We start from the raw sequence: 57,671 nt of genomic DNA, 5'->3' as shown, positions 1-57,671 counted from the left end.
GCGGAGGCGATCATCCAGCGAGCAACCCCCATTTGCTGCAGGCGTACCAGCGTTTCAGTGGTGGAATTGGTATGCAGTGTTGATAGCACCAGATGACCGGTTTGTGCGGCTTTAAGGGCTATTTCAGCCGTTTCGCCATCGCGGATTTCACCCACCATGATAATGTCGGGATCCTGGCGCAGCAGAGCGCGCAATACGCCCTGAAAAGTGAGACCGGCGCGGGGATGAATTTGAGTCTGGTTAAGCCCGGCGATCGGGATCTCTACCGGATCTTCCACGCTGCAAAGATTCACCTGCGGGGTGTTTCGGGTTTGCAGCGCACTGTACAGCGTGACCGTTTTACCGCTTCCTGTGGGGCCGGTGACCAGAATCAGCCCTTGAGGCTGCTGCAACGCTTGTGAAAATGCTGCTAACTGCGCGTCCTGCATTCCCAGCGCAGTGAGTTCCAGCGTTTGATTGACCTGATGAAGTAGCCGCAGCACTACTTTTTCGCCGAAGCGACAGGGCAGGGTGGCGATGCGAAAAGAGACCGATTCTCCTGAAATCTCAACGGTAAATTGTCCGTCTTGCGCAAGTCGATGCTCGGCAATATCCAGACTGCCTAAAACTTTTAACCTTGCGGTAATAGCGATACCCATCTCGATTGTGACTTCCGGTAAAACATGCAGTACGCCATCCACACGTAATCTGATCCGATAGTGACTTTCCGCTGGCTCAAAATGAATATCAGAAGCCCGTTGCACCAGAGCGGATTGGAACGTCTGATTCAGCAAGTCTGCGGTGCTGGCACTGCTTTTAGTGACGACCGTCGGGAGCATTTTGCGTGGCGTATGCGTGTGGCCTTCCATTTGCTGACGCGTCCAGCAAACAATGTCGATGCGTCGGGTAGTCGCAAAATGCAGTGCGTCCAGTAGCTCGTGGGATGGGGCCTCCACGACGGCGATGTGCACCACTTCATTATCTGCATCCAGTAATGTGGCCTGATAACGTTGGCACAGCGCTGTAAGTTGGGTGGTATTCATCTCTTTTCCTTAGTTGATATCGAAACGAAAAACGTCTTCGCAGGCCTGTTGCAATGCGCTGTCATTCTGGATGACGCAGTTACGACTCCAGCCAGTAATGCCGTTTGCATCGTCCCAACCCGGCGCCATGGTGATGCTTAGCCCGTTCAGGCTTTCCTGCCCGCTGAGGCTGACAATGCCTTTTTCCACGCTCATGGCGGAGACATATCGGGTGGTGGTTGGAGAAGGGATGCCATTGGTTCCGGCATCGCAGGTTTCTGTCCCGCCATGCTCCAGCGCACAAAGCTCAACTGCCGTGCGATAGGGAACAAAGGTTTGCAGCATGTCGGTCAGCGCGGCTTTGCGCAGATAGTTTTGATAAGCCGGAATGCCGATGGCGCTAAGAATGGCAATAATGCCAATGACCACCATAAGTTCGATAAGCGTGAATCCTCGTTGCTTGTCCATCGTTCGCTCCTTGAGTTAGCTGGCGCTACTTTGGCAAACGCTCTGGGCCACGGCGAGAGGCAAATAACTGAATGGGAAGGCGGGTTCCGAGGATTTTTACGAGATTACAGAATCAAACAACGTATTTGCGAAGAGGCTCGAAGAAACTGCCGGATAACGGCGAAAACGCCTTCTCCGGCATGCAGAATGGCCCGATAAGCAAAGCGCCATCGGGCAATACAAACAGCAATTAGCGAAAACGCATGGAGAGATCGAGCGCGCGAACGTGCTTGGTCAACGCGCCAACAGAGATGAAATCCACGCCGGTTTCGGCAAATTCGCGCAGCGTTTCGTGGGTGACGTTACCCGACACTTCCAGACGCGCCTGGCCGTTGGTGCGTTTTACTGCTTCACGCATTTGGTCAGTTTCGAAGTTATCAAGCATTATGATGTCAGCCCCGGCTTTCAGCGCGTCGTCCAGTTCATCCAGGCTTTCGACTTCGACTTCAACCGGCACATCCGGGTGCAGCCAGAAGGCTTTTTCCACGGCCTGACGTACCGAGCCAGACGCAATAATGTGGTTTTCCTTGATCAGGAAAGCGTCAGAAAGCCCCAGACGATGATTTGCGCCGCCGCCGCACAATACGGCGTATTTCAGCGCGGTACGCAGACCCGGCAGGGTTTTACGCGTATCCAGTAGCTGGGTTTTTGTCCCCGCCAGCAGGTCGACGTATTTACGTACTTCGCTAGCCACACCGGAAAGCGTCTGCACAAAATTAAGCGCGGTACGTTCGCCGGTCAGCAGTACGCGGGAAGGGCCGTCCAGTTCAAACAGTGGCTGATTAGCCTTAATGCTGTCGCCATCTTTGACATGCCAGGTGATGTTGACATCATCGCCCGCCAGTTGAATAAAGACCTCTTCCACCCAACGTTTCCCACAAAAAACGCCATCTTCGCGGGTAATGACGGTAGCGTGGGAGCGCATGTCTTCGGGTAAAAGCTGTGCGGTGATATCGTTATTGGCATCAACTTCTCCGCCTAAATCTTCACGCAGCGCCTGAGCTACAGCGGCAGGGATATCGAGATTTATGCGTTCCAACAGCGCGTCACGTCGGTAGTCAGGGTTATAGCGGCGAGGCGGCATGATAAAACTCCAAATTGCTAACGAATCATAAGGTGGAAACATGCTACCCTGAACCTGATATGAGCACCACCAATAAGGAGATTCTGCATGTTGTTAGACGAGGGCTGGCTGGCAGAGGCGCGACGCGTTCCCTCTCCTCATTATGATTGCCGCCCGGATGACGAAACCCCTTCTCTGCTGGTGGTGCATAATATCAGCCTGCCGCCCGGTGAGTTTGGCGGCCCGTGGATCGACGCGCTGTTTACGGGCACGATTGATCCCAATGCCCATCCTTATTTTGCCGGAATCGCCCATTTGCGCGTTTCTGCCCATTGTTTGATTCGCCGTGACGGTGAAATCGTGCAGTATGTCCCCTTTAATAAACGCGCCTGGCATGCTGGCGTCTCGAGCTATCAGGGTCGTGAACGCTGTAATGATTTCTCAATTGGTATTGAGCTGGAAGGGACGGATACGCTGGCCTATACCGATGCGCAGTACCGGCAACTGGCCGCCGTGACGAACGCCCTGATTACACGTTATCCGGCCATTGCCAACAATATGACAGGACATTGCAATATTGCGCCCGAGCGTAAGACCGATCCCGAGCCCTCATTTGACTGGGCAAGGTTTCGCGCCCTGGTCACCCCCTCGTCGGACAAGGAGATGACATGACGCTGTTTACAACATTACTGGTGTTGATTGTTGAACGCCTTTTTAAGCTGGGTGAGCACTGGCAGCTTGATCACCGGGTTGAAGTTCTTTTCCGCCGGGTTAAGCATTTCTCGATGATGCGTACGGTAGGCATGGCCCTGATTGCGATGGGGGTGACGTTCCTGCTGCTACGTGCACTCCATGGGCTACTGTTTAACGTGCCCTTACTGGTGGCGTGGATCGTAATTGGCTTGCTGTGCATCGGCGCTGGCAAGACGCGTCTTCATTATCATGCATATTTGAACGCGGCTGCCCGCGCTGACGCTCACGCTCGTGAGGCGATGGCCAGCGAGCTGACACTTATTCATGGGGTTCCGCCGGACTGCGATGAGCGTGAGTTTTTGCGTGAACTGCAGAATGCGCTGTTATGGAACAACTTTCGCTTTTACCTGGCGCCGTTATTCTGGCTGATTGTCGGTGGTCCGTGGGGACCAGTGACGCTGGTGGGTTATGCTTTTTTACGTGCCTGGCAGTCCTGGCTGGCGCGCTATCAGACGCCGCACCAGCGTCTGCAATCGGGTATCGATGCGATCCTGCATGTGCTGGACTGGATCCCGGTGCGTCTGGCGGGCGTGGTCTATGCGCTGTTAGGACACGGCGAGAAAGCGCTGCCTGCCTGGTTTGCATCGCTTGCTGATCTCCATACTTCGCAATACCAGGTGCTTACTCGTTTGGCGCAGTTTTCTCTGGCGCGCGAACCCCATACCGATAAAGTCGAAACGCCAAAAGCCGCTGTTTCAATGGCGAAGAAAACCTCGTTTGTGGTGGTGGTGGTCATTGCGCTGCTGACAATTTATGGCACGCTGATCTAGCGATTGTAGCCGGGATTGCGACGTAACCGGGTTATCCGGTCTGGCGCATATGTAGACCGGATAACGGTGCAATGACTCAATACGTATCCGCTGGCGGGATGCCAAAATCAGGCATTCCGTTTTTGTCCCAGCGCACGAGCTTCAGACGCGTATGGCGGTTTGGGTCGTACAGCGGATCGCCCTCGATTTCGGTGTAATTTCTGGCGTGGTACACCAGCACATCTTCACCTTCCGGCGTTTGCGTAAAACTGTTGTGCCCAGGGCCGAACTGGCGATTTTCGTAGCTGGTGGTAAAGACCGGGCGTGGTGATTTGTGCCAATGCTGTGGGTTGAGCGGATCGGCATTGAGGTCAATCCACAATAATCCCATACAGTAATTCTCGTCGGTGGCGCTGGCAGAATAACTGATAAACAGCTTGTCGCCGTGAACCATGACCGCCGGACCTTCGTTGACCCAAAAACCCCGACATTCCCAGTCATATTCTGGATGGCTGAGCATCACCGGCTCACCTTTAATCGTCCATGGGTTTTCCATCTCAGCAAGATAGATATTGGAGTTCCCGGCAATATCGGGCGATTTCTGCGCCCACAGATACCACTGTTTTCCCTGATGGTTAAAGGTGGTGGCATCAAGTGCGAAGGTATCAAACTGCGTTTTAATCTGGCCTTTTTCTGTCCAAATACCTGCCAGCGGATCGCTGTCCGCGCATTCGAGCGCAAACATACGGTGCTGAAACATTCCCTGCTTGTCGAGCGTCTGTGTGTGGCTGGCGGCAAAATAGATGTACCACTTACCAGCCAGATGATGGATTTCAGGCGCCCAGATGAGTTGGCTCATGGGACCACTTTCTGGTTTGCGCCAGACGACAACCGGGAAGGCGGTGCGCAGCCCCTCCAGCGAGTCAGCCCGGCGGATCTCCAGTCGATCGTATTCGGGCACTGAAGCAATGAAATAATAGTGGCTACCGTCACGTAAAATAAACGGATCGGCACGTTGTTCAATAAAGGGATTAGGCCACTGATTCATCAGGCTTTCCTTACGGTTTCTGTTGTTTTTATCTCGTGGTATTCATTCAGTTCACGATAGTTGGCGCGGCGCTTTTCTAAATCTGTCTGGATTTGCTGCATAAACTCGCGGTCAACTTTCAGCAGACGAACCACGCCTGCGGTAATCAGGTAGCCTACGCCAGGTATGATGGTAAACAGCAGCATAATGCCGTTAATAGCGGAGTCGCTTTGCGCTTTCGCCCCTGCGTCGTAGCCGTACCAGGAAAGCAGGAAGCCAACCATCGCTCCGGCAATCGCCAGGCCCAGTTTCAGGAAGAACAGGTTGCCGGAGAAGCTGATTCCAGTGATGCGTTTACCGGTTTTCCACTCGCCGTAGTCATCGACATCCGCCATCAGCGACCAGTGCAGCGGGGATGGGATCTGATGCAGGATGTTGAGCAGGAAGTAGAGCAGCATAATCATCATGGTGGCTTTCGGATCGAAGAAGTAAAACGCTGCGGAGAAAATCGCCAGGATGATGTTGGTCCAGAAGAAGACTTTCAGTTTGCACCAGCGATCGGTTAACACCTTCGCCAACATGCTGCCGATCATCATGCCTATAACGCCAAGGCTGATAAACAATGTCGCAAATTGCGTACTCTGCTGCATAACCCAGGTCACGTAGTACATGGTGGCGGCCATGCGAATAAAGCCCGGACAGACGTTGCACAGGGTTAACAGCAGAATTTTTACCCATTGATCGTTCTTCCATACGTCTTTCAGATCGGCTTTTAAATCGTCGTTAGTCGGGACGGCAGGACGTACACGCTCACGGACGGTTGCAAAGCAAAACAGGAACATACACATGCCGATGAAGGCCAGTACCGCCATCGCCATTTGATACCCTTTGGCTTTGTCTTCTCCACCGAACCAGTCCGCCATTGGCAGCAGAGTGAGGGAGAGCAGCAGAGTTGCAATTCCTACCAATACAAAGCGATATGACTGGCAGGCGACGCGTTCTTGCGGATCGTTGGTGATGACGCTGCCGAGAGAGCAATAGGGGATATTGATCGCTGTGTAGGTAATTGAGAGCAGGAAGTAGGTGACAAAGGCATAGATAACTTTGCTGTTATATGTCCACTCCGGGGTGGTAAACATCAGTACGCTGAATAATGCGTACGGGAAAGCCATCCACAATAACCATGGACGAAATCGACCATATTTGCTGCGCGTACGGTCGGCCATTGCGCCCATAATGGGATCGGTAACGGCATCAATAACGCGTACTGAGAGCAGTAATACGCCGACCAGGGCAGGCGCCAGACCAAAAATATCTGTATAAAAATAGTTAACAAACAACATGATGGCGCCAAAAATGATGTTGCATCCGGCGTCGCCCATTCCATAGCCGATCTTTTCTTTCACCGTGAGCTTACTGGTTTCCATCAACTGCACTCCATGAATGAGATATGGAGAGAATTATTGTCTGGTACCGGTGTTTTTGCGTTGCAGGATAACGCCGCTGATATGGACTAAACAGTCATGAGTGGGAAAGTGTGAGGCAGGTAACAACCCCCACCTGGTGCAGGTGGGGGAGGGAAATTAATGTGCTTTAACTGTGCCGGCGGTTTTCTGCTTGAACAGGTAACCAATGCCAAGAACAGCAATCCATACCGGGATTAAGTACACTGAGATCGCCATGCCCGGCGTCATCAGCATAATCACCAGTACTGCGGCCATGAAAATCAGGCATACCCAGTTACCCAGCGGATAGAGCAGAGCCGGGAAGCGGGTGGTAACCCCCTGCTGCTGTTTGGCTTTGCGGAACTTCATGTGCGCCAGGCTGATCATTGCCCAGTTGATCACCAGCGCGGAAACCACCAGCGCCATCAGCAGACCAAAGGCGGATTCTGGCGCCAGATAGTTGATCAGCACACACAGAGCCGTAACCAGCGCGGAAACCAGAATGGTGTTCACCGGTACGCCGCGTTTGTCGACATTCATCAGCGCTTTTGGCGCGTTGCCCTGCTGTGCAAGACCGAACAGCATGCGGCTGTTGCAGTAAACGCAGCTGTTATAGACAGAAAGAGCGGCGGTCAGCACCACGATGTTCAGCGCATTGGCAACAAACGTATCGCCCAGTTCGTGGAAAATGAGGACAAACGGGCTGGTATCAGCCGTGACGCGCGTCCATGGCATCAGGGAAAGCAGAACAGCCAACGAACCCACATAGAAAATCAGGATACGGTAGATAACCTGGTTGGTGGCTTTGGGTATACTTTGCTCCGGGTTATCGGCTTCTGCTGCGGTGATCCCGACCAGCTCCAGCCCACCGAAAGAGAACATAATAATCGCCATCATCATCACCAGACCGGTGAAGCCGTGCGGCAGGAAGCCACCCTGGTTCCACAGGTTACTGACGCTGGCCTGCGGCCCGCCGTTGCCGCTGAATAACAGCCAGCCGCCGAAGATGATCATCGCGACTACGGCAATGACTTTAATAATGGCAAACCAGAACTCCATCTCACCAAACACTTTTACGTTGGTCAGGTTGATAGCGTTGATAATCACGAAGAAAGCTGCCGCAGAGGCCCAGGTTGGGATCTCCGGGTACCAGAACTGGATATATTTACCGACAGCCGTCAGCTCAGCCATGGCAACCAGAACGTACAGCACCCAGTAGTTCCAGCCAGAGGCGAAACCCGCAAAACTCCCCCAGTATTTATAAGCAAAGTGACTAAAGGAGCCTGCTACCGGCTCTTCAACCACCATTTCACCAAGCTGGCGCATAATCAAAAAGGCGATAAAGCCGGCAATAGCGTAACCCAGAATAATACCCGGTCCTGCAGACTGGATAACGGATGCGCTACCGAGGAATAACCCGGTACCAATCGCGCCACCCAGCGCGATTAGCTGTATATGGCGGTTCTTAAGACCGCGCTTGAGCTGATCGCCATGCTGTTGACTTTCCATCATTAAACCTCGTGTGTGGTTTTACTCTTCATCTTTCGAGTACTTATTTTTTGAACTACGCAGCAATGCGTGTGTAAGTTTGCAATTCCGTTTGTTGTATTAATTTGTTTACAGATGCTTTTGATAAAATGTTGCCTTAATACTTTTGTCTTGATCAGAATAATGATATGCGAGCGCGAATGCACCTGCTTTATGCGGGGAAGCTATCGAGTTGAATAAAAAGAAACCATTTGTAAATGCGAGTTTATCTACCTCAAAATTTCCATTTTGAATTTCTATTCATTATTTGTAATTGAAATATCGATAAATAAGCTGGTGAATCGGTTCAGATAAGATAACTTTTCGTTTCAATTCCGTTAAAACTACCTCGGGGTGGGTAAATTTAACATTTGTGCATAGTTACATGTTTGAAACGTTATATCTGTAATGTTGTTAAAATATGCCCCCTTTACTGATTTCAATCAAAACCTGTATGGACAGAAGGTGAATACTTTGTTACTTTAGCGTCAAGAACATGAAATTGGTAAGACCAATTGACTCCGGGCAAATGGCTTAAGACAGGAAATCATGGCCTACAGCAAAATCCGCCAACCAAAACTCTCCGATGTGATTGAGCAGCAGCTGGAGTTTTTAATTCTTGAGGGGACACTTCGCCCCGGAGAGAAACTCCCACCGGAACGCGAGCTGGCAAAACAGTTCGACGTCTCCCGCCCCTCCTTACGCGAGGCGATCCAACGCCTTGAAGCGAAGGGGTTACTGCTTCGTCGTCAGGGCGGTGGCACTTTTGTTCAGAGCAGCCTGTGGCAAAGCTTTAGCGACCCACTGGTAGAGCTGCTCTCCGACCATCCTGAATCCCAGTTTGACCTGCTTGAGACGCGCCATGCGCTGGAAGGTATTGCAGCCTATTACGCTGCACTGCGCAGCACGGATGAAGACAAAACGCGAATCCGTGAACTCCACCATGCGATCGAGCTGGCTCAACAGTCCGGCGATCTTGACGGCGAATCTGATGCGGTACTGCAGTATCAAATTGCTGTCACCGAAGCGGCGCATAATGTGGTGCTGCTCCATTTGCTAAGGTGTATGGAGCCAATGCTGGCTCAGAACGTTCGGCAAAACTTCGAATTGCTGTATGCGCGTCGCGAGATGTTGCCGCTGGTAAGCAGTCACCGTACCCGTATCTTTGAAGCAATTATCGCTGGGAAGCCTATTGATGCGCGTGAAGCGTCTCACCGTCACCTGGCCTTTATCGAAGAGATTCTGCTGGACAGAAGTCGTGAGGAAAGTCGTCGTGAACGCGCCTTACGCCGCCTGGAGCAACGAAAGAATTAGTGATTTTTCTGGTAGAACGTTAACCAGAAGATGTTGTAAATCAAGCGCCAATTAAAGTGCGCGGCAACTAAACGCAGAACCTGTCTTATTGCGTTCTCTGGCGAGAACGCAATGGGACAGGTTCCAGATAACTCAACGTATTAGATAGATAAGGAATACCCCCATGTCAGAACGTTTCCCAAATGACGTGGATCCGATCGAAACTCGCGACTGGCTACAGGCGATCGAATCGGTCATCCGTGAAGAAGGTGTTGAGCGTGCTCAGTATCTGATCGACCAACTGCTTTCAGAAGCTCGCAAAGGCGGCGTGAAAGTAGCGGCAGGTGCAGGGGCAAGCAATTATGTAAACACTATTGCCGTTGAAGATGAACCGGAATACCCGGGCAATCTGGAGCTGGAACGTCGTATTCGTTCTGCAATTCGCTGGAACGCCATCATGACCGTACTGCGTGCGTCTAAAAAGGACCTCGAGCTGGGTGGTCACATGGCATCCTTCCAGTCCTCCGCTACGGTATATGATGTTTGCTTCAACCACTTCTTCCGTGCACGCAACGAGCAGGATGGCGGCGACCTGATTTACTTCCAGGGCCACATCTCTCCGGGCATCTACGCACGCGCATTCCTGGAAGGTCGTCTGACTGAAGAGCAGATGAACAACTTCCGTCAGGAAGTTCATGGCAAAGGCCTGTCTTCCTACCCGCACCCGAAACTGATGCCTGAATTCTGGCAGTTCCCGACCGTATCTATGGGTCTGGGTCCAATCGGTGCTATCTACCAGGCTAAATTCCTGAAGTATCTGGAACACCGTGGCCTGAAAGATACCTCTAAACAAACCGTTTACGCCTTCCTGGGCGATGGTGAGATGGATGAGCCAGAATCTAAAGGTGCGATCACCATCGCCACCCGTGAAAAACTGGACAACCTGGTCTTTGTTATCAACTGTAACCTGCAGCGTCTTGACGGCCCGGTCACCGGTAACGGCAAGATTGTTAACGAACTGGAAGGCATCTTTGCAGGTGCTGGCTGGAACGTTATCAAAGTCATGTGGGGCGGTCGTTGGGATGAACTGCTGCGTAAAGACACCAGCGGTAAACTGATCCAACTGATGAACGAAACCGTTGATGGCGACTACCAGACCTTCAAATCCAAAGACGGCGCATACGTACGTGAGCACTTCTTCGGTAAATACCCGGAAACCGCAGCGCTGGTTGCTGACTGGACTGACGAGCAGATTTGGGCTCTGAACCGCGGTGGTCACGATCCGAAGAAAGTCTACGCTGCGCTGAAAAAAGCACAGGAAACCAAAGGCAAAGCAACTGTAATCCTCGCCCATACCATCAAAGGTTACGGCATGGGTGACACCGCCGAAGGTAAAAACATCGCTCACCAGGTTAAGAAAATGAACATGGACGGCGTGCGTTACATCCGCGACCGTTTCAACGTTCCTGTGACCGATGAGCAGGTTGAAAACCTGTCTTACATCACCTTCCCGGAAGGTTCTGAAGAGCACACTTATCTGCACGCTCAGCGTCAGAAACTGCACGGCTACCTGCCTGCTCGTCAGCCGAACTTCACCGAGAAGCTGGAACTGCCAGCTCTGGAAGACTTCGGCGCGCTGCTGGAAGAGCAGAACAAAGAAATCTCCACCACTATCGCTTTCGTTCGTGCACTGAACGTGATGCTGAAGAACAAGTCGATCAAAGATCGTCTGGTGCCGATCATCGCTGACGAAGCACGTACTTTCGGTATGGAAGGCCTGTTCCGCCAGATCGGTATTTACAGCCCGAACGGCCAGCAGTACACCCCGCAGGACCGTGAGCAGGTTGCTTACTACAAAGAAGACGAGAAAGGTCAGATCCTGCAGGAAGGTATCAACGAGCTGGGTGCTGGCGCATCCTGGTTGGCTGCTGCGACCTCTTACAGCACCAACGATCTGCCGATGATCCCGTTCTATATCTACTACTCCATGTTCGGGTTCCAGCGTATCGGTGATCTGTGCTGGCAGGCTGGTGACCAACAGGCTCGTGGCTTCCTGATCGGTGGTACTTCCGGTCGTACGACGCTGAACGGCGAAGGTCTGCAGCACGAAGATGGTCACAGCCATATTCAGTCTCTGACTATCCCGAACTGTATCTCTTACGATCCGTCTTACGCGTACGAAGTTGCGGTCATCATGCACGATGGTCTGGAGCGTATGTACGGTGAGAAACAAGAGAACGTTTACTACTACATCACCACGCTGAACGAAAACTACCACATGCCGGCCATGCCAGCAGGTGCCGAGGAAGGTATCCGTAAAGGTATCTACAAACTCGAAACCCTCGAAGGTAAGAAAGGTAAAGTTCAGCTGCTGGGCTCCGGTTCTATCCTGCGTCACGTCCGTGAAGCCGCGCAGATCCTGGCGAACGACTACGGCGTAGGCTCTGACGTATATAGCGTCACTTCCTTCACTGAACTGGCGCGTGATGGCCAGGATTGTGAGCGCTGGAACATGCTGCACCCGATGGAAACGCCTCGCGTTCCGTACATCGCTCAGGTGATGAACGACGCGCCGGCAGTGGCATCTACTGACTATATGAAACTGTTTGCCGAACAGGTTCGTACTTATGTACCGGCTGATGACTATCGCGTACTGGGTACTGACGGTTTCGGTCGCTCTGACAGCCGTGAAAACTTGCGTCACCACTTCGAAGTTGATGCTTCCTATGTGGTTGTAGCGGCCCTGGGCGAATTGGCTAAACGTGGCGAAATCGATAAGAAAGTGGTTGCTGACGCAATCATCAAATTCAACATCGATGCAGATAAAGTTAACCCGCGTCTGGCGTAAGAGGTAAAAGAATAATGGCTATCGAAATCAATGTACCGGACATCGGGGCTGATGAAGTTGAAATCACCGAGATCCTGGTCAAAGTGGGCGACAAAGTTGAAGCTGAACAGTCGCTGATCACCGTAGAAGGCGACAAGGCCTCTATGGAAGTTCCGTCTCCTCAGGCTGGTATCGTTAAAGAGATCAAAGTCTCTGTTGGCGACAAAACTGAGACCGGCAAATTGATCATGATTTTCGATTCCGCCGACGGTGCAGCAGCTGCTGCACCTGCTCCGGCAGAAGAGAAGAAAGAAGCTGCGAGTGCGCCTGCAGCACCTGCTGCGGCAGCGGCGAAAGAAGTCCACGTACCGGACATCGGTGGTGACGAAGTTGAAGTTACCGAAGTCATGGTTAAAGTGGGCGACACCGTTGCGGCTGAACAGTCTCTGATCACCGTTGAAGGTGACAAGGCTTCCATGGAAGTTCCGGCGCCGTTCGCGGGTACCGTTAAAGAGATCAAAATCAACACCGGCGACAAAGTGTCTACCGGTTCCCTGATTATGGTCTTCGAAGTGGCGGGCGCAGCGCCTGCTGCCGCACCGGCTCAGGCTGCCGCTCCGGCAGCTGCAGCGGCTCCAGCGGCTTCTGGTTCGAAAGACGTTAACGTACCGGACATCGGCGGTGACGAAGTTGAAGTCACTGAAGTGATGGTGAAAGTGGGCGATAAAATTGCCGCTGAGCAGTCGCTGATCACCGTAGAAGGCGACAAAGCCTCTATGGAAGTTCCGGCACCATTCGCCGGTACCGTAAAAGAAATCAAAATCAGCACCGGCGACAAAGTGAAAACCGGTTCTCTGATTATGGTCTTCGAAGTAGAAGGCGCAGCACCGGCAGCCGCTCCTGCGCAAGCTGCGGCTCCGGCTCCGGCCGATGCACCTGCACAAGCAGCAGCACCTGCTGCGGCAGCGAAAGCAGAAAGCAAATCTGAATTTGCTGAGAACGACGCTTACGTCCACGCTACGCCGCTGATTCGTCGCCTGGCGCGCGAATTTGGTGTTAACCTGGCGAAAGTAAAAGGGTCTGGCCGCAAAGGTCGTATCCTGCGTGAAGACGTTCAGGCTTACGTGAAAGATGCTATCAAGCGTGCTGAAGCGGCTCCGACTGCAGCAGCAGGCGGTGGTATCCCGGGTATGCTGCCTTGGCCGAAAGTGGACTTCAGCAAGTTCGGCGAAATCGAAGAAGTGGAACTGGGCCGTATCCAGAAAATCTCTGGTGCTAACCTGAGCCGTAACTGGGTGATGATCCCGCACGTTACGCACTTCGATAAGACCGATATCACCGATCTGGAAGCGTTCCGTAAACAACAGAACGCCGAAGCTGAGAAACGTAAACTGGACGTGAAATTCACCCCAGTGGTCTTCATCATGAAAGCCGTTGCCGCTGCTCTGGAACAGATGCCACGCTTCAACAGCTCTCTGTCTGAAGACGGTCAGCGCCTGACTCTGAAAAAATACATCAACATCGGTGTGGCGGTAGATACGCCGAATGGTCTGGTGGTTCCGGTCTTCAAAGACGTGAACAAGAAGAGCATTACCGAGCTGTCTCGTGAACTGACCGTGATCTCCAAGAAAGCGCGTGATGGCAAGCTGACTGCTGGCGAAATGCAGGGCGGTTGCTTCACTATCTCCAGCATCGGCGGCCTGGGTACTACCCACTTCGCGCCGATTGTGAACGCGCCGGAAGTGGCTATCCTCGGTGTCTCCAAGTCCTCTATGGAGCCAGTGTGGAACGGTAAAGAGTTTATGCCGCGTCTGATGATGCCGATTTCGCTCTCCTTCGACCACCGCGTAATCGACGGTGCGGATGGTGCGCGCTTTATTACCATCATCAACAACATGCTGTCTGACATTCGCCGCCTGGTGATGTAAGCGAAAAAGCCGGCCCGACGGCCGGCTTTTTTCTGGTAATCTCATGAAGTCAGTGAGGTTATTGTGCGAAAGACAAATCGGTTGCCGTTTGTTGTTTCAAAATTGTTAACAATTTTGTAAAATACGGGCGGATAGAACGACCCGGTGGACGACGGGTATAAATTAAGAGGTCATGATGAGCACTGAAATCAAAACTCAGGTCGTGGTACTTGGGGCAGGCCCTGCAGGTTACTCTGCTGCCTTCCGTTGCGCAGATTTAGGTCTGGAGACCGTCATCGTAGAACGTTACAGCACCCTCGGTGGTGTTTGTCTGAACGTCGGCTGTATCCCTTCTAAAGCGCTGCTGCACGTAGCAAAAGTTATCGAAGAAGCCAAAGCGCTGGCTGAACACGGTATCGTTTTTGGCGAGCCGAAAACCGATATCGACAAGATTCGTACCTGGAAAGAAAAAGTTATCACTCAGCTGACCGGCGGTCTGGCTGGTATGGCTAAAGGCCGTAAAGTGAAAGTGGTTAACGGTCTGGGTAAATTCACCGGGGCGAACACCCTGGAAGTTGAAGGCGAAAACGGCAAAACCGTGATCAACTTCGACAACGCGATCATCGCGGCGGGTTCCCGTCCGATCGAACTGCCATTCATTCCGCATGAAGATCCGCGCGTGTGGGATTCCACTGATGCGCTGGAACTGAAAACCGTTCCTAAACGCCTGCTGGTTATGGGCGGCGGTATCATTGGTCTGGAAATGGGTACCGTGTACCATGCGCTGGGTTCAGAGATCGACGTGGTTGAAATGTTCGACCAGGTTATCCCGGCTGCCGATAAAGACGTGGTTAAAGTCTTCACTAAACGCATCAGCAAGAAATTCAACCTGATGCTGGAAACTAAAGTGACCGCCGTTGAAGCGAAAGAAGACGGCATCTACGTTTCCATGGAAGGCAAAAAAGCGCCTGCTGAAGCACAGCGTTACGACGCCGTACTGGTGGCAATCGGTCGTGTACCGAACGGCAAAAACCTCGACGCGGGCAAAGCGGGCGTGGAAGTTGATGACCGTGGCTTCATCCGCGTTGACAAACAGCTGCGCACCAATGTGCCGCACATCTTTGCTATCGGCGATATCGTCGGTCAGCCGATGCTGGCGCACAAAGGTGTTCACGAAGGTCACGTTGCCGCTGAAGTTATCGCCGGTAAGAAACACTACTTCGATCCGAAAGTTATCCCATCCATCGCCTACACTGAACCAGAAGTGGCATGGGTTGGCCTGACCGAGAAAGAAGCAAAAGAAAAAGGCATCAGCTACGAAACCGCCACCTTCCCGTGGGCTGCTTCTGGCCGTGCTATCGCCTCCGACTGCGCGGACGGTATGACCAAACTGATTTTCGACAAAGAGTCTCACCGTGTTATCGGTGGTGCGATTGTCGGTACTAACGGCGGCGAGCTGCTGGGCGAAATCGGTCTGGCGATCGAAATGGGTTGTGACGCTGAAGACATCGCGCTGACCATCCACGCGCACCCGACTCTGCATGAGTCTGTGGGTCTGGCGGCAGAAGTGTTCGAAGGTAGCATCACCGACCTGCCAAACCCGAAAGCGAAGAAGAAGTAATCTTCCTGCTTTGTGAAAACGCCTCTTCTGAGGCGTTTTTTTTGACCTAAAGCTACCTGTTCTGGTAGTCATCTTATTGATATTTTCGCTAAAAAAAATTGCGCAACTGCCGATACTTTTTTCGCCATTGTGTGGCTACTGGTCGCACGGAGAAGAGGCTCTGGACTCTTATTACACGAAAAAAGGAAAAAACATGTCTTTAAAAAAAATCGCGGTTGTTGGCATGGTTGTCGCGACAATGACGCTGACCGGGTGTGGTGCCATGACTACTGCCGTTAAAAAACGTAATCTTGAAGTGAAAACGCAGATGAGCGAAACCATCTGGCTGGAGCCTTCCAGCGAGAAGACCGTCTACATTCAGGTAAAAAACACTTCTGATAAAGACATGAGCAACCTGCAAACTCTGCTGGCAAATGATCTCTCCGCAAAGGGCTATAAGGTGACCAGTTCACCGGACAGCGCATACTACTGGGTACAGGCGAACGTTCTGAAAGCGGACAAAATGGATCTGCGTGAAGCTCAGGGATTCCTGAAGACCGGCTATGAAGGGGCGGCGATGGGGGCGGCTCTGGGCGCGGGGATTACTGCTTATAACAGCAACTCCTCCGGCGCGGCGCTGGGTGTTGGCCTGGCGGCGGGACTGATCGGTATGGCCGCGGATGCCATGGTAGAAGATGTGAATTACACCATGGTTACTGACCTGCAGATCTCCGAGCGTAGCAAAGCGAAAGTGACGACGGATAACGTTGCCGCACTGCGTCAGGGCACATCCGGTATCAAGCTGCAAACCAGCAGCGCACAGGGCGATCGCGCAAAATACCAAACCCGCGTCGTGTCTAATGCCAACAAGGTGAACCTGAAATTCGAAGAAGCGAAGCCGGTTCTGGAAGCGCAACTGGCGAAATCCGTCGCTAATATCCTGTAATTTAAATTGAGTAGCCGGGTGGCTACTTCGCCTTACCCGGCTTATAAAATGTGGTCCGTTGACGTTACTCAGGGGGCGACGGGCTGCCAGCTTTTATCTGGGCTATAGGTGGACAGCGCCCGAGCTTTCTGATCAGAATCACTGCCGAGATCGGACTGGTACACCTTGTCGTCCTGGTTTATCACAAAGCTCATGACGCCCGTCTGACCATAGCTAACAGGCCAGGCAACCATAGCAAATCCGCTGCTTTTGTCGGGAAGGATACGAAAACGATAGCCGTGATAGCCCGTACCAGGCTCCTGTGGACTGAAGGCTGGGCCAAGCGGGCTTGGTGCTTCGTCGGGCGAAACTGGCCAGTACAGACCATCCTTTTTCCCATCAGAACTGACAATCTTTTGCGCGTATTTTTGGTTCATCGCAAAATAGCTCTGCTGAGCATCTACATAGGCGTGTAATGCCTCAATGGCGGCGAGTTCGTTGCGGCCAATTTCGCGGGTCTGGATCTCTTCGGCAGCTTCAAGCATGTCAAATCGCCAGCCGGAAGTGGTTTTGACAACCGGGATCGGCAGTTGCCAGTTGCTGTCTCCGACAACCAGATGCGCCGTATCACCGTCAATGACAGTGCTATGATGAACCTTCCAGTCGCGCAGGAAACGATCGACAGCATTCGGATCAACGCCTTCCGGCGGCAGAAAATCGCGCCAGTTATCGCCAAGCAGGCTGCTCATCGCGCTCTCATTTTGCTCACTAATGGCTTTGGCAAGTGCATCGGTTGCCTGGTCAGGTGTGCTAAAGGATTGCTGCGCCATCACTGAGGCCGAAAGCATGAACAACACCATTCCACTAAGTAGTTTATTTTTCATGTCGGCTCCCTTAACGATGACGAAATTCACGGTGTTCAGCGCGTCCACCAGACGCCTGACGTGGCTGCTGGCGGGCAGCGAGTTGTCTGCTTTGTGCGCCGCGCTGCTGCTGTGCCTGCCAGTTCGCGGAGCGGCTATCGTTGCCGCTCAGCGCATTGGCCCGTGGCTGAGTGCTTCTCTGCTGGGGAGGACGTTGCTGTGCGGGCTGTGATGCGCGTTTCTCTTGTCTTTGCGAGGTGGTCTGGCGATTTTCTCGCTGCTGCGTGGTGCTCCGCTTCGTCGTCTGCGGTTGGGTGTCGTAGCCACGGTAGTTATTACGCTGGGAAATTTGCTTCAGCTGTTGGCTGGATGCCTGACGCTGGGCGTCTTTCGTGCCCGTACGCGCCGTCTGCGGGAATGTTTTCCCCGTCGATTTTTCCATCTGGCTCAGGGCTGCCTGACGCTGGCTATCGCGGTTAACCGGTTTTTGCTGTGTTGAACTGAGCCCGGTAGCTGTGTTGGTGGCGTGAAAGCGGTTATTGAGTTGGCTATTAGGGTATGGCACGCCCTCGCGATAGGCCGGGTTGTGCTGCCAGGTTCGGTTGGCGTCCGTCAGCCGTTGTCCACTGATTTTATTGAAATTATCAACGTTGATATTGATGTTGTTATCACCGTTACGGTTATAACCGCCATGGTTATCCCAGTCATCATTATGATGATGATCCCAGTCATCATCGTCATCCCAGTCGATATTGCTGAAGATGGCATAAGTTGTGGCAACGCCGAGGCTGAAGCCTAAACCGTTAACGAAGCTGTTGCCAAACTGCTCACCTGGCGTTGGTGGCAGATAGGTTGGCGGATAAGCTGTATTTGGCCAGGTACCGTAAACCGTATTCGGGTTATAGGTGGGAACGTACACCACCTGCGGATCGGCGGATTCAATCTTGATTACCGTTGGGCTTGCTGTGGCCGTTGTGGCTGATGTGCTCGCTGAACGGGTTGTCGACTCGCTGGCTACGGTTTTAGACGGTGCTGCTTTGGTCACGGTGGTGACTGTCTGCTGCGGTGTCGATTGTAACGCCCCGGTCTGTTGCGCCAGCGCACGCAGGCGTTGCACGGAATCCATAACATCTTTTGGTTGTGCAAGGAAAGCATCTCCCAGGCTCTGTACCCACGGCGGATTTTCACCCATCAGCGACATTAACTGCGGAAAAGCCACCAGCGATTTCACGCTGGGATCCCAGGGTTGACTGGCAACGGCCTGAATAGCGGCGTCACCCTGCATTTTGGGGTTGTCTTTAGACCACTGCGCGGCCTGGATGACGTTGGCCGGGTAGGTTGAAGCCATCAAAATTTGCGACAGTAGTGAGTCCGGATAGAGTGCGATAGGGGCAACCCACTGATCGATTTGTGCCGCCGTGTACGTAGGTATTGCAGCAGGCGCTGGTTGGTCGACCGGGGTAGGGGCCGCTACGGGTGCTGGAGCCGGTACTGACGGTTGCTGTGTCACCGGGGCAGGCTCCGTGGTGCGACTTTTAACGAACATCACGCCAGAGGCGGCAAACAGCCCGGCACTGCACAGAAGGACAAGCAGGTGTGGCTTAAAGGGCAACTTCATAAAATGACTCCAACGAGACAAGCGCTGTGCCGTGAGGCGTTCCTGTTGCCGCGAGTATTATTCACCCGTGTTAGACAGTTTTGACTTTTATTGGGGATTCAGCCGGGAGGTCCGGAAAAAGAGTGTGAAGATTTATTACACAATTATATCTGATGGCTGAGAAATCGCTGGAATATTCAGCAGGTCGCGCTTGAAAATCAATCGTTTCAGGGCGCCTTCAGGCAGCCTTAATTGCCTCTCGCCTTGTCGCTATACCATTCTTAACGATTCAGCCAATTTTTTATGTTGCTTTTTTGTAAACAGATTAACACTTAATGAAAATCCTGTTATTGTGCCTTATGCGGTACCGGGCATTTACCCTACTAACTACTGTCTCACAGGAGCGTGAAGAGAATCGCCCATCTACAAAAGCGCCGCATTATGACAATGAGAGCGAGGAGATATCGTCGTGCTAGAAGAATACCGTAAGCACGTAGCTGAGCGTGCTGCCCAGGGGATTGTGCCAAAACCTTTAGACGCAACCCAAATGGCCGCACTTGTCGAGCTGCTGAAGACCCCGCCTGTGGGCGAAGAAGAATTCCTGTTAGACCTGTTGATCAACCGTGTTCCTCCTGGCGTAGATGAAGCCGCTTATGTTAAAGCCGGTTTTCTCGCTGCCGTCGCGAAAGGCGACACCACCTCCCCGCTGGTAACACCAGAAAAAGCCATTGAACTGCTGGGCACCATGCAGGGTGGTTACAACATTCATCCGCTGATCGACGCGCTGGACGATGCCAAACTGGCGCCGATTGCCGCCAAAGCGCTCTCTTCAACGCTGCTGATGTTCGATAACTTCTACGATGTGGAAGAAAAAGCCAAAGCGGGCAACGAATATGCGAAGCAGGTAATGCAGTCCTGGGCTGATGCCGAATGGTTCCTGAACCGTCCTGCTCTGGCTGAAAAAATCACCGTTACCGTCTTTAAAGTGACCGGTGAAACCAACACCGATGACCTCTCTCCGGCACCGGACGCATGGTCTCGCCCGGATATCCCGCTGCACGCGCTGGCGATGCTGAAAAACGCCCGTGAAGGCATTAACCCGGATCAGCCGGGCGTGGTAGGCCCGATCAAACAGATCGAAGAATTGCAGAAGAAAGGCTACCCGCTGGCTTATGTGGGTGACGTTGTCGGTACCGGCTCTTCGCGTAAATCCGCGACCAACTCCGTGCTGTGGTTCATGGGCGATGATATCCCGCATGTGCCGAACAAGCGCGGTGGCGGTCTGTGCCTCGGCGGCAAAATTGCGCCGATCTTCTTCAACACCATGGAAGATGCGGGTGCGCTGCCAATTGAAGTCGACGTTTCAAACATGAACATGGGGGACGTGATTGACGTTTACCCGTTCAAAGGCGAGGTGCGTAACCACGAAACCGGCGAACTGCTGGCCAGCTTTGAGCTGAAAACCGACGTGCTGATCGACGAAGTGCGTGCCGGTGGCCGTATTCCGCTGATCATCGGTCGTGGCCTGACCACCAAAGCGCGCGAAGCGCTGGGTCTGCCGCACTCAGACGTCTTCCGTCAGGCGAAAGACGTGGCGGAAAGCAGCCGCGGCTTCTCGTTGGCACAGAAAATGGTTGGCCGCGCCTGCGGCGTGAAAGGTATTCGTCCGGGCGCGTACTGCGAACCGAAGATGACCTCCGTAGGTTCTCAGGATACTACCGGCCCGATGACCCGTGATGAACTGAAAGACCTGGCGTGCCTGGGCTTCTCAGCTGATCTGGTGATGCAGTCCTTCTGTCATACCGCCGCGTATCCGAAGCCGGTTGACGTAACCACGCACCACACGCTGCCAGATTTCATCATGAACCGTGGCGGGGTGTCGTTGCGTCCTGGCGATGGCGTCATCCACTCCTGGCTGAACCGCATGCTGCTGCCGGATACTGTCGGCACCGGCGGTGACTCCCATACCCGTTTCCCGATTGGCATCTCCTTCCCGGCAGGTTCGGGTCTGGTCGCGTTTGCCGCGGCGACCGGCGTGATGCCGCTGGATATGCCGGAATCCGTTCTGGTTCGTTTTAAAGGTAAAATGCAGCCGGGCATCACCCTGCGCGATCTGGTACACGCCATTCCGCTGTATGCGATCAAACAGGGGCTGCTGACCGTTGAGAAGAAAGGCAAGAAAAACATCTTCTCTGGCCGCATCCTGGAAATCGAAGGTCTGCCGGATCTGAAAGTGGAGCAGGCGTTCGAACTGACCGATGCCTCCGCTGAACGTTCCGCTGCCGGTTGTACCATCAAGTTGAACAAAGAGCCGATCGTTGAGTATCTGAACTCTAACATCGTACTGCTGAAGTGGATGATCGCAGAAGGTTACGGCGATCGCCGTACGCTGGAACGTCGTGTGCAGGGGATGGAAAAATGGCTGGCGGATCCGCAGTTGCTGGAAGCCGATGCTGACGCAGAATACGCGGCGGTGATCGACATCGATCTGGCGGATATTAAAGAGCCAATCCTGTGTGCGCCGAACGATCCGGACGATGCGCGTCTGCTGTCTGACGTGCAGGGCGAGAAGATTGACGAAGTGTTCATCGGTTCCTGTATGACCAACATCGGCCACTTCCGTGCGGCCGGTAAGCTGCTGGATGCGCACAAAGGCCAGCTGCCGACGCGTCTGTGGGTGGCGCCGCCAACCCGTATGGACGCCGCGCAGCTGACCGAAGAAGGTTACTACAGCGTGTTTGGCAAGAGCGGGGCGCGTATTGAGATCCCGGGTTGTTCACTGTGCATGGGTAACCAGGCGCGCGTGGCGGACAACTCAACCGTGGTGTCGACCTCTACCCGTAACTTCCCGAACCGTTTAGGGACCGGGGCGAACGTCTACCTGGCTTCTGCGGAGCTGGCGGCGGTCGCGGCACTGATCGGCAAACTGCCGACGCCGGACGAGTATCAAACCTATGTGGCGCAGGTGGATAAAACCGCTGTCGACACCTACCGTTATCTGAACTTCGACCAGCTGTCTCAGTACACTGAGAAAGCCGACGGCGTGATTTTCCAGACCGCGGTGTAATGCGCTAACGCGTTTTGTGTAAAAACGCATCGATGCCCGGAGAAGTCGGCTTCTCCGGGCATTTTTATTTCTATTCCTTATACCCGCTACGCTTTTTTTCTGCGGCGCTGCTGCGATAATTACAGCAAGGCGCAATGCGGTATTGGCGCATTGCCGGGAGCTGAGGAAGACATTATGGATTACGAATTTCTGCGCGATATTACCGGAGTGGTAAAAGTGCGTATGTCCATGGGCCACGAAGTGGTGGGGCACTGGTTTAACGAAGAAGTGAAAGAAAACCTGGCCTTACTTGATGAAGTGGAACAGGCGGCGCGTGCGGTGAAGGGCAGTGAGCGCTCCTGGCAGCGGGCAGGACATGAATACACGCTCTGGCTGGATGGCGAAGAGGTGATGGTACGCGCCAATCAACTGGAGTTCTCCGGAGATGAAATAGAAGAGGGGATGAGCTACTACGACGAAGAGAGCTTTTCACTTTGCGGCGTAGAGGATTTTCTTCAGGTAGTGGCGGCATACCGCGAATTTGTGCAACAGCGTTAATTTATGCGGAGCCTGTAGGCTCCGCATAACTATCTATTTAACGTAAGCCAACAGGCTCAGGGAGTCACGCGCGAGCGCTTTGCATTTCTTTGCCGTAGGAATGCCGATACCGCTGAGATCGCGATAGCTGTCTTCACCCAGCGCTTTCATATTGAAGGTGTCGTAATTACTTAGGTCCCACTGGTTTTGCTGGGCAAAAAAGACCAGTGCGCGACGAATCTGCCCATTAGGTAAATTCTGGTATCCACAGTCATTTTTCAGAAAAACAAAAACTGCCGTTAAATCGGCCATATCTTCGGCTTCGGACTCACTCAGCGCATAGCTGTTTGCGCATACGGCCATCAGGCTGCCGAACAAAACTGTTCTGAAAAACGTCTTCATTGCTTCTACCACTGCATCACGGAATTTAAACGTTAGCACACTGCGAGCGAAGCGACGACCTTTATTATTTGCCATTCACTTGACCTTCCCGTAAGGGGAAGGCTTATGCTTAAAAGATAGCCTGCTTAAGCTGCTGAATATAAGGAAGTGAGAATGCAACGTCGTGACTTTTTAAAGTACTCCGTGGCGCTGGGCGTCGCGTCAGCGTTACCTTTATGGAGCCGGAGCGTATTTGCCGCCGACCGTCCCGCCTTACCCATTCCTGATCTGTTAACCGCCGATGCTTCGAATCGCATCCAGCTGATCGTGCAAGCCGGGCAGTCAAACTTTGCCGGTAAAACGGCCACGACCTGGGGATATAACGGCAATCTGCTCGGACCGGCGGTCAAGCTGAATAAAGGGCAATCGGTGACCGTCGACATTCATAACCAGCTTACCGAAGAGACAACGCTACACTGGCACGGACTGGAAATCCCCGGTGAAGTCGATGGCGGGCCGCAAGGCATTATTCCTGCAGGCGGGAAACGCTCCGTGACCTTCATGCCGGATCAACGGGCAGCAACCTGTTGGATCCACCCACATCAGCATGGCAAGACTGGTCGTCAGGTGGCGATGGGGCTGGCCGGGCTGGTGCTGATTGAAGATGAAGAGATTCGCAAGCTGCTGCTGCCTAAGCAGTGGGGCATTGATGATGTGCCGGTAATCATGCAGGACAAGCAGTTTTCCGCGGATGGACAGATTAACTATCAACTGGACATCATGACCGCTGCCGTCGGCTGGTTTGGCGATACGCTGCTGACCAACGGGGCGATTTTTCCTCAGCATGCGGCGCCGCGCGGCTGGCTGCGCCTGCGTCTGCTTAATGGGTGTAATGCCCGCTCACTGAATATCGCGGCCAGCGATAATCGCCCGCTGTATGTCATTGCCAGCGATGGCGGTTTGTTGGCGGAGCCGGTAAAAGTGACCGAGCTTCCTATGCTGATGGGCGAACGCTTCGAAGTGCTGGTGGATGTGAGCGACGGTAAAGCTTTTGATCTGGTCACATTGCCTGTCAGTCAGATGGGCATGGCGGTGGCGCCGTTTGATAAGCCGCACCCGGTCATGCGCGTTCAGCCGCTGCTGATTACCGCCTCCGGCACGTTGCCGGATACGCTGACATCTATGCCAGCGCTGCCGTCGCTTGATGGGCTGACGGTACGCAAACTGCAGTTGTCTATGGATCCGATGCTCGACATGATGGGCATGCAAATGCTGATGAAGAAATACGGCGGGCAGGCCATGGCAGGGATGGATCATGGGAAGATGATGGGCCATATGAATAACGACAATATGGGTCACGGGAACATGGATCATGGCAATATGAACCACGGTGAGATGGGGAATATGCAGCATGGCGGCATGGGCAACATGAAGCAGGAGGGTACATTCGATTTCCATAATGCTAACCGGATTAACGGGTTGGCGTTTGATATGAATAAACCGATGTTCGCCGCGGCGAAAGGTCAGCACGAACGCTGGGTGATTTCTGGCCAGGGCGACATGATGCTGCATCCGTTCCACATTCACGGCACGCAGTTCCGCATTCTGTCTGAAAATGGCAAAGCGCCTGCTGCCCACCGTACAGGATGGAAAGACACGGTGCGGGTAGAGGGCGGCGTCAGCGAGGTGCTGGTGAAGTTTGACCACGACGCGCCAAAAGAGCATGCCTATATGGCGCACTGTCATCTGTTAGAGCATGAAGATACCGGCATGATGCTCGGATTCACGGTATAAAAAAAGCCGGGGGGCGGCTTCGCCTTGCCCGGCCGACATGTCGCATCCGTAGGCCCGGTAAGCATTAGCGCCACCGGGCTTTTCAGTTATTTAGCGTCGTCCGGCAACGCGTACGCCACGATATAATCGCCCATCTTCGTCCCAAATGAGCCGTGGCCTCCGGCGGATATAACCACATACTGCTTACCGTTAACTTCATACGTCATCGGTGTTGCCTGGCCACCGGCCGGTAAGCGCCCCTGCCACAGTTTTTCACCGTTGCTCATGTTGTATGCGCGCAGATAGTTATCGGCAGTTGCGGCAATAAACAGCACGTTGCCCGCAGTGGAGATTGGTCCACCCAGCATCGGCATCCCCATATTGAATGGCACCGGAACCGGCATCGGGAACGGCATGCTGTCCTGCGGTGTACCAATACGTTTTTTCCACACTACCTTATTGGATTTCAGATCGAGCGCGGAGATATATCCCCAGGCCGGTTGCTTGCACGGCAGTCCAAATGGCGAAAGGAACGGGTTCAGCGTGACGCCAAACGGCACACCGTACTGCGGCTGAATACCGGATTCCGTACCGCTGCCTTTGGCATCTTTCGGCGGCTCCATTGGGTTGCCGGGACCGCGTGGGATCAGCTTCGAAACGAACGGCAGCGCCATCGGGTTAGCAATAGCGACCTGACGGTTAGGATCAACGGAGATACCGCCCCATTCGAACATACCGAGGTTACCAGGGAAGACCAACGTGCCTTGTTCAGATGGCGGGGTGAATATCCCCTCATAACGCAGTTGGTGGAACATCACGCGGCACACCAGCTGGTCAAACATGGTTGCGCCCCACATGTCGGCCCCGCTGAGATCTTTTTTCGGACGGAAGCTGAGATCGGAGAACGGCTGGGTTGGGCTGACATAATCCCCTTTAGCTGCGCCTTGCGGCACCGGTTTTTCCGGGGCAGGTACCACCAGCTCGCCATTACGGCGGTCGAGGACGAAGATATTACCGGTTTTCGCCGGAGCATAAATGACCGGAACTTTCTCTCCTTTAACGGTGATATCTGCAAGGGTCGGCTGCGCCGGTAAATCCATATCCCACAGATCGTGGTGAACGGTCTGATAACTCCAGGCAAGCTTACCGGTGCTGGCATTCAATGCCAGAATCGAACTCGCGTAGCGTTCCTGTTCCGGCGTGCGGTTACCGCCCCAGATATCCGGGGTGGTGACGCCCATCGGTAGATACACCAGGTCCAGCTTCGCGTCATAGGCCGCAGGCGCCCAGGAGTTCGGAGAATTAAAGGTGTAGTGCCCGCCCGGCTGCGGGATCGCGTTTGGATCTTTCGCACCTGGGTCAAAGGCCCACAACAGTTTACCGCTGTTAACGTCAAAGCCGCGAATTACGCCTGACGGCTCGCGGGTAGAGAAGTTATCAGTCACCGCTCCGGCAATTACTATCACTTTATCGGTGATAATCGGCGGAGATGTCGGCTCGTACATACCTGGCGTGGTTACCGGCATATCGGTTTGCAGGTTCAGAATACCTTTGTTCGCAAAGGATTCGCACAGCTTACCGGTGTCAGCGTTGAGAGCAAAAATGCGCCCATCGTTGACCGGCAGAATAATGCGACGCGGACAGTCGGCCACCACGTCAGACGAAGCATTCGCCGCCGTTGCTTCATGATAAGACACCCCACGACAGGTGACGTGCTGGAAGCTGGTGTTGGTATTGAGCTGTGGATCGAAATGCCACTTCTCCTTCCCGCTGGCCGCATCGAGGGCAAACAGCCGCTGGTGGGCGGTACACAGATAAAGACTGTCGCCCACTTTTATGGGGGTAACTTCGTTGGTGATTTCACCAGGATCGTTCGGTTGTTTTAAATCACCGGTACGAAATACCCACGCTTCTTTCAACTGATGAACGTTGTCAGCGTTAATTTGTTTTAACGGAGAATAGCGTTGGCCTTCCTGATTACGACCATAAGCAGGCCAGTCCCCATCGGCAACCGGCGAGATTGCGTCGGCCTCTGTGGCATCAGCACTCAGCGTGCCGTGAACCTCTTGCGGATCGTTAAAGCCAGCCCAGGTCAGGATGCCGCCGCTTATCAGCAGGGCCACAACCAGCGCGGCTACCGCACCGCTGGATGGGATTATCAGACGATGCCAGACGAAAGGTAAAATAAGCCAGATACCAAAGAAAACCAGGATGTCGCTTCGCGGCGTCAGTGCCCAGAAATCAAAGCCGACTTCCCAAACACCCCAAATCATGGTGGCGAGAAGTAGGACAGCATACAGCCAGAGAGCAGAACGTTTACTTCGCCACAGCAGGAAAGCCACACCGAGCATGACAAGGCCCGCGATCGGGTAGTACCAGGAGCCTCCGATAGCGACCAGCCAGCCTCCGCCAATCAGGAGATAGAGTCCACAAAGTGCCGCGAACAGGGCGCTCAGGGTCACGATAAGCCGTTGAGAACGTACGTTGTTATTTGCCATAAAAAATACCATCACGGGTGTTATTTATTTATTCGCAGTTAATTATAGGAGCTAAAACGCGTGATACTCGTCACGTTATGAACTTTATCAACAGATGCCGCGTGTGAATGCTTTTACTGGTATACTGCGTGCCTTGCGCTTAGATGCTCGCTTATTACAAGTAAGCATTGAGTGATTTGTTTTTAAATCATATGGTTAGAGATATGAAACATACTGTTGAAGTCATGATCCCGGAAGCGGAGATCAAAGCGCGTATTGCTGAACTGGGACGTCAAATTAACGAACGTTATAAGGACAGCGGCAGCGATATGGTGCTGGTTGGTCTGTTACGCGGCTCATTTATGTTTATGGCCGACCTGTGCCGTGAAGTGCATGTCTCCCACGAAGTCGATTTCATGACTGCATCCAGCTACGGCAGCGGAATGTCTACCACGCGTGATGTTAAAATCCTGAAAGACCTGGATGAAGATATTCGTGGCAAGGACGTGCTGATTGTCGAAGACATTATTGACTCCGGCAATACGTTGTCTAAAGTGCGTGAGATTCTGAGCCTGCGCGAGCCGAAATCCCTGGCCATCTGTACGTTGCTGGACAAACCTTCCCGTCGTGAAGTGGATGTTCCGGTTGAGTTTATCGGATTCTCTATTCCAGATGAGTTTGTTGTTGGCTACGGCATTGACTACGCCCAGCGTTATCGCCATCTGCCGTATGTTGGCAAAGTGGTGCTGTTGGACGAGTAATATTGGGAGCGCCTGCTGGCGCTTCGCTTATTCGGCCTGCACGTTACTTCCGCAGGCCGAAAAGTCGCTTACGCGTCGCTGCCGTTTGTTGGCATCTGCTTGTGATTGGTATGTTTCTGACTGAGGTTAGACAACCCCTGGCGATAGCGCTGCTCCAGCGTTTCGCGACTGGTGGCGGTGACGTCAAGATCGCGCAGCAGGCCATCATGAATACCGTAAGCCCAGCCGTGAATTGTGACTTTCTGACCGCGCTTCCAGGCTGAACGCATAATGGTTGAGTGGCCGAGGTTGTAGACCTGCTCCATGACATTCAGTTCGCAAAGGGTATCAATGCGGCGTTCCTGTGGCATTTCGCCCAGTAGTGAGCTGTGTTTAAACCAGATATCGCGAATATGAAGTAACCAGTTATCAATCAGTCCCTGTTCTTTATTTTCAATAGCCGCCTGGACGCCGCCGCAACCATAGTGACCACAAATAATAATATGTTCCACTTCCAGCACATCCACCGCATACTGCACTACTGAGAGGCAGTTCAGGTCGGTGTGAATAACCAGATTGGCAACATTACGGTGGACAAATAATTCGCCCGGCTCAAGACCGGTTAATCGTTCAGCGGGTACGCGGCTATCGGAACATCCAATCCATAGAAAACGCGGATTCTGCGCATGTGTCAGCGTTTCAAAAAATCCGGGATCCTCTTCTACCAGCATCTTTGACCATAGTGCATTGTTGCTGATGAGTGTATCTATGTCTTTCATGGAGTTGTACGACCCGAAGCCAGATAAATTCGATGGGCTAATATAGGTTAACTCCAACATTATTTAAACTATATATAAAATGTCAGAACGTAAGGTAAGTAAAAAACCATGACCATTGCTCTGGAACTTCAACAACTTAAGAAAACCTATCCCGGTGGTGTTCAGGCGCTACGCGGCATAGATTTGCAAGTCGAAGCGGGCGATTTCTATGCGCTCCTGGGACCTAACGGCGCAGGGAAGTCCACCACCATCGGGATAATCAGCTCGCTGGTGAATAAAACCTCCGGACGGGTTAGCGTTTTCGGCTACGATCTCGATAAAGATACGGTTAACGCCAAACGCCAGCTTGGGCTGGTCCCGCAGGAGTTTAACTTTAACCCGTTTGAAACCGTGCAGCAGATCGTGGTTAACCAGGCCGGTTACTACGGCGTTGAGCATAAAGAGGCGGTCAAACGCAGCGAATTATATTTAAAGCAGCTCGATTTATGGGAAAAACGCAACGAGCGCGCGCGCATGCTTTCCGGTGGGATGAAGCGCCGTCTGATGATTGCCCGGGCACTCATGCACGAGCCCAAATTACTCATCCTTGATGAACCGACGGCGGGCGTGGATATTGAGCTGCGCCGTTCAATGTGGGGCTTTTTAAAAGATTTAAACGACAAAGGCACCACGATTATTCTGACCACCCACTATCTCGAAGAAGCTGAAATGCTGTGTCGCAATATCGGCATTATTCAGCATGGTGAGCTGGTGGAAAACACCTCAATGAAGAGCCTGCTCTCTAAACTGAAATCCGAGACCTTTATTCTCGATCTGGCGCCGAAAAGCCCGTTGCCAAAACTGGAAGGCTATCAGTATCGTCTGGTGGATACTTCCACGCTGGAAGTGGAAGTTCTGCGCGAGCAGGGCATTAACAGCGTCTTCTCCCAACTGAGCGCTCAGGGGATTCAGGTATTGAGTATGCGGAACAAAGCAAACCGACTGGAAGAACTGTTTGTTTCTCTGGTGCATGAAAAACAAGGAGATGGCGCATGATGCAGCTTTATTGGGTTGCGCTGAAAAGCATTTGGGCGAAAGAAATTCACCGCTTTATGCGTATCTGGGTCCAGACTCTGGTTCCCCCCGTCATCACCATGACGCTCTATTTTATTATCTTTGGTAACCTGATCGGCTCGCGTATTGGCGAAATGCACGGTTTTAGCTATATGCAGTTTATCGTGCCGGGTCTGATTATGATGGCAGTGATCACCAACTCATACGCTAACGTGGCATCGTCATTCTTCAGCGCCAAGTTTCAACGCAATATTGAAGAGTTGCTGGTCGCCCCGGTGCCAACACACGTGATCATCGCCGGTTTTGTCGGCGGCGGCGTGGCGCGTGGCCTGTGCGTCGGGATCCTGGTCACGGCGATTTCACTGTTCTTCGTGCCGTTCCAGGTACATTCCTGGGTCTTTGTGGCGCTCACGCTGGTGTTAACGGCAGTGCTGTTTTCGCTGGCCGGTTTGTTGAACGCGGTTTTCGCCAAAACCTTTGACGATATCAGCCTGATCCCAACTTTCGTGCTGACCCCTCTGACCTATCTGGGTGGCGTGTTCTATTCGTTAACACTGCTGCCGCCGTTCTGGCAGGGGCTTTCGCATCTGAATCCGATCGTCTACATGATTAGCGGCTTCCGCTACGGCTTCCTGGGGATTCATGATGTTCCCCTGGTCACCACATTTGGCGTGCTGGTGGTGTTTATCGCTGTGTTTTATTTGCTGTGCTGGTACCTGATTCAGCGCGGTCGAGGATTGCGCAGCTAATTCTTTCTTCCTCTTCTGACCAGGGAGAGGAAGACTTTTGATGCTTATCACCATTACGGATTTATCACCCTGATAAACTACTTGCCTGCTAAGGAGGTAGGCAATGTTAGGTTGGGTAATTACCTGTCATGACGATAAGGCACAGGATATGCTGCATCGTCTGGAAACAAAACACGGTCCTTTGGTCCAGTGTCAGGCGGTAAGTTTTTGGCGAGGGCTCAGCTCGAACATGCTAAGTCGTATGATGTGCCATGCCTTGCATGCTACAGACTCGGGAGAGGGCGTGATATTCCTGACCGATATGGCCGGGGCTGCGCCTTACCGTGTGGCTTCGTTAATGAGCCATAAACACCCCCAGTGTGAAGTGATTTCAGGTATCACTTATCCATTACTTGAGCGAATGCTGTCGTCGCGGGAATCGATGAGCAGCGCTGCGTTTCGCGACAGCATCGTCGCGCTTGGCGGGCCTGAAGTCTCCAGTCTCTGGCATCAGCAACAAAAAAATCCCCCCTTCGTGTTGAAGCATGATTTGTATGAGTATTAATCATTGGTATTGATGGCGTTTTTGCTACAATAGCCGGGGTTTCTCGCCTCGGTTATCTCATATGGTTATGCGCGTTCTGCTTATTTTATTGCTCCTGTTTTCTGGCAGCGTCACTGCGGCTTTGCCTGCTCGCTATATGCAAACCACCGAAGCCGCCGCCGTATGGGCGCAAATTGGCAATAAAATGGTGACGGTCGGGAATATTCGCGCCGGGCAGATCCTCGCCGTTGAGCCCATCGCGGCAGACTATTACGAATTTGCCTTTGGTTTTGGCACCGGGTTTATTGATAAGGGGCACCTGGAGCCCGTTCAGGGGCGGCAGAAAGTCGATGATGGCCTGGGCGATCTCAATAAACCGCTGAGTAATCAAAGTCTGATAACCTGGAAAGATACATCGGTTTATAACGCTCCGGATGTCGGTAGCGCCCCATTTGGTGTGCTGGCTGATAATCTGCGTTATCCGATTATCAGCAAGCTTAAAGACCGACTCAACCAGACCTGGTACCAGATCCGCATTGGTGGTCGACTGGCCTATGTTAGCTCGCTGGATGCGCAGGAAGACAACGGTATTCCGGTGCTAACTTACCATCATATTCTGCGCGATGAAGAGAATACCCGCTTTCGCCATACCTCCACCACAACCTCCGTACGTGCGTTCAGCAACCAGATGGCCTGGCTCCAGGATCGTGGCTACACCACGTTGACGATGTATCAACTGGAAGGCTACGTGCAGAATAAAATGAATCTCCCGGCGCGGGCGGTGGTGCTGACCTTTGATGATGGTCTCAAGTCGGTGAGCCGTTATGCTTACCCCATTTTGAAGCAGTACGGTATGAAGGCCACGGCGTTTATCATCTCCTCACGCATCAAGCGCCACCCGCAGAAGTGGGATCCGAAATCGCTGCAGTTTATGAGCCTCTCTGAACTGCAAGAGATCCGGGATGTGTTCGACTTCCAGTCGCATACCCATTTTTTACATCGGGTTGATGCGAATCACCGACCGATCCTGCTGAGTCGCAGCTATCACAATATTCTGTTCGATTTCGCCCGTTCGCGCCGGGCGTTGTCCCAGTTTAATCCTCACGTCCTGTATCTTTCGTATCCGTTTGGCGGTTATAACGCCACGGCGGTAAAAGCCGCAGGCGACGCAGGATTCCATATGGCGGTCACCACGGTGAGAGGGAAGGTTAAGCCGGGAGATAATCCGTTCTTATTGAAAAGACTTTATATTTTAAGAACGGATTCGCTGGAGACAATGTCGCGGCTGATAAGCAACCAGCCGCAGGGGTAATGGCTGTCAGGCAACCTGTACCGGAATGGCTTTCGCGGTGCGCTTCATTTCGTTGTCGCCTTCAAAGTAGGCTACTTTTGGACGCCAGGTACGGGCTTCTTCATCAGACATCGTGACGAAGCTGGCAATAATCACAATGTCGCCAACCTCGGCGCAATGCGCTGCCGCACCGTTCACTGAGATAATTCTGGAGCCGCGTTCAGCCGCAATCGCGTAGGTGGAGAAACGTTTCCCGTTGGTCACGTTCCAGATATCAATCGCTTCGTTTTCCAGAATACCAGAGGCGTCAAGAAAATCCTGGTCAATGGCGCAGGAGCCTTCATAGTGCAGGTCTGCCTGTGTGACTTTTACACGGTGGAGCTTGCCTTGCAGCATGGTGCGAATCATAACTTCTATACCCTGTCGTTTATCTTGGCTAAGCAGGCGCAATTGACCTGCTTTGAGAATTTCAGGCAGTATTGCCTGATTTTTAACCCCTGTCTACTGGGCTAATGTAACGCTTTGATTATCGATCAGACGCGCCTGGCCCAGCCAGGCGGCGACCAGAATCACTGCGCGTTTGCTGGTTTCAGTCAACTCCAACAGTGTGTCGGCATCACGGATCTGAATGTCGTCGGCGCGGAAGCCTTTTTCATTCAGTTCGTGCTCAGCAATGGCGACAATCTCTTCCAGATCGCGCTCACCAGCCTGTAATTTTTCACCGATATGGCTCATTACTTTGTATAAACCAGGGGCGATTTTACGCTGCTCTGCCGTGAGATAGCCGTTACGTGAGCTGAGGGCTAAGCCGTCTTTGGCACGAATAATGGGTACGCCGACGATCTCAATGTCATAACCCATATCCGCTACCATTTTGCGGATCAACGCCAGTTGCTGGAAATCTTTCTCGCCAAAGCAGGCGATATCTGGCTGGATCAGGTTAAACAGCTTGCTGACGATAGTGGAAACACCGCGGAAGTGACCCGGACGGCTGGCGCCTTCCAGCATAGTAGACAGTCCAGGAACATCTACATAGGTATGGCCTTCTGTGCCCTGCGGGTAGATTTCTTTCTCTGACGGTGCAAAGACGACATCGACTTTACGCTTGTTCAGTTTTTCGCAATCTTCCTGCAGCGTGCGTGGATAGCGCGCCAGGTCTTCCACACGATCAAATTGCATTGGGTTAACGAAAATACTGACGATCACGACATCAGCCTGAGCCTTTGCTTCATCAACCAACTTCATATGACCGTCGTGTAGGTTCCCCATGGTAGGGACCAGCGCGACGCGTTTGCCTTCCTGACGCAGACGACGAATATGCTGGCGCAGCAACGGCAGAGTTTCAATAATTAACACGTTGACTCCTTAATGGAAACTGTGTTCTTCACCCGGATAGACGCCGGATTCAACCTCAGCAATATACTGCCGTACTGCGGCGCGCATGTCGCCCGCTTCAGTGAGGAAATTTTTGGCAAATTTAGGGATATGGCCGCCGGTAATGCCGAAGGCATCGTGCATGACGAGGATTTGTCCATCAGTGACGTTACCTGCGCCAATACCGATAACCGGAATAGACAGCGCATTTGTGACTCGCCTCGCCAGCTCAACCGGTACGCATTCCAGCACCAGCAACTGAGCGCCAGCGGCTTCCAGCGCCAGCGCATCTTCCAGCAGAACGTCTCCGGCATTGCCGCGGCCCTGAATTTTATAGCCGCCAAATACGTTCACCGACTGCGGGGTTAACCCCAGATGACCGCAAACCGGCACGGCACGTTCGGTGAGCATTTTCACCGTATCAACCAGCCAAGCTCCGCCTTCAATTTTTACCATATTGGCGCCCGCACGCATAACCACCGCGGCGTTTTCAAACGCCTGTTGCGGCGTGGCATAAGCCATAAATGGCAGGTCTGAAAGCAGCAGGCAGTTGGGCGCACCACGACGCACGGCGCGGGTGTGGTAGGCAATATCTTCAACGGTCACAGGCAGGGTAGAATCATGACCCTGAACGGTCATTCCCAGGGAGTCACCGACCAGCATCACGTTAACGCCTTCGTCAGCAAACAGTTTGGCAAAACTGTAGTCATAGGCGGTGATGGTGGCGAAGCGTTTCTTTTCCTGTTTGCATTTCTGCAGCAAGGCGATGGTGGTTGGTTTCATCATAACCCCTATTGGTCATCAATAATCTGAATATAATGGCCGCATTGTAGGGGAAGCGACGATGGAAAGTTAGCCCTTTATGGAGATCTCCCGGCCATAGACGGCCGGGAGAGGGCGTTACTTGTAGTCCATCGTAAAGACACCGGTGGCTCTGAAATTACCCGCAGTGATTGGTAGGTTGCTGTCCTGCTTAAGCATAGCCAGAAAATTGAGCGTATTAGATTGACTTACACCCGGTTCATTGGTGCCGTAGATGTTGTTATCGTTAAGGGTATCGTTCTGATTGTGATATACCGACATGGCGTTATTGGGCATCATAATGGTTTGCGGGCTGTGGTTATTGGCCGCGCCGCTAATCTGCAAACCGACTCCATCGGCCCGGTTGTCGGCTAACGCATTGCCGAGTAGGGTTGGGTCGGTAGCGACATTGTTTGAGGTGAGCGTCACGTCAATAGTGTTGAGCCCCTGACAGCCAGTGAGCTGAAGAGAGAAAGGTACCTGTTTTGCGCCATTGATAATTTCGTTTGGGTTGTAGGAACCTAATTCGACGATGCCCTTATTGACGGCCGCACCGGTGACGGTTACCTGCCCCAGGCAAGTGGGTTCGCTGATCTTCAGTGCGCTAAGATCAAAATTAACATTGATGTAATAGCTGGCAATTCCAGGTCCGGGATTTCTGTTCCATAAGCGAAAGTGATAAGTGTCCTGCGACAGTAGTTGCAGAGCAGTACCTGATGGGGGAGGAGTATAGTTCTGGTCGGTATAAAAGGTAATTGAACTGTAAAATCCCAGGCCTCCATAGGTTGTGTATTCAACTTTGTCTGTGGTGCTTGTAGCGTCACACCACGTTGAAGCGGTAGGAATTGGGATCAGAGCTTCATATTGAATGCCGTTGCGAATATTCAGTTCCGTGACATTAAAAGTAAACTGCCCCGCCGAACTCAAATCACGCAGGTTAACTGAGAAATAGAGCCCCGGAATATTTGTTTTAAAGAGATCGACTCCATTATAGGTGGTGAAATAGACAAAGCCTGACTGCACCGAAAAACCGTTCCCTGTGCCGTTAGATGAGCGGGTACAGTATGCACCCTGCCCACTTTTTCCTGCACCGTGGCTGTCGTCCCAGTTTAACACCACGTGGGCCGGGGCCAGCGTAGCGCTACGGTTAAATATCACGGTAGGGCCGCTTGGATAATTGATATTAATATAACCATTGCCCGTTGGCCCTGAGCTGTATTGAGTGGAGCCCCCCGAATTGCCCAATACATAGGTTTTGGTCGCTGCCAGGCTACTCGCGCAGATGACAGACAACAGGAGCGCGATGGCCCCTTTTTTTCTACAGTTGGTACGTAGCCTGAATAATGTCCACATTGTTTTCAAATCCTTAGTGAGGGTCAATGATAAAAGCAATGGCCCATCCAATCTAAAAACGCCCTTGTATGCTATGTGCTGGCAATGGGCGAGGAATTAAGGGTAGTCGAGCGTGAAGATACCGGTGGCTCTGAAATTACCCGCGGAGATGGGTTGATTACTGTCTTGCTTCAGCGTTGCCAGGAAATTGAGGGTTTGAGATTGCGCAACGCCCGGCTCATTACCTACAACAGTGCCATCATAGATGTTGTTTTCACCGGTGGAATCGTGCCGGTCGCGATACACCGAGTTCTCGTCATTTGGCACCAGAATGGTCTGCGGGCCTAAATTATTCGCCGCGCCGCTGATCTGCACACCCACGCCGTCGGCCCGATCGTTGGCTAACGCATTGGCGAGCAGAGTACGATCTCTGGCCACAGAACCTGAGGCGAGCGTGACGTTAATATTGTTCAACCCTCTGCAGCCTGCTAACTGAATGGCGAAAGGCACTGGCGCTGCGCCTGAGAGAATATCGCGCGGGCTGTAGCGCCCCATGTCGACAACACCGCCGCTGACGCTGCGACCGCTGACAGCTGGTTGAGCCGTGCAGGTGGGTTCGCTGATTTTGATTTTGCTGATATCGTAAGTGACAAGGATGTCGTGGCTGGCAATACCTGGGCCGGGACTCTCATTCCAAATGCGAAGGCCGTAACCGTTCGTTAGCAGTTGAATAGAATTTCCACCAGGGACATAGGTCTGGTCGGTATAAAAGGTGATCGTATTGTAAAAAGCAAAGCCGCCATCGGTGGCGTAGTTCACACCACCGCTGGTGTTGGTTTTATCGCACCAGTTTCCACTGGGGATGGGTGTCAGCACATTGGACTGAATGCCATTACGAATATTCAATTCAGTGACGTTCAAGGTAAACTGATTTGCGGCGCTAAAGTTATGTAGCTTAAGCGAAAAGTAGAGTCCCTGAATATTGGTTTTAAAGATATCCACTCCGTTATAGCTGCCGGCGGAGATAAAACCCGACTGTACTGAAAATCCACGTTCCGTACCGCTGGATGACTGGGTGCAGAATGCGCCCGTTGAGTTTTTTCCCGAACCATGGTTGTTATCCCATTTCAACACCACGTTGGCTGGCGCCAGGGTGGCGTTACGGCTAAATACCACCGTGGGGGCTGCGTTGTAGGTGATATTAATTGTGCCATCTTTTGAGGGACCGCGGCCGTCCTGGTAAGAGGTCTGGTATTCGCCTAACACATAGGTTTTTTTTGCGAGGCTATCGGTGCTGACGCCAGACAGCAGGCTGACGAGCAGGAGGGCGGTAACGCCTCTCCCGCCTCGTCGTTCGAATAATGTCCTTATCATGCTCACTTCCTTATTCATAATAAACGGAAATCAGCACGCTGCTTTTGACCGGGCCGCCGGTAATCGACTGCGCAGAGACCACTTTCTGCATCCTGGCATAGAAGGTGTACATGCTGTCCTGATAGGTGGCGGCGGTCACGTCATATTGACTGCGCGGCGTGCCGTCGGGGTTCATCACGTTGACGATATGGCTGGGATCCTGAGTGGAGAAGATCACCACGCCCACGTTTTGTGCACCCGGCGTGGCGTCGTTTGGGAAAATTTGCGCTGACCCGGTGGCAAAACGCCCGGAAAGCGGCGAAAAGTTGAGGGTGATTTTTGACGGTTCTTTCCCACTGACCGGCATACAGTTTTTCACGCGGACGTAGAACGTAGAGCCCCCCTGGTAGGGATCTTCTGGTGTAATGCCGCGCGCGAAATAGTCGATATCTTTGGTGCCTAATTCCACCAGCCCATTGTTATCCAGGGAGATTTCGCAGCTGGTGTTCAGAATATTGGCTCTGATTTCCACCTCGTTATCGGCGTGGGCGAGAGAGGTTAATAACAACAGGCCAATCGCCAGCGTGCGGCGCAATAGTGTGCTCATGGCGTTTTACTCATAGGTGACGGTGAACAGGCCCTGGGTAGAGAACCCCCCGGTGTGTATATCGGCGATGGTGTTGCCATTGGCTATCACGATGCGGGCGCTGAGCGGCCACTTGACGATATTGTCGTCGTGCGCGTCGGTGACATTAACCGCTTGTTTAACCGGGTTGTTGCACTGCAGTTGTACGCTGCCGCTGCTGCCCGGCGAGGCGGTGGTCCACACTTCCGCCGAGACACCAGCGGCATCGTCGCTACCGTTTAGCGCGTTACGAAACCCGTTGCCGCTGCCGGAAAGACCATCGCAACCGGTTCTGGGCGTCAGGGTGACTGAGGCCTGATTCTTCACCAGCCCGGAGCAGTTTTTGAAGGCCAAATAAAAGGCTCTGTAATTGGTTTTATTCACCACCTGCGGAAGATAAATATCGCCGATATTGACCACTGAGTTCACCGTGCCGCTGCTGTCGGTGATCGTTGTTTCACAGGTTGGCTGGAGGAAGGAGGTGGACACCGTCATTTCCAGCGAGTTGATGCCCGCAAACCCAGGAAAGGCGATCAGCAGGGCCGGAAGCGCACCGCAGAGTGAGAAGAGAGATCGCATCAACGTAGCCTCATTGCTATTCATAGGTAAACGTAAACGTTGCCTTGGCCTGAAAATCCCCGCTGGTGGGGGTAATTGATGAACTGCTGCGACGGAAAAAGGCGCTGATATCAAAGCCGTTCTCTATCTGGTCGGCGCGCCATAGCACCTCTTGCGAACCATCCAGACGGAAAAGGGCGCCGTCATCGCTGCCTTTGGGCTTAAAACCAAGCGAAATGTTTTCTGCACCGCCACTCAGGCTGTTTTGCAGCTTGTAGTCGGTGCTGGGCATCCGGTCGGCTGACCATATGGTCATTTTCAGCGTGGTAATATTGTTATTGCACTCTTGCGGCAGAAGTTTGAAACTGCCTTCGGCCTCTGCTGTGGCATTAACCACTGCCGTCAGCGCCATGGTAGGTATCTTAAGCGAATATTGCGGGTCATTGCCGCTGACCGTGGCGTTCGTCACGCTGCTGACTTTCATGCTGCAGGTGGTTTCCGCTATTACGGCGGTAAAGTCGACGCTTAACCCTTGTTGGCCTGCAAAACAGGCCGGGGAAAACAGCAGTCCGGTTAGGCTCAACGTGGAGATTACGCGGCATATTTTCATCATCTTTCCTCGTAACCTATTGCATTATGCAGGGAACGGCATTGAACACGAGCGTTTTGCTGCCATTCTGCTCATCTTGCTGTGCCACCTGGTAGTGCAGGCGGCAGCTTTGGGATTGGTTTTTGAGCGTCCAGCGAACCACCAGATCGCCGCTATCGGCAATGCCGCGTACAAAGGCCTGGCTGCCCTGGCCTACGGTGCCTAATAGTGTCTTTTTCTCGTCGTAAACTTCGGCAGTGAAAGGAACCGGTTTATGGTCGCTGCGTACGAGGTTAATAATGGCTGCGCGGCCCTGGTCGGTCTCAAATCGGCTCAGCACCACCGCGCCACGGCGTGGGATCACCGTCGAGCTGGTACTTTTCAGTTCGACATCGTTTTCCAGCTGGTCAATATCCAGCGAGACCATATTTTCCCGGTACGGGGTCAGCGAACTGCCCACACCATAGCCAAAGCGGTCAACCGTACTATTGCCATAGTCAATTCGTGCTCCTTTGGCGCCGGGCGCTTCTATCAGCACCATCGTATCGCTATCGCCAAAGCTCTGGTTGCTGAAGGTCAGGCCGCCACGGTGCAAAATAAAGCCGCCGTCGGTGTTAAGGGAATATTGACGTGAGCTATCGTTGCTGGCAGAGGCGGACGCGGCCAGGCTGCCATATCCAGAGTCATAGCTGACGTAAGAGCTAACGGTGGAGAGGTTTTTATCCTCTTTGCGCATGTCATAGGCGGTGCTGACACTATAGTTCCAGCGGTTGTCGGCGCTGTAGCCGCTGGCGCTGGTGTTGAACTGGTTGCTGCCGTTAAAATCGCTGTTCACGCTGCTGTTTAAAGTATGGAAACCGCCGCCGCTGGTCTCTCTACCCAGTAGTTTATCCAGCGGAATGGTCAGACTGAGATACACCGAGTCGTCGCGGTTATTGTCTTCATCGTAGGTACGCTGCAGGCTCACGCTATAACTGGCCCAGCCCCAGTTGTTGCTGTAACCTGCCGAGAAGCTACTGCGTGAATCATTGGTGACCCAGTAATCAGACCAGCTGCCGGTAAGGTATATGGAGCCATAGGTCTCGTCGCCGCTTTGCAGGGTTTGGTTAAGACTGATGGTGAACTGGTTTTTCATTCGAGCGTAGCTATTCATGTTGCGGACTCTATCGCCACTACTGTGGTTCGCATCATCAATCAGCGTCAGCGCATCTTTCAGTCCCAGGTAGTCTTTCGTGGAGTAGCGGTAGGCCGCGATATTCAGTGAGGTGTCGGTCGGTGTGAAAAATTTGTTCCACGATACGCGATAGCTCTGGCCAGAGTAGGTTTGATCCTCCGGGATCCTGGCTTGCGATTGCGTCACGTCAAAGGAGATGGCGCCCGCCGAGGTATTCATCCCCAGGCCGAGCAGCCCGGCGAGATAGCCGTTATCTGTGGCCTGTATGCCGCTATAACCGGTAAACGTGCTGTTGAAGCCGTAATAGAACGTTCCCTGCGCCAGGCCGGGTTTATCTCTCAGACTGTCGTCATTGACTTCGCCTGCGCTGACGTCCCAACGGCCAACGCCTGGGTGCATCATTTGCACCAGCGATGAGAACGGCTGGCTGAAGGTATGTTTCGAGCCATCGGCCTCGGTGATGGTGACTTCTAAATCCGCGCCGTAGCCGGATGGTGAAAGATCGTCAATAACAAATGGCCCCGGCGGCACGGTGGTTTCGTAAATTTTATAGCCGTTCTGGGTAATGGTGACGCGGGCGTTGCTTTTCGCGACGCCACGTATGGTTGGCGCAAAGCTGGCAAGCTGCGGCGGCAACATTTGCGACTCGCTGTAAAGGCGCGCGCCGCGAATATTCACTGTGTCAAAGGTTTCACCGCTGGTGCCAGACTCGCCGAGAATGAGCTGCGAACGCAGAAAAGCAATGTCCCTCTGGACGTAACGGTTTTGGTAGTCAATGCGGCTGTCGCCGTCTTTCTGCCAGGAGTAGTTGCCCTGAGCGCGAAAATGCCATGCGCCAAGGTTGACCCCGCCATTAAAGCCAGCGTATACGCTGTCATCGGTACCCTCATTGTTTTGGTTTTTCCAGGCATTGAGGTTATACGACAGCATGGCGGCTGGGATACCATCGTCCCATAACGAAGGGTCAACGCTGTTGGCAAAACCTTTCTGCACCCACATTTGCGGCACACCGATATCCAGGCGCTGGTCGCCACCATCGAAGTGAACGCTTGACTGGTTAATGGCGCGCGGCAGCTTAAGGCAGCTGTTCGCGCGATCGTCGCGCTTGAGCCATACGGCATCTTCCGGCATATCGTCGGGCAGGCGGACGTGCAACTGGCTGAGTATTTTGGGCGTAATACAGGCTTCGGTTTTGCCGTTATTGGCGTCAATAAATTCAAGTTTTAGCGTGGTGACCAGCGTGTTATTGACATAGCCGCTGACGTCATAGAACCCGGCGGCAATGGCGTTACCGTTGGTGTAGCGGCTAAGGTCGACGCTGTTAGAGCCAGGCCCCATGAGAAATGAACTGTCAAATTCGACGTTTTCATTTTCGGCCCATGCGAGGGGGCAAGCCGAATAAACGGCGAACATAATCACACGGGCCAACAGCGAAACAGAGAACTTGTTTGACGACATATTCATCAGATGTCCAGAAGCTAAATTTAAAGATTGGCTTTGCCGTTGATGGCACCACCAAAATCGTTAATGGCCATATAATTGACGCTGGCTGTACCCGGCGTGCCGGTTAAGCCTGGGATCGCAAAGTCCGCTTCAGCTTTCGGTGCGACCATGGATGACGAAGCGACGTATTTCCGGCCATTTACATTTGTTTCTACCTTATTAAACGAAACAAAATAGCCAGTGGGATTGGTGACGTGCAGGACGGGTTTGCCCGCTTTTTGCTGCAGGCGCCACTGCAATTGATGCGGTGCTTCCGAGGCGTTGCCGTCCAGTCCGCCAGGGCGGTAGAACATTTTAATTCGCGTACGGAATGCCAGTTGCAGAAGATTTTTTTCGTTAACGTCTTCGTCTTTCATTTTGGGCGGTACTTCAAGGACGTTAAACCAATAGATACTTTCACGATCTTTCGGTAATGCGCGCCCGCCGGTAAAGGTGATTTTCACCGTCTGGCCGCGGCCCGCTTCAATGCGCGATACTGGCGGGGTGGCGTTGAAAGGAAGATTAATCGTGCTTGGGTCGGCGTTTTGATTGCCGTCATCCAGCCAGCTTTGCGTTAATGCCGGGCGCGAACCTTTATTTTCCAACCGAATGGTGATGTCTTTTTGAGCTTCGTTGTAAACGATTCGGGTGCCCGACAGAATAATATCAGCCAGCGCCGGGTTAATCGCCGAGGTAGCGGCGAGTAGAGATAATGCAATAAGAGTAGAACGACGCATCCTGGTCATTATTATTCCTCCATGTTTTTGATTAAAAGGGAATAATCGAATCCTTTATTCCCTTATAAAGCGTTAACGATTACTCATAGCTAACCGTATAGGCGGTATTCGATTTCACGTAGCCCGGTTTTACAGCAACTGCGCTGGCCTGTCTGACGTAGGACACCACAAAGTTAAAGGTGGCAATGCCGCTTTTGAATGCCACCTGGTGAGTGTCAGCAGGATTGTTGACTTTCACCTGTTTGTACGTCACGGCAGCACCAGACGAATCGACCATGTGAATCGCCAGGTTAACGCCGCTGGCCGGGCTGCTGATGGCATCATCGTTGTTCAGAGTGCCGTTAGCATTGCTGAAGAATGTGGAGGCCATGCTGAGATTGGCTTTGGTACTCGATGTAGCAGCGCCGCAGTCTACGGTAATGTAGAATTTTTCAGGCATAACGCCTGGCGTGGTGTCTGCTACGCCGGTGTTGGCAGCGATATCAGCCGTTTTGGCGGTTTTCAGCTGCACCTGTCCGTCCTGGCTGCCGCCGTTTACGTGCGGTGTACAAGTGTTGTCACTCACCAGACCGGCGAAGTCGACCTGACCGCCGTCCAATGCTGCTGCAAATGTCGTTGTGGTTGATGCAGCAGACAGCACCAGCGATAAAGCTATTAACTTTAATTTCATGTAGAAATATCCTTGTTAAAAATAATTTCATGTAAAGCGGCGCTCATTATATGGCGCATCAGTGAAATATAAAAATATAACATTTGGATGGTTTTGTTTTAAATTATTAATTAAGGTGATGATTCTTGTTCATTGCCTCATGTATATGCGATATAAAGCCTCGGTGTTTTTATCCTTTATGACACTTTGGATAATTATGCATTATTATTTTTGGGCCGTTTTTCGCAATCTTGCTGTTTACGCCATTGACTATATAAAATTATTTTATTTTTGCTTTTTGTTATTTTCGTTGTCTATTGTTACGGCAGGATAAAACCGCATCCGCCTGCTATGTGCTTATTATGCGGTAGCAGGGAAAAGAGGAGCTATCCCATTACTGCCGATAGCTCCAGAACCGAGCCTTTACTCGTAGGTCAGAGTATAGGCAGTGTTCGATTTCACGTAACCCGGTGTTACAGGAACCGCGCTGGCCTGTCTGACGTAGGACGCCACAAAGTTAAAGGTGGCAATGCCGCTTTTGAATGCCACCTGGTGAGTATCTGCAGGATTGTTGACTTTCACCTGTTTGTAGGCCACTGCTGCGCCAGACGAGTCGACCATGTGAATCGCCAGGTTAACGCCGCTGGCCGGGCTGGAGATGGCTTTATCGTTGTTCAGTGTGCCGTTGGCATTGCTGAAGAACGTGGAGGCCATGCTGAGATTGGCTTTGGTATTCGACGTCGCAGCGCCGCAGTCTACGGTGATATAGAATCTTTCTGGCATAACGCCCGGTGTGGTGTCTGATACGCCGGTGTTGGCAGAGATATCAGCAGTTTTGGCGGTTTTCAGCTGTACCTGGCCGTCCTGGCTACCGCCGTTTACATGTGGCGCACAGGTGTTGTCACTCACCAGACCAGCGAAGTCGACCTGACCGCCGTCTAATGCTGCAAGTGCAGAGGAGGAGAGCAGGGCAGCGGAGAAAGCAACCGATAGTGCGATGATTTTTTTCTTCACAAGAATATCCTTATATAAAGTTAATATGTGGCGCATTTTTTATCTGGTAAATAAAAATATGGTTTATATGAAATTAATTCGTGTGAATTAAACCTGAATGTGGTTACTTTGTAAAATCCATGAGTTGAATTTAAAAAGTTTTATCATTCATAAATTGAATATTATTTTTTTACGTTATCTCCTTTGTCTTGAAGAAGATGTCATTGATATGTCTTTTTTACGCTAAACCATAGGTTTTGATTAATTTTTGAATGAAATGAGCATTTTTTTGTTTTTTTATTCGTTTTGGGGTGGTTTTAATACATGTCGAAATGGTTATTAAATATTAGAGGAGTGTCGGTATATTATTTATATTATTTGTTTTAATGATGTAATTGCGTTATTTAGAATTTTTGAATTGTTTTGTTAGAAGATATAAGGAGATGTGGGTTAAAATTTCAGCTAATATTAAAGGCGTTTCGGTAGATTGATTTAATATTTCTCGATAGATTATATGGTGAAACTCGTCATCTACTCAAAACTCAGGCACGTGTTGTGACGCAAGCTGAATGATTCGTGCCTGCTTTATAAGCGCAATATTACCAGCGTTCGGGGCAGGGTGACACGTGACGCAGGCAGATAGCCAGCGGCTGGTTGTCATCGGGGAAGCGTAATTCAGGGGCTATTTCAAACAGTGGCCACAGCATAAATCCACGGTTCTTCATGTCATAATGTGGCACGGTCAGACGGTCGGTATTCATCACTTCATCACCAAACAGCATTATATCAAGGTCCAGCGTACGCGGCCCCCAGCGTTCGGCTTTACGCACGCGTCCCTGCTGTAGCTCAATGCGTTGGGTGTGATTAAGCAGTTCTTCGGGCGCGAGAGTCGTTTCCAGCGCCACGGCGGCGTTCAGGTAGTCTGGCTGATCCTGTGGGCCTAACGGCGGTGTACGGTAAAACGAGGAAACTGCGACGATGCGGCTGTCGGGAATGTCGCCTATCGCTTGCACGGCAGCATTAACCTGCTCCAGAGGTGAGGCTAAATTACTGCCGAGCGCAATATAAACGAGGGTCACGAAGAACCTTCACGACGCGGGGCACGTTTACGCGGGCGACGATGTCGACGGCGCTCTGGTTCTTCGTCGAGTTCGTTCAGCATGCCTTTTTGTTCCGGCGGCGCGGAAACCTGGAATTCACTCCACCACTGCGCCAGACGCTGCAGCTCTGCGTTGTGTTCCACTTCGGCGCGCAGGGCCAGTAGGTCGTAGGCAGCGCGGAATTTTGGATGCTCCATCAGCTTCCAGGCGCGTTTGCCCTGACGGCGGGACATACGTAGTTGTAGCTGCCAGATATCGCGGGTCAACGAGGTCAGGCGCTTAGGAATAGCCAGCGAGCGGCAGGCTTCGTCCAGTACGTCGTTCATCGCCAGCGCGAAAGCGTCGTAGTAGGCCAGACCGCTCTCCTGCGCGATTTTCTGCGCGGCTTCCAGTAACGGATACCAGAACATGGCGGCGAACAGGAACGCCGGGTTAACGCGCATATCATTGTTGATGCGGTTATCGGTATTCTTCAGCACTTGGGCGATGATGCGCTCCATCGGGCTGTCGCCGTCTTCGGTGAAATAGCGCGTAATAGTTGGGAACAACGGCTGGAACAGGCTGTACTCACGCAGTTTTTTATAGGTTTCATACCCATAGCCCGCCTGTAACAGCTTGAGCGCTTCTTCAAACAAGCGCGCGGGAGGAATATCGTTAAGCAGCGTTGCCAGACGCGGGATCGGTTCTGCGGTTTCCGGGCTGATGCGCATGTCGAGCTTGGCGGCAAAGCGTACGGCACGCAGCATACGTACAGGATCTTCACGATAGCGCGTTTCTGGATTACCGATCAGGCGGATGACGCCATCTTCGAGATCCTGCATGCCTCCGACGTAATCACGTACGGTGAAATCGGCCACGCTGTAATACAGGCTGTTAATCGTGAAGTCGCGGCGCTGAGCATCTTCCTCGATGGAGCCGAAGATGTTGTCGCGCAGCAGCATACCGTTTTGCCCGCGTTGTGACGTTGTGCGATCGGACTCGCTGCCTTCATGGTGTCCACGAAAGGTCGCGACTTCGATAATTTCCGGGCCAAACATGACATGGGCCAGACGGAATCGACGCCCAACAAGGCGACAGTTACGAAACAGTTTTCGCACCTGATCCGGCGTTGCATTGGTGGTGACATCAAAATCTTTCGGCTTTTTGCCCAGCAAAAGATCGCGTACGCCACCGCCTACCAGCCATGCCTCGTATCCGGCCTTATTGAGCCTGTACATTACCTTCAGGGCATTTTCACTGATATCTTTGCGGGAGATAGAGTGCTGCTCACGCGGGATTACCGTCATATGTGGACGGGCGACGGCAAGCTCGGCCTCGCGCTCCTCGCGGCTTAGCACCTTGCGGCAAAAATTAGCGACTCGGGTAAAAATAGTGCACCTCGGTAGTGTCAAACTTCAGTAAAGACAAGTGTTGCTGTGTAAAAATCGCGGCTAATCATAGCTCAGCATGAGGCATTTGAGAATGCCGGATTTATGCTTACCTGTTCTGGTACCCTGGTGAGATCCCAGTTAGCCACGGCAAATTGCAGGAGTTGTGCCACTGACATATCCCGCCAGTCGTTATAACTGGGCTGCCCCAAAAAGCGTAATGCATCAATCAGTACCGGGCGCGGATCGCCATTGGGCAGTGCAGGCGCATGATTCTGCTTGGAAAGTTTAGCGCCTTGTTCATTTAGCGCCAGTGGCAGATGAATATAGTCTGGTGCTTGCCAGCCGAACTGTTGATACAACGAAATCTGCCGTACCGTTGGTTCGATAAGATCGGCACCGCGCACAATCTCCGTCACGCCCTGGAAGTGATCGTCCACCACCACCGCGAGATTATAGGCAAACAGCCCGTCACGCCGATGGATGATAAAATCTTCCCTTGCGAGTTGCGGGTCAGCCTGAATCACACCGCGCAGTTGGTCGGTAAACTGCAGTACCGGGCGGCGCTGCTTAATGCGTACTGCTGCCTGTTCTGGTCCATGACGTCGCTCGCGGCAGTGACCGTCGTATATACCGCCGACGCTTTGAATACGCGCGCGCGTGCAGGTGCAGTAATAGCTCAGATCCTGCTGTTGCAGCCAGGCGAGCGCCTCGCGGTAGGCATCATGACGTTGGGATTGCCATAAAATGTCGCCGTCCCAGTGCAGTCCGTAATGTTCCAGCTGACGCAGAATTGTGTCTGCAGCACCGGGAACTTCACGAGGGGGGTCAATATCTTCAATACGTACGCGCCAGATTCCGCGATGAGCCCGCGCCTGCAGGTAGCTCCCGAGGGCGGCAATCAGTGAACCGAAATGTAGCTCGCCAGAGGGGGAAGGGGCGAAGCGGCCAGTATAGTGTGAATCGCTCATTTTGCGGGCTAACAAATAATAAGGCGGGAGAAGCTCCCGCCTGTAGTCAACGTGGTAAAATGGCCGGAATTAACCTGCCATTTGTTTTTCGCGGATTTCTGCCAGCGTTTTACAGTCGATGCACAGATCGGCTGTTGGACGCGCTTCCAGACGGCGAATACCAATTTCTACGCCGCATGATTCGCAGTAGCCGAAATCTTCATCTTCTACTTTCTTCAGCGTCTTCTCGATCTTTTTGATCAGTTTGCGCTCACGATCACGGTTACGCAGCTCAAGGCTGAATTCTTCTTCCTGCGCGGCACGGTCCACCGGATCAGGGAAGTTAGCCGCTTCGTCTTGCATATGAGATACGGTGCGATCAACTTCATCCCTAAGTTGATTACGCCATGCCTCAAGAATACGCCTGAAGTGCGACAGCTGGGCTTCGTTCATATACTCTTCGCCCGGTTTCTCCTGGTACGGCTCCACCCCAGCGATGGCGAGAATACTCAGGGACGATGTTTTACGGTTTTGCCCTTCTTGCATGTTGCTTCTCCTTAACACGCACTATCGATCCCCATGTTCGGGGGAAAAATCAGGTCGCTATAAATAGCAGATGCTTTTCCGGATAGCAATTATCTAAACGTAACACTTGACAACCCTGTGAGGAAAAGCGTATTTGCCCACGCGCCCAGAATACTAATTAACCAAATGTTTACACCATTACAAGGTAATGGGCAATGGCTCTTTAAGAGTCATACCATGGGCAGAAAGTTCCGCTTTATAAACCAGAATTTCTACCCCCTTAAGCTGTGCTTCAACTAATAATTGCGCATATTTAGCATCGATATGACGCGCGGGTGAAAACCGTGTAATGGCTGAATGCAACACCGCAAAAAATATCACGGCACGCTTGCCTTCAGCCGCTACGCTCATCAATTCCCGAAGATGTTTCTGACCTCGTTCAGTAATGGCATCGGGAAAATAACCCTGATCTTTTTCCGCCAACGTGACTGATTTCACTTCAATATAGCAGTCAGGTCGGGAATCCGCCTGTAACAAAAAGTCGATGCGACTTCCTTCGGTGCCGTATTTTACTTCACTTTTCAAGGTGCTGTAGCCTGAAACTTCTGAAATGAGCTCATTCTCAATAGCTTCTTTCGTTAATTTGTTGGCCCACAGCGTGTTAACACAAATAAAAGCGCCCTTTTGCGTTTGTGTTAATTCCCAGGTATGGGGATATTTCCGTTTAGTATTTTCTGATGTCGAATACCAGACTGTGTCCCCCGGCGTTGCACATCCGGTCATCGCTCCCGTATTGGGGCAGTGTAATGTTAGCTCTGTGCCATCCGGTGTAATCACATCCGCTAAAAAACGCTTATAGCGCAGGATGAGCGTGGCAGGTTGTAAAGGTGGAGAAAATTGCATGAACAGTCCCTTTGATTATTCAGTCAGCATCCAGCGTTGCAGTGGCGTGTAACGCGTGCGTCCCCGCGATAGTGAAGAGGAATACAGCACAAACTCCGTGACCGGAAATGACCAGCCAAAGCCAGGTGCGGGGAGAGATACCGCATGACCCGCATCGCGCAGCAGCGTGATATGTGGATGAAACGGCTGTGGGCTTTGGTAGCACCCGCTTCGTGCGGCCTGCGCCCGCAGCATATTCGCCAGTTGCAGCAGGCCGCGCGGCGGCTGACGCATTCCCAGCCACACAACCCGCGAGCGCAGCCATTGTCCGGCATCATCAAGTTTGAGGGTAAAACCCGGCTGGCGAATACGTCCGGCAAGCTGTGACAGCGCCTGCTGTTTCTCCGCGCTGACGTCGCCTAAAAAGGCCAGCGTCAGATGCAGATTATCAGCGGCGACGGGACGACCCGCTTCAGCGGGAAACTGCGCGGCCCGCCAGTGGATGAGCTGCTCCCGAACCTCGCCTGGCAATTCAATCGCAAAGAACAGCCTTTTTGGCTCAGTCATGATGGATACTCGGTTATGAATTAACGCGATGCTACAATGCAGCGCGAAGAATGTTAACCCTCTGGAGCCATTTGTGACGTCGTTGCCCGTTGCCGCCGTAGTGCCTGAACTGCTTACCGCCCTTGATGCCTCGTTGCAGGTTTTGCTGACGGCGCCGACTGGTGCCGGGAAATCGACCTGGCTGCCGTTGCGACTTCTTGAGCACCGCGGCATCAAGGGGCGCATTATTTTGCTGGAGCCTCGGCGTCTGGCTGCGCGTAATGTGGCGCAACGATTAGCGGAATTGCTGAATGAAAAGCCTGGTGAGACTGTCGGCTACCGGATGCGTGCGCAAAGCTGCGTAGGGCCGCAGACCCGCCTTGAGGTGGTGACGGAAGGTGTCCTGACGCGCATGATCCAGCGCGATCCTGAGTTGTCGGGCGTTGGGCTGGTGATCCTCGACGAATTTCACGAGCGGAGTTTGCAAGCTGACCTGGCGCTGGCGCTGTTACTGGATGTGCAGCAAGGGCTGCGCGACGACCTGAAGCTGTTGATCATGTCCGCCACTCTGGATAATGGGCGTTTGCAGCAGATGTTACCCGATGCGCCGACGATTGTCTCTGAAGGCCGGGCATTTCCTGTTGAACGGCGGTATCAGCCGTTGGCGGCACACCTGCGTTTTGATGAAGCGGTAGCGATAGCGGCGGCAGAATTCTTGCGCCATGAAAGCGGGTCGCTGCTGCTGTTTTTACCGGGCGTGGGGGAAATCCTGCGCGTGCAGGAACAGCTGACATCACGTGTGGGCAGTGATGTGCTGCTATGTCCACTATACGGTGCATTGACGCTTGCCGAGCAGCGTCAGGCGATTTTGCCCGCGCCGCAAGGTAAGCGCAAAGTGGTGCTGGCGACCAATATTGCCGAAACCAGCTTAACGATTGAAGGCATCCGGTTGGTGGTCGACTGCGCCCAGGAGCGAGTGGCGCGCTATGACGCGCGCACCGGTTTAACGCGGTTGATTACCCAGCGCATTAGCCAGGCATCGATGATCCAGCGAGCCGGGCGTGCAGGTCGTCTGGAGCCCGGTATCTGTCTGCATCTGCTTGCCAAAGAGCAGGCCGAAAGAGCGGCGGCGCAGGGAGAACCCGAGATATTACAGAGCGATCTGTCCGGACTGTTGATGGAACTGCTGCAATGGGGATGCACCGATCCTGCGCAGTTGAACTGGCTGGATACGCCGCCAGCTATCAACCTGCAGGCAGCAAAACGGCTGTTGCAGATGCTGGGCGCGCTTGAGGGCGACAGGCTCAGCGTCACGGGGCAAAAAATGGCGGCGTTGGGTAACGATCCCCGTTTAGCGGCTATGCTGGTTAGCACCAACAGTGACGATGAAGCGGCATCGGCGGCAAAACTGGCAGCAATTCTGGAAGAGCCGCCGCGCGGTGGCAGTAGCGATTTGGCTGTTGTGTTTTCACGAAATCAGCCCGTCTGGCAGCAGCGTAGTCAACAATTACTGAAACGGCTTAACGTTCGCAGCGGGCAGCCAGACAGCGCGCTGCTCCCCTCGTTGCTGGCGCAGGCGTTTGCCGATCGGATCGCGCGTCGACGTGGACAAGAAGGACGCTATCAACTGGCCAACGGCATGGGGGCAATGCTGGATGCCGATGACGCTCTTGGACGCCATGAATGGTTGATTGCGCCGTTGTTATTGCAAGGCAGCGCGTCACCAGATGCGCGTATTTTACTGGCCTTGCCGCTGGATATTGAAGTGTTGATGCAGAGGTGTCCTGAACTGCTGCAACAGTCCGACACCATCGAATGGGATGAAGCCCAGGGAACGTTAAAAGCACTGCGCCGTACGCGGATAGGCCAGTTGACGCTAAAAGTGCAGCCACTGGCCAAGCCCTCGGAAGAGGAGTTGCATCAGGCGATGCTGAATGGTATTCGCGATAAAGGGCTAAGTGTGCTCAACTGGACACCGGAGGCCGAGCAGTTTCGGCTGCGTTTGCAATGTGCGGCAATCTGGTTGCCGGAGTACGACTGGCCCGCGGTAGATGAGGATTCTCTGTTGAAGACGCTGGAGCGTTGGCTGCTGCCACACATGAGCGGTGTGCACTCTTTACGCGCGTTAAAAGCACTCAATGTGGGTCAGGCATTGCGAGGTTTGCTGGACTGGTCAATGCTGCAACGTCTGGATAGTGAACTGCCAGCGCATTACACTGTGCCAACGGGAAGCCGGATTGCCATTCGCTATCATGAGGATAATCCTCCTGTATTGGCCGTTCGGATGCAGGAAATGTTTGGTGAAGCAAACACTCCGACTATCGCCCAGGGACGCGTGCCGCTGGTGCTGGAGCTGTTGTCTCCGGCCCAAAGACCGCTACAGGTGACGAGCGATCTAAGCGCGTTCTGGCAGGGATCGTACCGCGAGGTGCAAAAAGAGATGAAAGGGCGTTATCCCAAACATGTCTGGCCGGACGATCCGGCGAATACCGCGCCAACGCGGCGCACCAAAAAGTATTCATAATTTGAGAGATTTCTTCTTCTGTCGCAGGGCGGAAGAACTGAGAATCGGCCTTTGCGCCTGAATGTTGCGGAGAAAAAGCATGGCGGGGAATGACCGCGAGCCAATTGGACGTAAAGGGAAACCCTCGCGTCCGGTGAAACAAAAGGTGAGCCGTCGTCAACTCAGAGATGAAGAGTATGACGACGATTATGATGATGATGACTATGAGGATGAAGAACCGATGCCGCGTAAGGGTAAAGGCAAAGGGCGTAAGCCTCGTGGTAAACGCGGCTGGTTCTGGCTGCTGGTAAAACTGTCGATTGTTTTTTTGGTGCTGATCGCCATTTACGGCGTGTATCTGGACCAAAAAATCCGTAGCCGTATAGACGGTAAAGTCTGGCAGCTTCCTGCTGCAGTATATGGTCGCATGGTTAACCTTGAGCCAGAAATGCCGATCGGCAAGAACGAAATGGTGAAGTTGCTGGAAGCCACGCAGTACCGTCAGGTAACGAAGATGACGCGTCCAGGCGAATTCACCGTGCAGGCGAAAAGCATTGAGATGATTCGTCGTCCGTTTGACTTCCCGGACAGTAAAGAAGGGCAGGTGCGCGCGCGTCTGACCTTTGACGGTGATCATCTGGACACCATCGAGAATATGGATAACAACCGCCAGTTCGGTTTCTTCCGTCTCGATCCACGCCTGATTACCATGCTCTCTTCACCTAATGGCGAGCAGCGCTTGTTTGTCCCGCGCAGTGGATTCCCGGATCTGCTGGTCGATACGCTACTGGCAACCGAAGACCGTCACTTCTATGAGCATGATGGCGTCAGCCTCTACTCGATTGGTCGTGCGGTGCTGGCCAACCTGACGGCCGGTCGCACGGTGCAGGGGGCGAGTACGCTGACTCAGCAGCTCGTGAAGAACCTGTTCCTGTCCAGCGAACGTTCTTACTGGCGTAAGGCCAACGAAGCTTACATGGCGCTGCTGATGGATGCGCGTTACAGCAAAGATCGCATTCTTGAGCTGTACATGAACGAAGTCTATCTCGGTCAAAGCGGCGATAATGAAATTCGCGGCTTCCCGCTGGCGAGCCTCTATTATTTCGGTCGTCCGGTGGAAGAACTGAGCCTCGACCAGCAGGCGTTGCTGGTGGGGATGGTTAAAGGGGCGTCAATCTATAACCCATGGCGTAACCCGAAGCTGGCGCTGGAGCGTCGTAACCTGGTGCTACGTTTGCTGCAACAGCAGCAGATTATCGACCAGGATCTGTATGACATGCTGAGCGCGCGTCCGTTAGGCGTACAGCCGCGTGGTGGAGTGATCTCGCCGCAGCCAGCCTTTATGCAGATGGTGCGTCAGGAGCTCCAGGCGAAGCTGGGCGATAAAGTTAAAGATCTCTCCGGCGTGAAGATTTTCACCACCTTTGATTCCGTGGCGCAGGACGCTGCGGAAAAAGCGGCGGTGGAAGGCATTCCGGTGCTGAAGAAACAGCGTAAGCTGAGCGATCTGGAAACCGCGATTGTAGTGGTTGACCGCTTCAGTGGCGAAGTGCGTGCCATGGTTGGTGGAGCAGAACCGCAGTTTGCGGGCTATAACCGTGCGATGCAGGCGCGTCGTTCGATTGGTTCTCTGGCAAAGCCAGCGACTTATCTGACCGCGCTCAGTCAGCCGAAACTGTATCGCCTGAATACCTGGATTGCTGATGCGCCGATTGCGCTGCGTCAGCCGAACGGACAGGTCTGGTCGCCACAGAACGATGATCGTCGCTATAGCGAAAGCGGAAAAGTGATGCTGGTGGATGCGTTAACCCGCTCCATGAACGTACCGACGGTAAATCTGGGGATGGCGCTGGGCTTGCCTGCTGTGACTGATACCTGGATTAAACTGGGTGTGCCGAAGGATCAGCTCCACCCGGTTCCGGCCATGCTGCTCGGGGCGTTGAACCTGACGCCGATCGAAGTGGCGCAGGCGTTCCAGACTATCGCCAGCGGCGGCAACCGCGCGCCGCTGTCGGCGTTGCGTTCGGTGATTGCTGAAGATGGCACCGTGCTGTATCAGAGCTTCCCGCAGGCCGAGCGCGCCGTGCCAGCACAGGCGGCGTATATGACGCTGTGGACCATGCAGCAGGTGGTTCAGCGTGGTACGGGTCGTCAGCTTGGCGCGAAATATCCAGGCTTGCATCTGGCAGGGAAAACCGGGACCACTAACAACAACGTGGATACCTGGTTTGCCGGGATCGACGGCAGCCAGGTGACCATCACCTGGGTGGGACGTGATAACAACCAGCCAACCAAGCTGTACGGTGCCAGCGGTGCAATGTCGATTTATCAGCGTTATCTGGCTAACCAAACGCCAACGCCGCTGGTGCTGACGCCGCCGGAAGATGTGGTGGATATGGGCGTGGACTACGATGGTAACTTCGTGTGTAGCGGCGGTATGCGCACGCTGCCGGTCTGGACTACCGATCCTGATTCACTGTGTCAGCAGGGTGAAATGATGCAGCAGCCGACCGGAAATCCGTTCGATCAATCTTCTCAACCGCAGCAGCAGCAACAGCAGCAACAGCAGCCACCGCAGCAAGAGAAGAAAGACAGCGATGGCGTAGCGGGCTGGATTAAGGATATGTTTGGCGGGAATTAATCTCGCTACCGTTGTACTTTCTCCCATATCAGCATGATGCCAATGCGTGCTGATGTGGGGATTTCCCCCTGTTTGACATCCCTGTTTTTACGCCGCTTCCTGACTAACCTCCAGTTTTTAAAGCAAATAGTATTGAAAATCGATTCGATTATTATGTGCCAATCATAAACAATAATTTTTTTGTATTTATTTCTGTGACAATTAAACGTTAAATTTTTTTTGTTTTCGTTTTCTGGTTGCATTTTACAGTAAATTCCATAATGGAAATAATTAAATCCATCTAAAGTATTCTTTTGGTGTATGTATTTTTATCTTCTTAATGTTGAATTAAGTATAAATAATTTATGGGGATATTCTTAATTTAATCAATGTGTTGATTGTTATATTATTTCACTGTGTGTGGGAAGGCTATTCGCTTTTATTCGTTTATCCTCGTATGATAAATCATCAAAGGGAATATTTTGATGTTGATAGATCTGATGTTTGTATAATATTCATGGAAATATATTGCTCATCATCATTTGCAGCCAGACTCTGTATTTCCTTTGATGCAATCCATTTATTTTAATGTTGATTTTTATGAGCATATGTAAGGAATGCGTTATGTGCAAAAAAATTCTCACCGACTTGTTCATGGGCGGTATGTTGGCAGGGATTGTGGCCCCAGCGTTAGCTGTTGATACGGGAAGCATTACTTTTACCGGGAAGATTGTCCCTGACTCTTGCGTAGTCGATGTCAATGGCGCTGGAGGAGAGGGGACGGTTACCTTTAATCAGTTGTCAAAAACTGCGTTCGGCGCAGATAAGAAAGTTGGCGATTCGCAATCTTTTGCCATCACCATCACGGGTTGTGATGAGGCGGTTCAAAACCTCAATATCAAGTTTGATGGGGCAAGCATCCCCGGATACAACGAGGAAGTATTGCAGCCTGGAGGAGAGGCAAAGAATGTCGGGGTTCGTATGCTGCCTGAAGGGAGCAGTAATTATGTGAAATTTGATGGTTCAGAACCGGATGTCGCGCTAAATAAGGCCAACGTTGGGAACGTAATATTTAACTATAAGGCTGAAGTGATTCAGGTTGGTAGCACTGCGCCGACCGCCGGTGATTACTCGGCACAAGCTACTTACACCCTGCTTTACCGTTAGTACCTGTCTAACCTGGCCCAGGCTGGGCCAGTATTTCAATGGAATGGAAATATGAAACGATTTATTATCGCATTAACCGCTATTTTCACTATCGGGATTCATCTTGCCCATGCTGGTGTTGTACTGGGGGGAACTCGCGTTATTTATCCTGCTAATCTGGCAGAGGTTCAGGTTGCCCTGAAAAATAAGGATAATGATAAGCGCTACCTCGTGCACAGTTGGGTGAGTAATATTGATGACAGCAAAGCCCCCTTTATTATTACTCCGCCAATTTATAAACTCGATGAAAATCATCAGACATTGTTGCATGTCGTTTATACCGGCAGTCAATCTTCTGTCCCTCAGGATCGTGAATCATTGTATATGGCAAATGTTAAATCTGTTTCTGCGATACCTGAAGCATTGCGTGATAATAATACACTGCAATTTGCCATTAAAACCAAATTAAAGTTGTTCTACCGCCCGGTATCGTTGAAAGAGAGCGAGGCTAAAACCGCCTGGCAGTCACTGCAGTTTAGTCGCAGCCAAAACCAGCTTATCGTGAAGAATCCTACGCCATTTTACGTCACTTTTGGCCAACTCACCGTTGCTGGAAAAGAAATTAAACCCGCTGCAGATGGGAAAACACCTTCTGCATTAGCGATGATGGTCGCGCCGTTTGGCGAGCAGCGTTTCCCTTTATCATCATCGGTGAAAGGGGATGTGGTCTGGACTGCAATTAATGATTTCGGTTCAGAAACCGGGCAGCACAAACAGTCGCTGTAAATCAACTATTGATTTATCACGGGTGGTATTTATGGCTTCTCATCATACTGTTCGGATACTGGCCCTCAATTCGCTGACATTGGCTTTATTTACGATGAGTGGTGCAGTCTATGCCGAGGATTATTTTAATCTCGATGTTCTGGAAACGGGAACACCATTGGAAAATACGGGGGCGCTTGAATCTTATTTACAGCATAACGGGTTATCACCCGGGCGTTATTTAACATCGATTGTCTGGGATCAGGACCGAATTGATAAGCGAAATATAAATTACCTCCTTTCAAAAGATAATAAAAAACTGATTCCACAACTGACCAAAGCAGAATGGCGCGAGCTCGGTGTGAAAGTGGATGCCATACCGACATTAAATAATATTGATGATAATACGCTGCTGGGCGATATCAGCGAATATATCGCCGATGCACACGATGACTTCAACCCGGAGACCCAGGTACTGCAATTACGCATCCCTCAGATATACCGTGACCGGCAAATGTCGGGGGAAAGCAACCCCGCTTCCTGGGATGACGGCATTCCGGCGCTGTGGACGAGCTACTATGTCTCGGGGACGCATCAACAATTGAACGGCGACAGCAATGTATCCAACTGGGCGAGCTTCAATTCTGGAATGAATATCGGCCCCTGGCGTTTGCGTAACGCCAGTAACTGGGGAAATGATGATGGCTGGCAATCCATTAGTACGACGCTTTCCCGTGATATCAAGCGCTTACGCAGCCAGCTTCAGTTTGGGCAAACCGCTACCAATGGTGAACTGTTCGACAGCGTGCAAATGACGGGTATGAAGCTGGAAACGGATACCAGCATGCTGCCCAGCGGGTTGCAGGGATTTGCGCCGGTCGTTCGTGGCATCGCCAACAGCGATGCCAAAGTGACCGTTAAGCAAAATGGTTACACCGTTTACCAGACAAACGTTTCACCGGGCCCATTTGAAATCCGTGATTTAGCGCAGGTGACGGCAGGGGCGGATCTGGAAGTCACTGTGACGGAAGCCGATGGCACGGAAAGGAGCTTTATTCAGGCGAGCTCCTCGGTGCCGATCATGCAGCGTGATGGCGCGTTGAAATACAGCCTGGCGATGGGGAAATATCGCGATACGGATAGCCATGAGAAACCAGAATTTGGTCA

Annotated in this window: 49 protein-coding genes (2 of these 49 cut by a window edge); 20 read left to right on the top strand and 29 right to left on the bottom strand. The window is 52.5% G+C overall.

Features of this window, described 5'->3' with window-relative positions:
- The 3 genes from gspE to nadC form a co-directional block, all read right to left on the bottom strand.
- Positions 1 to 1,022 carry the 5' portion of a type II secretion system protein GspE gene (gene gspE, locus OGY15_RS21545; protein WP_286541034.1) on the bottom strand. It extends 364 nt beyond the left edge of the window, so 1,022 of the gene's 1,386 nt are visible here — the first part of the coding sequence; it begins with the start codon at positions 1,020 to 1,022; its stop codon lies beyond the left edge, outside the window.
- Between the two features lie 9 nt (positions 1,023 to 1,031).
- On the bottom strand, positions 1,032 to 1,469 hold the full coding sequence (gene ppdD, locus OGY15_RS21540; protein WP_151216747.1) for a prepilin peptidase-dependent pilin: 438 nt from the start codon (positions 1,467 to 1,469) through the stop codon (positions 1,032 to 1,034).
- 229 nt (positions 1,470 to 1,698) lie between these two features.
- Positions 1,699 to 2,592: a carboxylating nicotinate-nucleotide diphosphorylase gene (nadC, locus tag OGY15_RS21535; protein ID WP_187253724.1), complete on the bottom strand. Its 894-nt coding sequence runs from the start codon at positions 2,590 to 2,592 to the stop codon at positions 1,699 to 1,701.
- Between the two features lie 87 nt (positions 2,593 to 2,679).
- Between nadC and ampD the strand changes: the two genes are divergently transcribed.
- Both ampD and ampE read left to right on the top strand, forming a co-directional pair.
- On the top strand, positions 2,680 to 3,243 hold the full coding sequence (ampD, locus tag OGY15_RS21530) for a 1,6-anhydro-N-acetylmuramyl-L-alanine amidase AmpD (RefSeq protein WP_286541031.1): 564 nt from the start codon (positions 2,680 to 2,682) through the stop codon (positions 3,241 to 3,243).
- Entirely contained in the window at positions 3,240 to 4,094 is an 855-nt protein-coding gene (gene ampE, locus OGY15_RS21525; protein WP_151216749.1) for a beta-lactamase regulator AmpE, read from the top strand. The genes ampD and ampE overlap by 4 nt, the downstream gene beginning before the upstream one ends.
- Positions 4,095 to 4,170: 76 nt before the next feature.
- On the opposite strand, the gene OGY15_RS21520 is transcribed toward ampE, so the two are convergent.
- The 3 genes from OGY15_RS21520 to aroP all read right to left on the bottom strand — a co-directional run bounded on the left by OGY15_RS21520 (position 4,171) and on the right by aroP (position 8,057).
- Positions 4,171 to 5,121, bottom strand: coding sequence for a glycoside hydrolase family 43 protein (locus OGY15_RS21520; RefSeq protein ID WP_187253725.1), 951 nt, complete (start codon positions 5,119 to 5,121; stop codon positions 4,171 to 4,173).
- Positions 5,121 to 6,527, bottom strand: coding sequence for a glycoside-pentoside-hexuronide (GPH):cation symporter (locus OGY15_RS21515; RefSeq protein WP_151216751.1), 1,407 nt, complete (start codon positions 6,525 to 6,527; stop codon positions 5,121 to 5,123). Before OGY15_RS21515 ends, OGY15_RS21520 begins: the two co-directional genes overlap by 1 nt.
- 156 nt (positions 6,528 to 6,683) lie before the next feature.
- Positions 6,684 to 8,057 (bottom strand): aromatic amino acid transporter AroP, encoded by a 1,374-nt coding sequence (gene aroP, locus OGY15_RS21510; protein WP_187253726.1) that lies wholly within the window; start codon positions 8,055 to 8,057, stop codon positions 6,684 to 6,686.
- A 564-nt stretch (positions 8,058 to 8,621) separates the two neighbouring features.
- Here aroP and pdhR point away from each other — a divergent pair.
- From pdhR to traT, 5 genes are all read left to right on the top strand, one after another.
- Complete coding sequence (gene pdhR, locus OGY15_RS21505) at positions 8,622 to 9,386, top strand: pyruvate dehydrogenase complex transcriptional repressor PdhR (RefSeq protein WP_151216752.1); 765 nt, start codon at positions 8,622 to 8,624, stop codon at positions 9,384 to 9,386.
- Positions 9,387 to 9,549: 163 nt separating this feature from the next.
- A complete protein-coding gene (gene aceE, locus OGY15_RS21500; RefSeq protein WP_040229997.1) occupies positions 9,550 to 12,213 on the top strand; it encodes a pyruvate dehydrogenase (acetyl-transferring), homodimeric type in 2,664 nt (887 codons plus the stop codon).
- Positions 12,214 to 12,227: 14 nt separating this feature from the next.
- Entirely contained in the window at positions 12,228 to 14,120 is a 1,893-nt protein-coding gene (gene aceF / locus OGY15_RS21495; RefSeq protein WP_286541025.1) for a pyruvate dehydrogenase complex dihydrolipoyllysine-residue acetyltransferase, read from the top strand.
- 175 nt (positions 14,121 to 14,295) lie between these two features.
- Positions 14,296 to 15,720, top strand: a complete 1,425-nt coding sequence (gene lpdA, locus OGY15_RS21490; RefSeq protein ID WP_003018686.1) for a dihydrolipoyl dehydrogenase — start codon at positions 14,296 to 14,298, stop codon at positions 15,718 to 15,720.
- A 193-nt stretch (positions 15,721 to 15,913) separates the two neighbouring features.
- A complete protein-coding gene (gene traT, locus OGY15_RS21485; RefSeq protein ID WP_032940388.1) occupies positions 15,914 to 16,645 on the top strand; it encodes a conjugal transfer complement resistance protein TraT in 732 nt (243 codons plus the stop codon).
- A gap of 68 nt (positions 16,646 to 16,713) precedes the next feature.
- On the opposite strand, the gene OGY15_RS21480 is transcribed toward traT, so the two are convergent.
- Both OGY15_RS21480 and OGY15_RS21475 read right to left on the bottom strand, forming a co-directional pair.
- The gene (locus tag OGY15_RS21480) at positions 16,714 to 17,508 is read right to left on the bottom strand and encodes a DUF2950 family protein (RefSeq protein ID WP_286541022.1); all 795 of its coding nucleotides are present in this window, start codon (positions 17,506 to 17,508) and stop codon (positions 16,714 to 16,716) included.
- 10 nt (positions 17,509 to 17,518) lie between these two features.
- On the bottom strand, positions 17,519 to 19,105 hold the full coding sequence (locus tag OGY15_RS21475) for a DUF3300 domain-containing protein (RefSeq protein WP_286541021.1): 1,587 nt from the start codon (positions 19,103 to 19,105) through the stop codon (positions 17,519 to 17,521).
- A gap of 448 nt (positions 19,106 to 19,553) precedes the next feature.
- Between OGY15_RS21475 and acnB the strand changes: the two genes are divergently transcribed.
- On the top strand, positions 19,554 to 22,151 hold the full coding sequence (acnB, locus tag OGY15_RS21470) for a bifunctional aconitate hydratase 2/2-methylisocitrate dehydratase (protein ID WP_151216756.1): 2,598 nt from the start codon (positions 19,554 to 19,556) through the stop codon (positions 22,149 to 22,151).
- A 174-nt stretch (positions 22,152 to 22,325) separates the two neighbouring features.
- Entirely contained in the window at positions 22,326 to 22,688 is a 363-nt protein-coding gene (gene yacL / locus OGY15_RS21465; protein ID WP_151216757.1) for a protein YacL, read from the top strand.
- 33 nt (positions 22,689 to 22,721) lie between these two features.
- Here yacL and OGY15_RS21460 read toward each other — a convergent pair whose 3' ends face one another.
- Positions 22,722 to 23,069: a YacC family pilotin-like protein gene (locus OGY15_RS21460; RefSeq protein WP_003018667.1), complete on the bottom strand. Its 348-nt coding sequence runs from the start codon at positions 23,067 to 23,069 to the stop codon at positions 22,722 to 22,724.
- A gap of 153 nt (positions 23,070 to 23,222) precedes the next feature.
- Between OGY15_RS21460 and cueO the strand changes: the two genes are divergently transcribed.
- Positions 23,223 to 24,842, top strand: a complete 1,620-nt coding sequence (cueO, locus tag OGY15_RS21455; RefSeq protein WP_286541019.1) for a multicopper oxidase CueO — start codon at positions 23,223 to 23,225, stop codon at positions 24,840 to 24,842.
- 86 nt (positions 24,843 to 24,928) lie between these two features.
- On the opposite strand, the gene OGY15_RS21450 is transcribed toward cueO, so the two are convergent.
- Entirely contained in the window at positions 24,929 to 27,319 is a 2,391-nt protein-coding gene (locus OGY15_RS21450) for a glucose/quinate/shikimate family membrane-bound PQQ-dependent dehydrogenase (RefSeq protein WP_151216758.1), read from the bottom strand.
- Positions 27,320 to 27,522: 203 nt separating this feature from the next.
- Between OGY15_RS21450 and hpt the strand changes: the two genes are divergently transcribed.
- Positions 27,523 to 28,059, top strand: a complete 537-nt coding sequence (gene hpt / locus OGY15_RS21445; RefSeq protein WP_042312274.1) for a hypoxanthine phosphoribosyltransferase — start codon at positions 27,523 to 27,525, stop codon at positions 28,057 to 28,059.
- Between the two features lie 68 nt (positions 28,060 to 28,127).
- Here hpt and can read toward each other — a convergent pair whose 3' ends face one another.
- Entirely contained in the window at positions 28,128 to 28,817 is a 690-nt protein-coding gene (gene can / locus OGY15_RS21440) for a carbonate dehydratase (RefSeq protein WP_151216759.1), read from the bottom strand.
- A gap of 108 nt (positions 28,818 to 28,925) precedes the next feature.
- On the opposite strand from can, the gene OGY15_RS21435 reads away from it, so the two are divergent.
- The 4 genes from OGY15_RS21435 to OGY15_RS21420 all read left to right on the top strand — a co-directional run bounded on the left by OGY15_RS21435 (position 28,926) and on the right by OGY15_RS21420 (position 32,454).
- Positions 28,926 to 29,852 (top strand): ABC transporter ATP-binding protein, encoded by a 927-nt coding sequence (locus OGY15_RS21435; RefSeq protein ID WP_151216760.1) that lies wholly within the window; start codon positions 28,926 to 28,928, stop codon positions 29,850 to 29,852.
- Complete coding sequence (locus tag OGY15_RS21430) at positions 29,849 to 30,619, top strand: ABC transporter permease (RefSeq protein WP_042312267.1); 771 nt, start codon at positions 29,849 to 29,851, stop codon at positions 30,617 to 30,619. The genes OGY15_RS21435 and OGY15_RS21430 overlap by 4 nt, the downstream gene beginning before the upstream one ends.
- Before the next feature lie 103 nt (positions 30,620 to 30,722).
- Complete coding sequence (locus tag OGY15_RS21425; protein ID WP_187253734.1) at positions 30,723 to 31,163, top strand: PTS sugar transporter subunit IIA; 441 nt, start codon at positions 30,723 to 30,725, stop codon at positions 31,161 to 31,163.
- Positions 31,164 to 31,224: 61 nt separating this feature from the next.
- Positions 31,225 to 32,454, top strand: a complete 1,230-nt coding sequence (locus OGY15_RS21420) for a polysaccharide deacetylase family protein (protein WP_286541009.1) — start codon at positions 31,225 to 31,227, stop codon at positions 32,452 to 32,454.
- 6 nt (positions 32,455 to 32,460) lie between these two features.
- On the opposite strand, the gene panD is transcribed toward OGY15_RS21420, so the two are convergent.
- From panD to thpR, 18 genes are all read right to left on the bottom strand, one after another.
- Positions 32,461 to 32,841 (bottom strand): aspartate 1-decarboxylase, encoded by a 381-nt coding sequence (gene panD / locus OGY15_RS21415; protein ID WP_000621526.1) that lies wholly within the window; start codon positions 32,839 to 32,841, stop codon positions 32,461 to 32,463.
- 93 nt (positions 32,842 to 32,934) lie between these two features.
- Positions 32,935 to 33,789, bottom strand: coding sequence for a pantoate--beta-alanine ligase (gene panC / locus OGY15_RS21410; protein ID WP_151216765.1), 855 nt, complete (start codon positions 33,787 to 33,789; stop codon positions 32,935 to 32,937).
- 9 nt (positions 33,790 to 33,798) lie between these two features.
- Complete coding sequence (panB, locus tag OGY15_RS21405) at positions 33,799 to 34,590, bottom strand: 3-methyl-2-oxobutanoate hydroxymethyltransferase (RefSeq protein ID WP_286541138.1); 792 nt, start codon at positions 34,588 to 34,590, stop codon at positions 33,799 to 33,801.
- A 117-nt stretch (positions 34,591 to 34,707) separates the two neighbouring features.
- Positions 34,708 to 35,961 carry a fimbrial protein gene (locus OGY15_RS21400; protein WP_286541007.1) on the bottom strand — a complete coding sequence of 418 codons (1,254 nt, stop codon included), beginning with the start codon at positions 35,959 to 35,961 and terminating at the stop codon, positions 34,708 to 34,710.
- 96 nt (positions 35,962 to 36,057) lie between these two features.
- Positions 36,058 to 37,314 carry a fimbrial protein gene (locus tag OGY15_RS21395; protein WP_286541006.1) on the bottom strand — a complete coding sequence of 419 codons (1,257 nt, stop codon included), beginning with the start codon at positions 37,312 to 37,314 and terminating at the stop codon, positions 36,058 to 36,060.
- Between the two features lie 10 nt (positions 37,315 to 37,324).
- Positions 37,325 to 37,900 (bottom strand): fimbrial-like protein, encoded by a 576-nt coding sequence (locus OGY15_RS21390; protein ID WP_286541005.1) that lies wholly within the window; start codon positions 37,898 to 37,900, stop codon positions 37,325 to 37,327.
- A gap of 6 nt (positions 37,901 to 37,906) precedes the next feature.
- Positions 37,907 to 38,497 (bottom strand): fimbrial protein, encoded by a 591-nt coding sequence (locus OGY15_RS21385; protein ID WP_286541004.1) that lies wholly within the window; start codon positions 38,495 to 38,497, stop codon positions 37,907 to 37,909.
- Between the two features lie 16 nt (positions 38,498 to 38,513).
- Positions 38,514 to 39,089 carry a fimbrial protein gene (locus OGY15_RS21380; RefSeq protein WP_286541001.1) on the bottom strand — a complete coding sequence of 192 codons (576 nt, stop codon included), beginning with the start codon at positions 39,087 to 39,089 and terminating at the stop codon, positions 38,514 to 38,516.
- Between the two features lie 13 nt (positions 39,090 to 39,102).
- The gene (locus OGY15_RS21375) at positions 39,103 to 41,703 is read right to left on the bottom strand and encodes an outer membrane usher protein (RefSeq protein WP_286541000.1); all 2,601 of its coding nucleotides are present in this window, start codon (positions 41,701 to 41,703) and stop codon (positions 39,103 to 39,105) included.
- Between the two features lie 20 nt (positions 41,704 to 41,723).
- Entirely contained in the window at positions 41,724 to 42,467 is a 744-nt protein-coding gene (locus tag OGY15_RS21370; RefSeq protein ID WP_286540998.1) for a fimbrial chaperone, read from the bottom strand.
- A 70-nt stretch (positions 42,468 to 42,537) separates the two neighbouring features.
- Positions 42,538 to 43,128, bottom strand: coding sequence for a fimbrial protein (locus tag OGY15_RS21365; RefSeq protein ID WP_286540996.1), 591 nt, complete (start codon positions 43,126 to 43,128; stop codon positions 42,538 to 42,540).
- Between the two features lie 402 nt (positions 43,129 to 43,530).
- Positions 43,531 to 44,121, bottom strand: coding sequence for a fimbrial protein (locus OGY15_RS21360; RefSeq protein ID WP_286540993.1), 591 nt, complete (start codon positions 44,119 to 44,121; stop codon positions 43,531 to 43,533).
- Between the two features lie 578 nt (positions 44,122 to 44,699).
- A complete protein-coding gene (gene folK / locus OGY15_RS21355) occupies positions 44,700 to 45,179 on the bottom strand; it encodes a 2-amino-4-hydroxy-6-hydroxymethyldihydropteridine diphosphokinase (RefSeq protein ID WP_210904452.1) in 480 nt (159 codons plus the stop codon).
- A complete protein-coding gene (pcnB, locus tag OGY15_RS21350) occupies positions 45,176 to 46,570 on the bottom strand; it encodes a polynucleotide adenylyltransferase PcnB (protein ID WP_210904658.1) in 1,395 nt (464 codons plus the stop codon). Before pcnB ends, folK begins: the two co-directional genes overlap by 4 nt.
- 71 nt (positions 46,571 to 46,641) lie before the next feature.
- Entirely contained in the window at positions 46,642 to 47,538 is an 897-nt protein-coding gene (gene gluQRS, locus OGY15_RS21345) for a tRNA glutamyl-Q(34) synthetase GluQRS (protein WP_286540992.1), read from the bottom strand.
- A gap of 69 nt (positions 47,539 to 47,607) precedes the next feature.
- Complete coding sequence (gene dksA, locus OGY15_RS21340) at positions 47,608 to 48,063, bottom strand: RNA polymerase-binding protein DksA (protein ID WP_003018625.1); 456 nt, start codon at positions 48,061 to 48,063, stop codon at positions 47,608 to 47,610.
- Between the two features lie 177 nt (positions 48,064 to 48,240).
- Positions 48,241 to 48,945, bottom strand: coding sequence for a DNA/RNA nuclease SfsA (sfsA, locus tag OGY15_RS21335; RefSeq protein ID WP_286540991.1), 705 nt, complete (start codon positions 48,943 to 48,945; stop codon positions 48,241 to 48,243).
- Positions 48,946 to 48,960: 15 nt separating this feature from the next.
- Positions 48,961 to 49,491: an RNA 2',3'-cyclic phosphodiesterase gene (gene thpR / locus OGY15_RS21330; RefSeq protein WP_286540990.1), complete on the bottom strand. Its 531-nt coding sequence runs from the start codon at positions 49,489 to 49,491 to the stop codon at positions 48,961 to 48,963.
- 73 nt (positions 49,492 to 49,564) lie between these two features.
- On the opposite strand from thpR, the gene hrpB reads away from it, so the two are divergent.
- The 5 genes from hrpB to OGY15_RS21305 form a co-directional block, all read left to right on the top strand.
- Entirely contained in the window at positions 49,565 to 51,994 is a 2,430-nt protein-coding gene (gene hrpB, locus OGY15_RS21325) for an ATP-dependent helicase HrpB (protein ID WP_286540989.1), read from the top strand.
- A 79-nt stretch (positions 51,995 to 52,073) separates the two neighbouring features.
- Positions 52,074 to 54,614, top strand: a complete 2,541-nt coding sequence (gene mrcB / locus OGY15_RS21320) for a bifunctional glycosyl transferase/transpeptidase (RefSeq protein WP_286540988.1) — start codon at positions 52,074 to 52,076, stop codon at positions 54,612 to 54,614.
- Between the two features lie 603 nt (positions 54,615 to 55,217).
- On the top strand, positions 55,218 to 55,760 hold the full coding sequence (locus OGY15_RS21315; protein WP_151216777.1) for a fimbrial protein: 543 nt from the start codon (positions 55,218 to 55,220) through the stop codon (positions 55,758 to 55,760).
- Positions 55,761 to 55,811: 51 nt separating this feature from the next.
- A complete protein-coding gene (locus tag OGY15_RS21310; RefSeq protein WP_286540987.1) occupies positions 55,812 to 56,525 on the top strand; it encodes a fimbrial biogenesis chaperone in 714 nt (237 codons plus the stop codon).
- A 31-nt stretch (positions 56,526 to 56,556) separates the two neighbouring features.
- Positions 56,557 to 57,671, top strand: partial view of a fimbria/pilus outer membrane usher protein gene (locus tag OGY15_RS21305; protein ID WP_286540986.1) — the 5' portion only. It continues 1,369 nt past the right edge of the window; 1,115 of the gene's 2,484 nt are visible here — the first part of the coding sequence; it begins with the start codon at positions 56,557 to 56,559; the stop codon falls past the right edge of the window.

Source organism: Citrobacter sp. Cu231, from assembly GCF_030332265.1.
GTDB lineage: Bacteria > Pseudomonadota > Gammaproteobacteria > Enterobacterales > Enterobacteriaceae > Citrobacter > Citrobacter meridianamericanus.
Note: the sequence above shows the minus strand (reverse complement) of the source record. Positions and strands in the feature narration are given on the sequence as shown.

Excerpts from the sequence above, each read along its gene's own strand:
- OGY15_RS21480 (WP_286541022.1), bottom strand. The coding sequence starts at position 17,508 with ATGAAAAATAAACTACTTAGTGGAATGGTGTTGTTCATGCTTTCGGCC.
- panB (WP_286541138.1), bottom strand. The coding sequence starts at position 34,590 with ATGAAACCAACCACCATCGCCTTGCTGCAGAAATGCAAACAGGAAAAG.
- mrcB (WP_286540988.1), top strand. The coding sequence starts at position 52,074 with ATGGCGGGGAATGACCGCGAGCCAATTGGACGTAAAGGGAAACCCTCG.
- panD (WP_000621526.1), bottom strand. The coding sequence starts at position 32,841 with ATGATTCGCACCATGCTGCAAGGCAAGCTCCACCGTGTAAAAGTCACA.
- OGY15_RS21310 (WP_286540987.1), top strand. The coding sequence starts at position 55,812 with ATGAAACGATTTATTATCGCATTAACCGCTATTTTCACTATCGGGATT.
- OGY15_RS21365 (WP_286540996.1), bottom strand. The coding sequence starts at position 43,128 with ATGAAATTAAAGTTAATAGCTTTATCGCTGGTGCTGTCTGCTGCATCA.
- pdhR (WP_151216752.1), top strand. The coding sequence starts at position 8,622 with ATGGCCTACAGCAAAATCCGCCAACCAAAACTCTCCGATGTGATTGAG.
- OGY15_RS21425 (WP_187253734.1), top strand. The coding sequence starts at position 30,723 with ATGTTAGGTTGGGTAATTACCTGTCATGACGATAAGGCACAGGATATG.
- OGY15_RS21515 (WP_151216751.1), bottom strand. The coding sequence starts at position 6,527 with ATGGAAACCAGTAAGCTCACGGTGAAAGAAAAGATCGGCTATGGAATG.
- gluQRS (WP_286540992.1), bottom strand. The coding sequence starts at position 47,538 with ATGAGCGATTCACACTATACTGGCCGCTTCGCCCCTTCCCCCTCTGGC.
- OGY15_RS21315 (WP_151216777.1), top strand. The coding sequence starts at position 55,218 with ATGTGCAAAAAAATTCTCACCGACTTGTTCATGGGCGGTATGTTGGCA.
- OGY15_RS21385 (WP_286541004.1), bottom strand. The coding sequence starts at position 38,497 with ATGCGATCTCTCTTCTCACTCTGCGGTGCGCTTCCGGCCCTGCTGATC.
- thpR (WP_286540990.1), bottom strand. The coding sequence starts at position 49,491 with ATGACTGAGCCAAAAAGGCTGTTCTTTGCGATTGAATTGCCAGGCGAG.
- OGY15_RS21475 (WP_286541021.1), bottom strand. The coding sequence starts at position 19,105 with ATGAAGTTGCCCTTTAAGCCACACCTGCTTGTCCTTCTGTGCAGTGCC.
- aceF (WP_286541025.1), top strand. The coding sequence starts at position 12,228 with ATGGCTATCGAAATCAATGTACCGGACATCGGGGCTGATGAAGTTGAA.
- hpt (WP_042312274.1), top strand. The coding sequence starts at position 27,523 with ATGAAACATACTGTTGAAGTCATGATCCCGGAAGCGGAGATCAAAGCG.
- OGY15_RS21520 (WP_187253725.1), bottom strand. The coding sequence starts at position 5,121 with ATGAATCAGTGGCCTAATCCCTTTATTGAACAACGTGCCGATCCGTTT.
- yacL (WP_151216757.1), top strand. The coding sequence starts at position 22,326 with ATGGATTACGAATTTCTGCGCGATATTACCGGAGTGGTAAAAGTGCGT.
- OGY15_RS21395 (WP_286541006.1), bottom strand. The coding sequence starts at position 37,314 with ATGATAAGGACATTATTCGAACGACGAGGCGGGAGAGGCGTTACCGCC.
- OGY15_RS21420 (WP_286541009.1), top strand. The coding sequence starts at position 31,225 with ATGGTTATGCGCGTTCTGCTTATTTTATTGCTCCTGTTTTCTGGCAGC.
- lpdA (WP_003018686.1), top strand. The coding sequence starts at position 14,296 with ATGAGCACTGAAATCAAAACTCAGGTCGTGGTACTTGGGGCAGGCCCT.
- OGY15_RS21460 (WP_003018667.1), bottom strand. The coding sequence starts at position 23,069 with ATGAAGACGTTTTTCAGAACAGTTTTGTTCGGCAGCCTGATGGCCGTA.
- traT (WP_032940388.1), top strand. The coding sequence starts at position 15,914 with ATGTCTTTAAAAAAAATCGCGGTTGTTGGCATGGTTGTCGCGACAATG.
- OGY15_RS21435 (WP_151216760.1), top strand. The coding sequence starts at position 28,926 with ATGACCATTGCTCTGGAACTTCAACAACTTAAGAAAACCTATCCCGGT.
- OGY15_RS21370 (WP_286540998.1), bottom strand. The coding sequence starts at position 42,467 with ATGACCAGGATGCGTCGTTCTACTCTTATTGCATTATCTCTACTCGCC.
- OGY15_RS21380 (WP_286541001.1), bottom strand. The coding sequence starts at position 39,089 with ATGATGAAAATATGCCGCGTAATCTCCACGTTGAGCCTAACCGGACTG.
- sfsA (WP_286540991.1), bottom strand. The coding sequence starts at position 48,945 with ATGCAATTTTCTCCACCTTTACAACCTGCCACGCTCATCCTGCGCTAT.
- cueO (WP_286541019.1), top strand. The coding sequence starts at position 23,223 with ATGCAACGTCGTGACTTTTTAAAGTACTCCGTGGCGCTGGGCGTCGCG.
- OGY15_RS21430 (WP_042312267.1), top strand. The coding sequence starts at position 29,849 with ATGATGCAGCTTTATTGGGTTGCGCTGAAAAGCATTTGGGCGAAAGAA.
- ampD (WP_286541031.1), top strand. The coding sequence starts at position 2,680 with ATGTTGTTAGACGAGGGCTGGCTGGCAGAGGCGCGACGCGTTCCCTCT.
- nadC (WP_187253724.1), bottom strand. The coding sequence starts at position 2,592 with ATGCCGCCTCGCCGCTATAACCCTGACTACCGACGTGACGCGCTGTTG.
- OGY15_RS21375 (WP_286541000.1), bottom strand. The coding sequence starts at position 41,703 with ATGAATATGTCGTCAAACAAGTTCTCTGTTTCGCTGTTGGCCCGTGTG.
- OGY15_RS21400 (WP_286541007.1), bottom strand. The coding sequence starts at position 35,961 with ATGTGGACATTATTCAGGCTACGTACCAACTGTAGAAAAAAAGGGGCC.
- can (WP_151216759.1), bottom strand. The coding sequence starts at position 28,817 with ATGAAAGACATAGATACACTCATCAGCAACAATGCACTATGGTCAAAG.
- aceE (WP_040229997.1), top strand. The coding sequence starts at position 9,550 with ATGTCAGAACGTTTCCCAAATGACGTGGATCCGATCGAAACTCGCGAC.
- ampE (WP_151216749.1), top strand. The coding sequence starts at position 3,240 with ATGACGCTGTTTACAACATTACTGGTGTTGATTGTTGAACGCCTTTTT.
- dksA (WP_003018625.1), bottom strand. The coding sequence starts at position 48,063 with ATGCAAGAAGGGCAAAACCGTAAAACATCGTCCCTGAGTATTCTCGCC.
- aroP (WP_187253726.1), bottom strand. The coding sequence starts at position 8,057 with ATGATGGAAAGTCAACAGCATGGCGATCAGCTCAAGCGCGGTCTTAAG.
- OGY15_RS21450 (WP_151216758.1), bottom strand. The coding sequence starts at position 27,319 with ATGGCAAATAACAACGTACGTTCTCAACGGCTTATCGTGACCCTGAGC.
- ppdD (WP_151216747.1), bottom strand. The coding sequence starts at position 1,469 with ATGGACAAGCAACGAGGATTCACGCTTATCGAACTTATGGTGGTCATT.
- OGY15_RS21390 (WP_286541005.1), bottom strand. The coding sequence starts at position 37,900 with ATGAGCACACTATTGCGCCGCACGCTGGCGATTGGCCTGTTGTTATTA.